The 57,671-nt window shown below is 48.1% G+C and carries 50 protein-coding genes and 1 pseudogene (1 of these 51 running past the window's edge); 37 read left to right on the top strand and 14 right to left on the bottom strand.

The window, feature by feature from the left end; all coding sequences use genetic code 11:
- On the bottom strand, positions 1 to 1,560 hold the 5' portion of the coding sequence (locus EOE65_RS04940; protein ID WP_127693193.1) for a nitrate reductase. The gene continues 1,068 nt to the left of window position 1, outside the view; only the first 1,560 of its 2,628 coding nucleotides appear in the window; its start codon is at positions 1,558 to 1,560; the stop codon falls past the left edge of the window.
- Between the two features lie 243 nt (positions 1,561 to 1,803).
- On the opposite strand from EOE65_RS04940, the gene EOE65_RS04935 reads away from it, so the two are divergent.
- The 8 genes from EOE65_RS04935 (at position 1,804) to EOE65_RS04905 (ending at position 12,517) form a co-directional block, all read left to right on the top strand.
- Positions 1,804 to 2,382, top strand: a complete 579-nt coding sequence (locus tag EOE65_RS04935; protein ID WP_240656918.1) for an ANTAR domain-containing response regulator — start codon at positions 1,804 to 1,806, stop codon at positions 2,380 to 2,382.
- Between the two features lie 9 nt (positions 2,383 to 2,391).
- Positions 2,392 to 3,450, top strand: a complete 1,059-nt coding sequence (locus tag EOE65_RS04930; protein WP_127693191.1) for a CmpA/NrtA family ABC transporter substrate-binding protein — start codon at positions 2,392 to 2,394, stop codon at positions 3,448 to 3,450.
- A 305-nt stretch (positions 3,451 to 3,755) separates the two neighbouring features.
- On the top strand, positions 3,756 to 5,123 hold the full coding sequence (locus tag EOE65_RS04925; RefSeq protein WP_127693679.1) for a CmpA/NrtA family ABC transporter substrate-binding protein: 1,368 nt from the start codon (positions 3,756 to 3,758) through the stop codon (positions 5,121 to 5,123).
- Positions 5,124 to 5,213: 90 nt separating this feature from the next.
- The gene (locus EOE65_RS04920) at positions 5,214 to 6,149 is read left to right on the top strand and encodes an ABC transporter permease (RefSeq protein WP_240656938.1); all 936 of its coding nucleotides are present in this window, start codon (positions 5,214 to 5,216) and stop codon (positions 6,147 to 6,149) included.
- A 42-nt stretch (positions 6,150 to 6,191) separates the two neighbouring features.
- Positions 6,192 to 7,079, top strand: a complete 888-nt coding sequence (locus EOE65_RS04915) for an ABC transporter ATP-binding protein (RefSeq protein WP_127693189.1) — start codon at positions 6,192 to 6,194, stop codon at positions 7,077 to 7,079.
- A gap of 321 nt (positions 7,080 to 7,400) precedes the next feature.
- Positions 7,401 to 11,135, top strand: a complete 3,735-nt coding sequence (gene nirB / locus EOE65_RS04910; protein ID WP_206052618.1) for a nitrite reductase large subunit NirB — start codon at positions 7,401 to 7,403, stop codon at positions 11,133 to 11,135.
- A gap of 21 nt (positions 11,136 to 11,156) precedes the next feature.
- Complete coding sequence (gene nirD / locus EOE65_RS18110; RefSeq protein ID WP_206052616.1) at positions 11,157 to 11,501, top strand: nitrite reductase small subunit NirD; 345 nt, start codon at positions 11,157 to 11,159, stop codon at positions 11,499 to 11,501.
- A gap of 821 nt (positions 11,502 to 12,322) precedes the next feature.
- Positions 12,323 to 12,517 (top strand): helix-turn-helix transcriptional regulator, encoded by a 195-nt coding sequence (locus tag EOE65_RS04905; protein ID WP_000127614.1) that lies wholly within the window; start codon positions 12,323 to 12,325, stop codon positions 12,515 to 12,517.
- 72 nt (positions 12,518 to 12,589) lie between these two features.
- Here EOE65_RS04905 and EOE65_RS04895 read toward each other — a convergent pair.
- From EOE65_RS04895 to EOE65_RS04885, 3 genes and pseudogenes are all read right to left on the bottom strand, one after another.
- Positions 12,590 to 13,848 (bottom strand): annotated as a pseudogene (locus tag EOE65_RS04895) (ISL3 family transposase).
- A 21-nt stretch (positions 13,849 to 13,869) separates the two neighbouring features.
- Positions 13,870 to 14,382, bottom strand: a complete 513-nt coding sequence (lspA, locus tag EOE65_RS04890; RefSeq protein ID WP_003821921.1) for a signal peptidase II — start codon at positions 14,380 to 14,382, stop codon at positions 13,870 to 13,872.
- Between the two features lie 3 nt (positions 14,383 to 14,385).
- Positions 14,386 to 15,282, bottom strand: a complete 897-nt coding sequence (locus tag EOE65_RS04885) for a cation efflux transmembrane domain-containing protein (RefSeq protein ID WP_004364974.1) — start codon at positions 15,280 to 15,282, stop codon at positions 14,386 to 14,388.
- Positions 15,283 to 15,377: 95 nt separating this feature from the next.
- Between EOE65_RS04885 and cadR the strand changes: the two genes are divergently transcribed.
- Positions 15,378 to 15,785 (top strand): Cd(II)/Pb(II)-responsive transcriptional regulator, encoded by a 408-nt coding sequence (gene cadR, locus EOE65_RS04880; protein WP_007148576.1) that lies wholly within the window; start codon positions 15,378 to 15,380, stop codon positions 15,783 to 15,785.
- Between the two features lie 96 nt (positions 15,786 to 15,881).
- Here cadR and EOE65_RS04875 read toward each other — a convergent pair whose 3' ends face one another.
- From EOE65_RS04875 to EOE65_RS04865, 3 genes are read right to left on the bottom strand one after another with little or no spacing between them, the layout of a single operon-like run.
- Positions 15,882 to 17,123 (bottom strand): tyrosine-type recombinase/integrase, encoded by a 1,242-nt coding sequence (locus tag EOE65_RS04875; protein WP_025441390.1) that lies wholly within the window; start codon positions 17,121 to 17,123, stop codon positions 15,882 to 15,884.
- Position 17,124: 1 nt separating this feature from the next.
- A complete protein-coding gene (locus tag EOE65_RS04870) occupies positions 17,125 to 17,394 on the bottom strand; it encodes a hypothetical protein (RefSeq protein ID WP_067206377.1) in 270 nt (89 codons plus the stop codon).
- A 2-nt stretch (positions 17,395 to 17,396) separates the two neighbouring features.
- Positions 17,397 to 18,371: a ParM/StbA family protein gene (locus EOE65_RS04865; RefSeq protein ID WP_127693188.1), complete on the bottom strand. Its 975-nt coding sequence runs from the start codon at positions 18,369 to 18,371 to the stop codon at positions 17,397 to 17,399.
- A gap of 464 nt (positions 18,372 to 18,835) precedes the next feature.
- On the opposite strand from EOE65_RS04865, the gene mobI reads away from it, so the two are divergent.
- The gene (gene mobI, locus EOE65_RS04860) at positions 18,836 to 19,279 is read left to right on the top strand and encodes a conjugative transfer protein MobI(A/C) (RefSeq protein ID WP_127693187.1); all 444 of its coding nucleotides are present in this window, start codon (positions 18,836 to 18,838) and stop codon (positions 19,277 to 19,279) included.
- Positions 19,280 to 19,289: 10 nt separating this feature from the next.
- Here mobI and umuC read toward each other — a convergent pair whose 3' ends face one another.
- Positions 19,290 to 20,558, bottom strand: coding sequence for a translesion error-prone DNA polymerase V subunit UmuC (gene umuC / locus EOE65_RS04855; protein ID WP_127693678.1), 1,269 nt, complete (start codon positions 20,556 to 20,558; stop codon positions 19,290 to 19,292).
- Between the two features lie 7 nt (positions 20,559 to 20,565).
- Complete coding sequence (umuD, locus tag EOE65_RS04850) at positions 20,566 to 21,015, bottom strand: translesion error-prone DNA polymerase V autoproteolytic subunit (RefSeq protein ID WP_127693186.1); 450 nt, start codon at positions 21,013 to 21,015, stop codon at positions 20,566 to 20,568.
- Between umuD and EOE65_RS04845 the strand changes: the two genes are divergently transcribed.
- The 14 genes from EOE65_RS04845 to EOE65_RS04780 all read left to right on the top strand — a co-directional run bounded on the left by EOE65_RS04845 (position 21,014) and on the right by EOE65_RS04780 (position 39,824).
- Positions 21,014 to 21,271, top strand: a complete 258-nt coding sequence (locus EOE65_RS04845) for a hypothetical protein (RefSeq protein WP_127693185.1) — start codon at positions 21,014 to 21,016, stop codon at positions 21,269 to 21,271. The genes umuD and EOE65_RS04845 overlap by 2 nt on opposite strands.
- Positions 21,272 to 21,653: 382 nt before the next feature.
- The gene (locus EOE65_RS04840) at positions 21,654 to 22,559 is read left to right on the top strand and encodes a 3'-5' exonuclease (RefSeq protein WP_127693184.1); all 906 of its coding nucleotides are present in this window, start codon (positions 21,654 to 21,656) and stop codon (positions 22,557 to 22,559) included.
- Positions 22,560 to 22,646: 87 nt separating this feature from the next.
- Entirely contained in the window at positions 22,647 to 22,946 is a 300-nt protein-coding gene (locus EOE65_RS04835; protein ID WP_127693183.1) for a hypothetical protein, read from the top strand.
- Between the two features lie 317 nt (positions 22,947 to 23,263).
- Positions 23,264 to 24,217 carry a WYL domain-containing protein gene (locus tag EOE65_RS04830; protein ID WP_127693182.1) on the top strand — a complete coding sequence of 318 codons (954 nt, stop codon included), beginning with the start codon at positions 23,264 to 23,266 and terminating at the stop codon, positions 24,215 to 24,217.
- Between the two features lie 69 nt (positions 24,218 to 24,286).
- The gene (locus tag EOE65_RS04825; protein WP_127693181.1) at positions 24,287 to 25,852 is read left to right on the top strand and encodes a type I restriction-modification system subunit M; all 1,566 of its coding nucleotides are present in this window, start codon (positions 24,287 to 24,289) and stop codon (positions 25,850 to 25,852) included.
- A complete protein-coding gene (locus tag EOE65_RS04820) occupies positions 25,849 to 27,063 on the top strand; it encodes a restriction endonuclease subunit S (protein WP_127693180.1) in 1,215 nt (404 codons plus the stop codon). Before EOE65_RS04825 ends, EOE65_RS04820 begins: the two co-directional genes overlap by 4 nt.
- Positions 27,063 to 28,259 (top strand): AAA family ATPase, encoded by a 1,197-nt coding sequence (locus EOE65_RS04815; RefSeq protein WP_127693179.1) that lies wholly within the window; start codon positions 27,063 to 27,065, stop codon positions 28,257 to 28,259. Before EOE65_RS04820 ends, EOE65_RS04815 begins: the two co-directional genes overlap by 1 nt.
- Before the next feature lie 8 nt (positions 28,260 to 28,267).
- Positions 28,268 to 31,381 (top strand): HsdR family type I site-specific deoxyribonuclease, encoded by a 3,114-nt coding sequence (locus EOE65_RS04810; protein ID WP_127693178.1) that lies wholly within the window; start codon positions 28,268 to 28,270, stop codon positions 31,379 to 31,381.
- A gap of 102 nt (positions 31,382 to 31,483) precedes the next feature.
- A complete protein-coding gene (locus EOE65_RS04805; protein WP_127693177.1) occupies positions 31,484 to 32,743 on the top strand; it encodes an SIR2 family protein in 1,260 nt (419 codons plus the stop codon).
- Between the two features lie 12 nt (positions 32,744 to 32,755).
- Complete coding sequence (locus EOE65_RS04800) at positions 32,756 to 34,495, top strand: ATP-binding protein (RefSeq protein WP_127693176.1); 1,740 nt, start codon at positions 32,756 to 32,758, stop codon at positions 34,493 to 34,495.
- 117 nt (positions 34,496 to 34,612) lie between these two features.
- Positions 34,613 to 36,763, top strand: a complete 2,151-nt coding sequence (gene mobH / locus EOE65_RS04795; RefSeq protein ID WP_127693175.1) for a MobH family relaxase — start codon at positions 34,613 to 34,615, stop codon at positions 36,761 to 36,763.
- Between the two features lie 48 nt (positions 36,764 to 36,811).
- Positions 36,812 to 38,632: a conjugative transfer system coupling protein TraD gene (gene traD / locus EOE65_RS04790; RefSeq protein ID WP_032469909.1), complete on the top strand. Its 1,821-nt coding sequence runs from the start codon at positions 36,812 to 36,814 to the stop codon at positions 38,630 to 38,632.
- Positions 38,633 to 38,689: 57 nt separating this feature from the next.
- Positions 38,690 to 39,202, top strand: coding sequence for a hypothetical protein (locus EOE65_RS04785; protein ID WP_476739122.1), 513 nt, complete (start codon positions 38,690 to 38,692; stop codon positions 39,200 to 39,202).
- The gene (locus EOE65_RS04780; RefSeq protein WP_127693174.1) at positions 39,189 to 39,824 is read left to right on the top strand and encodes an IncC plasmid conjugative DNA transfer DtrJ family protein; all 636 of its coding nucleotides are present in this window, start codon (positions 39,189 to 39,191) and stop codon (positions 39,822 to 39,824) included. The genes EOE65_RS04785 and EOE65_RS04780 overlap by 14 nt, the downstream gene beginning before the upstream one ends.
- Positions 39,825 to 39,850: 26 nt before the next feature.
- Here the strand turns inward: EOE65_RS04780 and EOE65_RS04775 are convergent, their stop codons facing one another.
- Positions 39,851 to 40,438: a hypothetical protein gene (locus EOE65_RS04775; protein WP_012368385.1), complete on the bottom strand. Its 588-nt coding sequence runs from the start codon at positions 40,436 to 40,438 to the stop codon at positions 39,851 to 39,853.
- Between the two features lie 288 nt (positions 40,439 to 40,726).
- On the opposite strand from EOE65_RS04775, the gene traL reads away from it, so the two are divergent.
- From traL to traA, 6 genes are all read left to right on the top strand, one after another.
- Entirely contained in the window at positions 40,727 to 41,008 is a 282-nt protein-coding gene (gene traL / locus EOE65_RS04765; RefSeq protein WP_000433891.1) for a type IV conjugative transfer system protein TraL, read from the top strand.
- Positions 41,005 to 41,631, top strand: a complete 627-nt coding sequence (locus tag EOE65_RS04760) for a TraE/TraK family type IV conjugative transfer system protein (RefSeq protein WP_000667170.1) — start codon at positions 41,005 to 41,007, stop codon at positions 41,629 to 41,631. The genes traL and EOE65_RS04760 overlap by 4 nt, the downstream gene beginning before the upstream one ends.
- Positions 41,612 to 42,514, top strand: coding sequence for a hypothetical protein (locus EOE65_RS04755; protein ID WP_420846520.1), 903 nt, complete (start codon positions 41,612 to 41,614; stop codon positions 42,512 to 42,514). The genes EOE65_RS04760 and EOE65_RS04755 overlap by 20 nt, the downstream gene beginning before the upstream one ends.
- Positions 42,514 to 43,803, top strand: a complete 1,290-nt coding sequence (locus EOE65_RS04750) for a TraB/VirB10 family protein (protein WP_127693173.1) — start codon at positions 42,514 to 42,516, stop codon at positions 43,801 to 43,803. The genes EOE65_RS04755 and EOE65_RS04750 overlap by 1 nt, the downstream gene beginning before the upstream one ends.
- Before the next feature lie 74 nt (positions 43,804 to 43,877).
- Positions 43,878 to 44,450: a type IV conjugative transfer system lipoprotein TraV gene (gene traV / locus EOE65_RS04745; RefSeq protein ID WP_164847019.1), complete on the top strand. Its 573-nt coding sequence runs from the start codon at positions 43,878 to 43,880 to the stop codon at positions 44,448 to 44,450.
- Entirely contained in the window at positions 44,447 to 44,833 is a 387-nt protein-coding gene (gene traA, locus EOE65_RS04740) for a TraA family conjugative transfer protein (protein WP_127693171.1), read from the top strand. Before traV ends, traA begins: the two co-directional genes overlap by 4 nt.
- 65 nt (positions 44,834 to 44,898) lie before the next feature.
- Here the strand turns inward: traA and EOE65_RS04735 are convergent, their stop codons facing one another.
- The gene (locus EOE65_RS04735; RefSeq protein ID WP_127693170.1) at positions 44,899 to 45,819 is read right to left on the bottom strand and encodes a nucleotidyl transferase AbiEii/AbiGii toxin family protein; all 921 of its coding nucleotides are present in this window, start codon (positions 45,817 to 45,819) and stop codon (positions 44,899 to 44,901) included.
- Entirely contained in the window at positions 45,809 to 46,345 is a 537-nt protein-coding gene (gene abiEi / locus EOE65_RS04730; RefSeq protein WP_127693169.1) for a type IV toxin-antitoxin system AbiEi family antitoxin, read from the bottom strand. Before abiEi ends, EOE65_RS04735 begins: the two co-directional genes overlap by 11 nt.
- Positions 46,346 to 46,723: 378 nt before the next feature.
- Here abiEi and EOE65_RS04725 point away from each other — a divergent pair, with 378 nt between their 5' ends.
- From EOE65_RS04725 to traN, 7 genes are read left to right on the top strand one after another with little or no spacing between them, the layout of a single operon-like run.
- Complete coding sequence (locus tag EOE65_RS04725) at positions 46,724 to 47,416, top strand: DsbC family protein (protein ID WP_127693168.1); 693 nt, start codon at positions 46,724 to 46,726, stop codon at positions 47,414 to 47,416.
- Complete coding sequence (gene traC, locus EOE65_RS04720) at positions 47,416 to 49,815, top strand: type IV secretion system protein TraC (RefSeq protein WP_127693167.1); 2,400 nt, start codon at positions 47,416 to 47,418, stop codon at positions 49,813 to 49,815. The genes EOE65_RS04725 and traC overlap by 1 nt, the downstream gene beginning before the upstream one ends.
- On the top strand, positions 49,808 to 50,155 hold the full coding sequence (locus EOE65_RS04715; RefSeq protein ID WP_127693166.1) for a plasmid-related protein: 348 nt from the start codon (positions 49,808 to 49,810) through the stop codon (positions 50,153 to 50,155). The genes traC and EOE65_RS04715 overlap by 8 nt, the downstream gene beginning before the upstream one ends.
- On the top strand, positions 50,139 to 50,651 hold the full coding sequence (locus tag EOE65_RS04710; protein WP_206052615.1) for a S26 family signal peptidase: 513 nt from the start codon (positions 50,139 to 50,141) through the stop codon (positions 50,649 to 50,651). The genes EOE65_RS04715 and EOE65_RS04710 overlap by 17 nt, the downstream gene beginning before the upstream one ends.
- Before the next feature lie 7 nt (positions 50,652 to 50,658).
- Entirely contained in the window at positions 50,659 to 51,786 is a 1,128-nt protein-coding gene (locus EOE65_RS04705; protein WP_240656917.1) for a TrbC family F-type conjugative pilus assembly protein, read from the top strand.
- Positions 51,770 to 52,798 carry a TraU family protein gene (locus EOE65_RS04700; protein WP_127693164.1) on the top strand — a complete coding sequence of 343 codons (1,029 nt, stop codon included), beginning with the start codon at positions 51,770 to 51,772 and terminating at the stop codon, positions 52,796 to 52,798. Before EOE65_RS04705 ends, EOE65_RS04700 begins: the two co-directional genes overlap by 17 nt.
- A 2-nt stretch (positions 52,799 to 52,800) precedes the next feature.
- Positions 52,801 to 56,493: a conjugal transfer protein TraN gene (gene traN, locus EOE65_RS04695; protein ID WP_127693163.1), complete on the top strand. Its 3,693-nt coding sequence runs from the start codon at positions 52,801 to 52,803 to the stop codon at positions 56,491 to 56,493.
- A gap of 162 nt (positions 56,494 to 56,655) precedes the next feature.
- Here traN and EOE65_RS04690 read toward each other — a convergent pair whose 3' ends face one another.
- On the bottom strand, positions 56,656 to 57,183 hold the full coding sequence (locus EOE65_RS04690) for a hypothetical protein (protein WP_127693162.1): 528 nt from the start codon (positions 57,181 to 57,183) through the stop codon (positions 56,656 to 56,658).
- 147 nt (positions 57,184 to 57,330) lie between these two features.
- The coding region (locus EOE65_RS04685; RefSeq protein WP_164847018.1) for a transposase at positions 57,331 to 57,671 on the bottom strand (341 nt) is incomplete at its 5' end.

The raw sequence follows: 57,671 nt of genomic DNA, 5'->3' as shown, positions 1-57,671 counted from the left end.
AGCGAGTTGGCTGATGTTAAAGCAACGTTGGCCGTGGTTCTCAAACCCCGATAGCGCTGCATGCTCGGTGAATATCTGCCTTGGGTTCTTGTAGTCAAACGCGTGTGAAAAGCCCATGCGCTTGGCAACGGAGGAGATGATCCACCAATCGGGTTTTGCCTCCCCGAGGGGCGGCAGCAGCGCACGTTGTCTGGATATGCGCCGTTCGGCGTTGGTCACCGTGCCATCTTTTTCACTCCAGCCGGTTGCCGGTAAACAGATATCCGCATAATCCTGCGTGTCAGTGTTGGCGATGCAGTCGGATACGATCACCAGCGGGCACTGCTTCAGTGCTGCACAGATTGCATCGGACTTGGGCAAGCTCACTGCGGGGTTGGTGCCCATGATCCAGATCGCTTTGATCTTCCCGCTCGCCACCGCATCGAACATATCCACCGCTTTTAACCCCTCTTGGGTAGCCATATTGTAAGCGCCCCAAAAACGGCCCACGCGATCGACATCTTGCTCGTTGAACTCCATATGCGCGGCTAACTGGTTAGCTAAGCCGCCGACTTCCCGCCCACCCATTGCGTTGGGCTGCCCAGTGATTGAGAAGGGACCGGCGCCTGCATAGCCCAAACGCCCAGTGGCGAGGTGGCAATTGATGATGGCATTGGCGTTGTTACTGCCTTGGCTAGACTGGTTAACGCCCTGCGAGTAGAAGCTCACCACTTTATGGTGCGTCAAAAATAGCTGATAAAACTGTTCAAGCGCGGCAAGCTCGACACCGCAGGTTTGTGCCACGCTGGGCAGGTGTGCAGCGGTATCGTTAGCGATATTGAGTGCCGCGTCGAACTGCTCGGTATGTTGCTTGATAAAGCTTTCATCCAGAGCATCGTGTTTGGCTAGGTAGGCCAGTAGGCCCGTAAAGAGCAGTACGTCTGTACCGGGCTGTATGGCTAAATGTAGGTCGGCAATATCGCACGTGGCCGTGCGGCGCGGATCGATTACAACAATACGCATTTCAGGGCGTTGTGCTTTCGCATGGCGCATTCGCTGAAAGAGAATCGGGTGGTTCCATGCTGCGTTTGAGCCCACCAGCACCAATAGGTCTGTGCGCTCTAAGTCTTCGTAATTGCACGGCACCGCATCGGCACCGAAAGCCCGCTTGTAGCCAACCACGGCCGATGACATACACAGGCGTGAGTTGGTATCGACATTTGCACTGCCGATAAAGCCTTTCATCAGCTTATTGGCGACGTAGTAGTCTTCGGTGAGTAACTGTCCCGATAGATAGAAGGCAATTGCGTCGGGCCCGTGCATCATCATAGTGCGTAACAACTGTCCAGCGACCTCATTCAGCGCATTGTCCCAGTCGGTGGTGACACCGTTCACCTTCGGTTGAGTTAAACGGCCGGTAGCGCCGAGCACCTTATCCAGTGATGAGCCCTTAACGCAAAGTTTTCCTGAATTGGCCGGATGAGAGGTATCGCCTGCCACACTAGCAACATGGTTGTTTTGGACATCGGCGACTACGCCACAGCCCACACCGCAGTAAGGGCAGGTGGTTTTATTCTTCATCAGTCTCTCCCATTTATTGGCCTATTCAGGCGGTACTGCCCAGCGCTTACAAAAGGCCGCTGCAATACCTGTTCTTGTGTGCAACTCCAACCGAAAGGTCAACGCGCCAGTGCGCAGGAGGGGCTCCTCTCGTGACGCTTCTTACGTGATCACCAGCAAAGCGTATGCCAGCTACGGGGGTGGAACGGGATTTGCTCAAAGCCCTTACGATTAAATAAAGATGGGCTCGTTATGGGTAAAAGAGTGAATTTACGAGTGTTGCTCGTTGATGGTGATGCACAGCGGATCAGGCAACTGACGCTAGCGCTGCACCAGCAAGGGCACCGCGTTATCTGTCACACCGCCGATATCGCTAGCTTGAATCAGCAAGTTGCTAAGGAGCAGCCCGATATCGTCATTATCGATATGGACTCGCCTGATCGAGATACGCTCGAGAGTATGGCGATGATGAGCCGCGAAAACCCGCGTCCCATCGTGTTTTTTGCCGAGCAGCAGAACGACCACCAAACGATGGCCGCGGCTATTAATGCAGGCGTCAGTGCCTATATCGCTGACGGTGTTCAGCCTGATCGAGTGACGGCCATTATCGATACTGCTATTGCCCACTTTAGTGCTCATGCGGCACTGCGTGAGGAGCTGGCGGAGATCAAAGGGCAGTTAGCTGGGCGCAAAGTGGTTGAGCAAGCCAAGGGACTATTGATGAAGCATCAGGGCTGCGACGAAGCAGCAGCGTTTAAAACACTGCGTAAACTCGCGATGGATCGGGGTCAAAAGTTACCCGACGTTGCAGCGAGCGTAATTGACATTCTAAAGACGACCTAGGAGCAGATCATGGTAACAATCGATGCACTGGAAAAAACCGAACTGCAACTAGGCTTTGTGGCACTGGCGGATTGCGCCCCGTTAGTGGTGGCACGTGAGCAGGGCTTTTTCCGCCAGCAGGGGTTGCAGGTGGTGTTGAGTAAAGAGTCTTCGTGGGCGTCGCTACGCGATAAGGTGAGCTACGGTTTGCTGGACGGTGCGCAGATGCTTGCTCCATTGCCATTAGCGGCGACATTGGGACTCAATGGCAAACCGCAAAAGATGGAGACCCCCTTAGTACTGAGCCAAAATGGTATCGCGATTACACTATCAAGCGCGCTGCAACGCAGACTCAACATGGCTTGCGAGCCCGGTGAGGATCAACACGCACAAGGGAAAGCCTTTAAAGCGATGTTAGCTGAGCTTGGTTACCGCCCTATTATCGCCACGGTCTACCCCTTCTCGAATCACTACTATTTGCTGCGCTTCTGGTTGGCGCAGCATCAGATAGAGATTGGTCGTGATGTGGAGTTAATTGCAGCACCGCCTGGCAAGATGCTCAGTCTATTACAGCGCGGCGACATCGATGGCTACTGTGTAGGTGAGCCATGGAACAGCCTAGCGGTGCAGGAGGGTGCCGGTGAGCTACTCGTGAGTAGTTACACGCTATGGGGAGCGCATATGGAGAAAGTTCTTGGGGTTACCAGCGAATGGGCGCGGCGCCATCCTAATACCTATCGGGCGATGACGCAGGCTATTTATCAAGCGTGCCAGTGGATTGGATTGCCAGAACATCGGGACACGCTACTCAACTGGTTAGCTTTACCTCCCTATCTGGATGCTAGCCCGCAACAACTGCGTTCTGTGGCGTTACTAAGCACCTTAGAGCAGCGCTTTTCTGGGCGTGAGGTAAACCGGCCGAGTTTGCAACATGGGGAGTTTTTGTTGCAGCAGATGATGCGCTGTCAGCAGTTGAGTGCCTTGCCCGCTGATGCTCAAGCGCTGGTATCGAGCGTCTATCGAGAGGATCTTTTTACGCCATGGTGTGAACCTGCGGTAATCGATCAAAGGCTACGGGCAGCGCAATGATAAGCACTTTGTGCAATGCACCATGAGTGCGCACCGGTGCAACAAATTGGCTTGTTGTTGTGCACCAGCTAAAGCATGAAATAGGACAAAATGCTGGTGGTTTTTTATTAAGTTTTTGTTATTAAATGCTTTTTAATTTCTGGCACGTAGCCTGCTAACTACCCAGCAACGGTAAAACGTTACAATCTTATCATGCTCATTATTAGCGTATAGGCAAAGGCGCCTGACTATCCTCTTCGGAGGTATGTCAGCGCCTTTTTTTTTAGCTGGAGGGTTAGATCGTGTTTAAACCTAAACAACGTGGAATGGCAAAGTTGGTCGCAACGGCCGCGCTAGGTTCGGTAATTGCAAGCGGAGCTGTGTGGGCCGAGATCGGAGAACCAGAAAAAGAAGATCTCAAGTTTGGTTTTATTAAATTGACCGATATGGCGCCTTTGGCGGTGGCTTATGAAAAGGGCTATTTTGAGGATGAGGGCCTCTACGTAACGCTGGAAGCTCAGGCAAACTGGAAAGTACTGCTCGATCGGGTGATTGATGGTGAGCTTGATGGTGCGCATATGCTTGCAGGACAACCGTTGGGTGCGACGATCGGTTTTGGTACGCAGTCGCACATCATCACTGCGTTTAGTATGGATCTTAACGGCAACGCGATCACTGTATCGAACGATATCTGGGACCAGATGAAGCCTCACGTCCCTAAGGATGAGGATGGTAAACCGCTGCACCCGATCAAAGCGGATGCACTAAAACCAGTTGTGGATAAATATAAAGAGGAGGGTAAGCCCTTCAATATGGGGATGGTCTTCCCAGTCTCGACTCACAACTATGAACTGCGCTACTGGCTGGCCGCAGGCGGAATCAACCCGGGCTACTATGCGCCGCATAAAGGCGATACTTCAGGCACTATTGATGCCGATGCGCTGTTGTCTGTGACGCCACCGCCGCAGATGCCTGCCACAATGGAAGCCGGCACTATCTATGGCTACTGCGTTGGTGAGCCTTGGAACCAACAAGCGGTATTTAAAGGGATTGGTGTACCGGTGGTTACCGATTACGAGATCTGGAAGAACAACCCAGAGAAGGTTTTTGGTGTCGCTAAGAACTGGGCTGATGAAAATCCCAATACACATATTCGCGTCGTGAAAGCGATGATCCGTGCGGCAAAATGGTTGGATGATAATGACAACGCTAACCGCCCTGAAGCTGTTGAGATCCTCTCGCGCTCTGAGTATGTCGGCGCAGACTATGACGTTATCGCCAACTCAATGACAGGCACCTTTGAGTACGAGAAAGGTGACAAGCGCGCCGTGCCCGATTTCAACGTCTTCTTCCGCTATAACGCCACCTACCCATACTACTCCGATGCCATCTGGTATCTAACGCAAATGCGTCGTTGGGGACAGATCTCTGAGCCGAAATCTGACCAATGGTTTATGGATATTGCTAAGCAGGTGTACCGCCCTGATATCTACGCACAAGCGGCCCAAGCACTGATCGAAGAGGGCAAAATGGATGCGAGCATGTTCCCTGACTTTGCAACGGAAGATGGCTTTAGAGCACCGCAAACCCACTTCATCGATAACATCGTTTACGACGGCACTCAGCCAAACGCTTACCTGCAGCAGTTCAAAATTGGTTTGAAAGGTGAGCAGGTCTTGCTATCGGATAATTAATCGTCAGCGCCCGTCTGTCGGGCGTTTCCTGTTCCCAAAAGGAAACCTGTTATGAGTACCTCAACATTAAGCCACCGCGTGTCTGATTCTATGGCTTTTGTCGCCCAACAGAGTAAACAGCTGGTGATTCCGCTGATCGGCTTGCTCCTCTTTCTATTTATTTGGGAGGTTGGCGCTAAAAATATCCACACATCGCTGGGCACGTTTCCAGGCCCTGTTGCGGTCTATCAACAAGCGACCAACCTCATTGGTGAACATCAGCGCGAGCGCCAAAAAGAGCAAGCCTTCTATGAGCGCCAAGAGCAGCGCAATGCTAAAAAACTGGCGAAAAACCCTGATGCGGTGATTAAAGTCCGACCATACACCGGCAAGCCGACCTTCTTTGATCAGATCGGAACGAGCCTAGTCACTGTGATGGCAGGGTTCTTTTTCGCTTCACTGATTGCGATTCCTGCTGGCATCGTTATCGGACTTAATCAGACCTTGTATAGCGCATTTAATCCACTGATTCAGCTTTTCAAGCCGGTCTCTCCATTGGCGTGGCTGCCGCTGGTAACCATGGTTGTCAGTGCGGTTTATGTCAGTAAAGACCCGATGTTCGCGAAGTCCTTTGTCACCTCGTTGGTGACGGTATCGCTGTGCTGTTTGTGGCCAACCTTATTGAACACGGCGGTGGGTGTCTCGGGAATCAGTAAAGACTTACAAAACGTCTCGCAGGTACTGCGTCTTAGCTGGCTCACTCATGTGATGAAAATCGTGTTGCCCTCTGCGATTCCCATGATCTTCACTGGCCTGCGTCTGTCACTGGGTATTGCTTGGATGGTACTGATCGCTGCTGAGATGCTGGCGCAGAATCCGGGTCTTGGCAAATTTGTGTGGGATGAATTTCAAAACGGCAGTTCAAACTCGCTAGGCCGCATCATGGTGGCTGTATTGGTGATCGGTTTGATCGGCTTCCTATTAGACCGCTGTATGTTGATGCTGCAACGCAAAGTGTCGTGGGATAAGAGTGCAGTGCTGCGCTAATACCGTTGCTGAAAATGTTGCTGAATTAAAAGGAGAAAGGTTATGTCTCAGCCTCCGAAACACCTTGAACTAACCCAAGTTGATATCGACTTTCCAACCCCAAATGGGCCGTTTAAAGCACTGAGTAATGTGAATCTGACGATCAACAAAGGGGAGTTTGTCTCCCTGATTGGCCACTCTGGCTGCGGCAAATCCACCGTGCTGAATATTATTGCAGGCCTTTACCAAGCCACGGAAGGCGGCTGTTTGCTCGATGGTAAAGAGGTGAACTCACCGGGGCCAGAGCGCGCTGTGGTGTTCCAAAACCACTCATTGCTGCCTTGGCTGAATGCCTATGAGAACGTTGAGTTAGCGGTGAAGCAGGTCTTTGGTAAGCGGATGAATAAAGCGGAAATGCGCGACTGGATTGAGCATAACCTCGCATTGGTGCATATGGGCCATGCGCTTGATAAACGGCCTGACGAAATATCGGGTGGGATGAAGCAGCGAGTTGGTATCGCCAGAGCGTTGGCGATGCAACCGACGGTGCTGCTGATGGATGAACCCTTTGGTGCACTGGATGCGCTAACACGTGCCCATCTGCAAGACTCGTTAATGGAGATTCAGGCTGACCTCAACAACACCGTTATTATGATCACCCACGATGTGGATGAAGCGGTCCTACTCTCAGATCGTATCGTCATGATGACTAACGGGCCTGCAGCAACGGTGGGCGAGATTCTTAATATCGATCTACCGAGACCGCGTGACCGCATCGCGCTGGCAGATAACCCCGAGTACAACCAATATCGTCATCAGGTACTGAAGTTCCTCTACGAGAAGCAGCGCTCCCCTGATGCGCAACAAAGCACTAAACCCGCATCAGGCGCGGCGGTTACCCTTGCGCTGACACCAAACCAAACGAACGACGATACGGAGCAAGCGGCATAGTTTGCACCATCATGGTACCTATGGTGTGAAAGGGTGCACAAACAGCCCTATGTTGCTGTTTAGAATGGTCTTTTTGATTTTTAAATATTTGAAAAATAACAACATTTAATAACTGGCACACCATCTGCTAAAGATCTGTGTAGTCGCAATATAAAAATAATAACAGCGCCTAAAACAACTAGAACGAACACAATAAAAATAAGAACTGAACACGGCTTTAGTTAGCCTCGGACATAACAATTAGGCAGCGATGAACAAAGGCGTTCGTCACCATAGGTTTAAGAGCCTGTGGTGCGTGCGCCTTTTTTATTGGAAAGAGCAATGAAACAACGACTGATCATCATCGGTAATGGCATGGCGAGCGGACGCTTGCTGCAGCTACTACAAAAAGCAGCGCCTGAGCGCTTTGCCATTAGCGTATTTGGCGAGGAAGCGGGCGGTAGCTATAACCGTGTGCTGTTATCGCCGCTGCTGGGTAAGGAGTTGAGCCTCAGCGATATCATGACGCTCACGCCGCCATGGTACGACGCAGCAGGGATCACCCTGTATCAGCAGGAACGTATCGTCGCGATCAATACCCAAGCGCGCCATGTGGTTAGCGACAAGGGGCGTACACTTGAATACGACCAGCTTGTTATCGCAACAGGTTCTCACCCGCTGGCGCTAAACGTGCCGGGTGAGCAGTTGGGCAACCTCTATCGGTTTCGCACTCTGGCGGATGTGGATGACCTACAGCAACATGCGCAGCACCAGGGTAAAGCGGTGGTTGTGGGTGGCGGCTTTTTAGGTTTGGAGGCGGCTGAGGGGCTGCGTCGGCTCGGTATGGACGTTACCTTGGTCCACCGCAGCCGATACCTGTTAAACCGGCAGCTAGACGCCCAGTCAGCCCAACTGCTGCAAGAGACACTCGAAGCGCGCGGTATCCGTTTTGTGTTGGAAGCGCAGGTTAGCGAGTTTGTCGGTGACGAGTGTGTAACGTCTGTGCAGTTGGACAACGGCTTATCGTTAGCTGCGGAGTTAGTGGTAACAGCGATTGGAATTCAGCCTAACTGTGAGGTTGCCGCGGGCACGGAGCTGACCGTTAAGCGCGGTATCGTAGTTGATCAGCAACTGCGTACCTCGGATGCCAATATCTATGCACTGGGCGAGTGCTGCCAATTTGGCGACCACACCTACGGGTTGGTTGCACCTATCTGGCAACAGGCGCAGGTACTGAGCCAAGTACTGCTGGGCCAGCCGGCTGCTTACCAAGAGCAGCCTGTTGCGACGCAATTAAAAATCAGTGGTGTGGAGCTGTTCTCTTGCGGAGACATCGCACCGCCTCACGCAGAATTTCTTGTCTATCACGACCAGACTCATCGAGAGTATCGCAAGCTCTGGCTGCGCGATGGTCGTCTAATCGGCGCCGTACTTTATGGCGATGTCCGCCATGGTCAGTGGTATTTCGAACAACTTAATGCACGCACGGATTTAAACCCATGCAAGCAGCACTTGCTGTTTGGCGAGGCGCTTTGCCGTGCGTCACTGCAACCGGAAGATAAGAGGGAAGCAGCTATGAATGAGCAACAGAAACACCGCATCGTTGTGGTTGGTAACGGCATGGTAGGGCAGCACTTTGTTGAGCAATTGGTTGCCACCGCAAGCGACCCTACTGAAGTTCACGTACTCTGCGAAGAGCCTTTGGCCGCGTATGACCGGGTGCACCTCTCTGAGTATTTTTCGGGTGCGAGTTACGATGATCTTTGCTTGGTTGAGCCGGGTTTTTATGATCAGCCCGATCTGCACCTTCATCTAGGCCAAGCGGCACAGCGTATTGATCGTGAGAACAAGGTCGTGGTCACCGCATCGGAAACCTTCCCTTACGATACATTAGTGTTAGCAACGGGTTCTTATCCCTTTGTGCCGCCTATTCCAGGCAATGACGGTGAGGCCTGCTTTGTTTATCGCACCTTGGAAGATCTCGATAACATACGGGCCAGCGCGAGCGATGCTCAGGTTGGGGTGGTTGTGGGCGGGGGCTTGCTGGGGTTGGAAGCTGCCAATGCGCTGAAGTCGTTGGGGTTAAAAGCTCACGTGGTGGAGTTTGCGCCACAATTGATGCCTGTGCAGTTAGATCGTGATGGTGGGCAGTTACTCAAGCAGAAGATCACTGAACTGGGCGTGGATGTCCACTGTGATAAAGCCACCACAGAGATTATTGCGGGTGAACAGCACCGTTACCGGATGAACTTTGCCGATGGCTCCCATCTTGAAACCGATCTGATTCTTTTCTCAGCAGGTATACGACCGCAAGACACGTTGGCAAGAGAGAGTGACCTACGCGTGGGTGAGCGTGGCGGCATCACGGTGAATGATCAGTGCCAGACATCTGATCCATCGATCTATGCCGTCGGTGAGTGCGCGCTTTGGAACAACCAGATTTTCGGTCTAGTCGCACCTGGTTACACAATGGCAAAGACCGCAGCCGCGGCGATTACTGGCCAACCGGCAGCCTTTACTGGGGCTGATATGAGCACCAAGTTAAAGCTGTTGGGCGTTGATGTCGGCTCTATTGGCGATGCGCACGGTAGAACTCCCGGCAGCATCAGCTATCGCTATTGGGACGAAGATGCGGTGGTCTATGCACGTATTGTTGTATCGGAAGATCGCACTAAGTTACTCGGCGCGGTGCTGGTGGGGGATAACAGCCGTTATGACACCCTCTTGCAATATGCACTAAACGGCTTGGCGCTGCCTGAGCAACCGCAGAGCTTAATCTTGCCTTCGGTTGAAGGCTCAGAGCCGGTGCTGGGTGCTGACGCTCTACCAGATAACGCGACGATCTGCTCCTGCCTTAACGTCACCAAAGGCCAGATCTGTGGGGCGGTGTCTGAGGGCGCTCTCAACGTGGCTGATGTAAAAGCCGCTACGAAAGCGGCGACCGGCTGTGGTGGCTGTGCTGCTATGCTGAAAAACGTTGTCGATGCTGAACTCACCAAACAGGGTATAGAGGTGAGCAATGATCTTTGCGAGCACTTCGCGCATACCCGAGAGGATCTATACAACATTGTCCGGGTCGAAGGTATTCGCAGCTTTCAAGATCTGATTAGCCGCCATGGTCAGGGGCTCGGTTGCGATATTTGTAAGCCGGTTGCGGCCTCGATTTTAGCATCGTGCTGGAATGATCATATTCAAGAGACGCCGCTTGTGAGCTTGCAAGATACCAATGACACCTTCATGGCTAACATGCAAAAAAACGGCACCTACTCCGTTGTTCCGCGTATCGCGGGCGGAGAAATTACCCCAGATAAACTGATCGTGCTGGGCGAGGTTGCCAAAAAATATAACCTCTACACCAAAATTACGGGTGGTCAACGCGTGGACCTATTTGGTGCTCAGCTACACGAGCTACCGTTGATCTGGGAGGCGTTGATCGAAGCTGGATTTGAAACCGGCCATGCCTATGGTAAGTCTTTGCGTACCGTCAAATCCTGTGTCGGCAGTACGTGGTGCCGTTACGGTGTCAACGATAGTGCGGCCATGGCGATCTACCTTGAGAACCGCTACAAAGGGTTACGTGCGCCCCATAAGATCAAGATGGCGGTATCGGGCTGTACACGCGAATGCGCGGAGGCTCAGAGCAAAGATATCGGCGTGATCGCCACTGAACACGGTTGGAATCTATATGTGTGCGGTAACGGCGGTATGAAGCCCCGTCATGCCGACCTGTTTGCCACCGACTTGGATGACCAGACGCTCATCGCCTACATCGACCGTTTACTGATGTTCTACATCAAAACGGCTGATCGCCTGCAACGAACCTCGGTGTGGATGGATAACTTAGAGGGGGGCTTAGCCTATCTGCAAGGTGTGGTGATTGATGATCGCTTAGGTCTTGCGAGTGAACTGGAGGCACAGATGGCGCACGTTGTTGGCACGTATCAATGCGAATGGCGCTCGACCTTAGCCGATCAAGAGAAGCTAAAACGCTTCCGTACGTTTGTTAACAGCGATGATCAGCAAGACCCGCAAATTGTTCACATCATGGAGCGGGATCAGATCCGTCCTGCCCCTTAATATCTGATAAGGAGATATCGCATGACTCAACCAACTGCAACACAATGGATCACGCTGTGTGATCGGACCGACTTGATACCCTTCTCGGGCGTCGCTGCAAAATGGGAGCAGCAACAGGTGGCTTTGTTTTATCTGCCAGACTTTGAAAACGAAGTGTATGCGCTCTCAAACAATGATCCTTTCAGCCGTGCGAATGTGTTAGCTCGGGGCCTTGTTGGGGATCTGCAGGGGGAGCCTTGTGTAGCATCGCCGTTGTACAAACAGCACTTTTCACTGCGTACCGGGGCGTGCTTAGAAGATAGCAGTGTGCAGGTAACTCGCTGGCCAGCTCGTATCAGAGAGGGGCGCGTAGAGATCGGCCTTTAGCGTGATAAGTGCACAAGAGTTATCACGCCGATTGTGTCTATCGACAAGATCAGGGAAAATAGCTGCCATATTCAATTCATATGGTTAGGCAGCGTTTTCCTTGATAAGGCGTTGCTGGCTCCTGCGCAACGCTAGAAGATAAACACAATGACAAACGGTACCACCGCTCAAGAGGTCGCTACGCGACGCACCTTTGCAATTATCTCTCACCCTGATGCCGCCCAGCCTTTCAACGCTTAAAACCACCTTTCATTGCATACCACAATCACATCTCTACGTACTGAATTTAAAGGCTTTTTGTCTTTTTCTCGTTTCTTTACTTTTCAATGATGTTCAAGCGTAACCTCGGAAAGTGTGTACAAACTTGAGTACAAATTCCGTTTTAGAGGCCTTTGACGAAAATTCTATGACACAAATATGGCTGTAGGCCTTGTGGTTACTGGGTTTGATGAAGAAAGTACCTCTTGCTTTTGGTACTTTGGTTTCGACATTACAAAAGCGGAATATATGCGATCATCTCTAGTTTTATGTTTGTAAGCTTATGAATTTAAAGGGTTCGTTATTGTGGTTTTTGATGTGTCATCGTTGCGAGTGTACAAACAGTGTGTACAAATTTTTCTCGTTAGGCATGTTGATTGCAATTCATGACACAAACCGCCTTGTAGCCCTTGTTATTCATAGGTTTGAGCTGAAAAGTACCTAATAGCAACATTTGTGTTTTGATAAGGCTGATCTTCTGAACAAATCATGCATCTTTCTGACCATCAACAATTGATGAATCAGGCGATGATAGCTTTACATTGACTTTCAGGAGAATGCAGATGACAGCAGTAGCGCACCAGGTAACCCCTTTTCTAACATCTTACGAAGTGATGGCTCGTTACCACATTAGCTATACGACGCTCTGGCGAAGAATAAAAGATGGCAGCTTGCCGCAACCTCGTATCAACCGAAATACACGAAACAAGCTGTGGCACATTGAAGATTTGGAGGAGTATGAGAAGAAAGAGGACTGAGCCTCTTTCTTTTATGGGTATACGGATTTAATGGTTGATGGGCACCTTCACCCCATCAATCTGATACCACCCTCAGATGGTTGATAGATCGACTCCGTAGTTGAGTTCCTCTGCGAAGTCCGGCAGTCCGTAACCGATGGTTTTCTTGTAGAAAGGAGAGACCTTCGCAGTCGGTGCCTTCTTCTTGTGCTTCGTGGTGTAGAGCATTCGTGCCCGCATCACCTCGAAGGAGTAACCACGCCCTTCACGGTTCTTGTCCTTGGCCAGTCGGTTGATGGACTCCGTGTAAGCGTTGGTGACGGGCATGTCCGTCTCGAAGTAGGTCATGGTCTCTTCGCGCCAGTTTCCCACTGCCCTGACCAGATCGCTCCAGACTTCCTTTTGGCCCTTCGGGATGGTGGCTATCCACTCGTCCAGGGCGGCTTCTGCCTGGAGCCGTGTGGTGGCGTCCCAGATGCCGTAGAAGCGCTCCTTGTGCTCATAGGCGGCCAGCAGTTGCGGGAACGCGCCTGTCCAGGTCTCCATGATGAGGCGCTCCCGGTCTGAGACTTCGTGAGCGCAGTCCGGCTCTGGGACGGTTTCAGCTCCTTTCTGAGGCCCTTGCGCACTCTCTCTAGGGCATCGTTGGCCATGCGCACCACATGGAACTTATCGACCACGATACGGGCCTGGGGCAGCACAGCCTTGACCGCTGCCCGGTAGGGGTTCCACATGTCCATGCTGACGATCTCGACCTTCTGCCGGTCTTTCAGCTTCATCAGGTAGTTGGTCACCACGTCCTGGCGGCGGGTGGCCAGCAGGTCGAGCAGGGTTCGCTCCTCAATGTTGGTCAGAATGCAGCGGTAGCGCTTGTTCAGGTATAGCTCGTCAATGCCCAGGATGCGGGGCGTCTCGAAGCGGTGCCAGCGCCCCAGGAACTCGGCGCGGGCGTTGAAGATGTCGCGCACCGTCTTCTCGTCCAGGCCGGTCTGTGCCGCCACAAAGGTGTAGGGGTGGTTGAAGGATTCCTTCTCCACGTACTCATGCAGCCGCAGTGTCATACGGAATCCGTCCACCATCTCCGGTAGCTGGGGCCTGAATGTTGTCTTGCAGGCCCGGCAGGTGTATCGGCGGCGGACCACCCAGAGAGTGACCCGCTTGCCGTGGATGGGCAGATCACGATAGGGAACGTCACGCTTGCCGAACCGTACGAACTCACCCTGCACGCCGCATTCCTCGCAGGCGATGGGATCGGGCACGTCCACCTGGAAGTGCATTTCGTCGTCGGTTGATTTGCAGCCCAGTACTTGGTATTGCGGCAGGTGAAGGATGTTGTCGGGAAGTTCGGTCATGGTGTTGTATAGGCGTAGGTGTCAGTCAGATCCATCCGACTCGGCATTGGTGTTTGCTTTTTTACCCAACAAGCTGCTGGAAACGAAAAGTAAGGCACCGAGGACAATTGCAATATCAGCCAGGTTGAAGGCCGGCCAATGCCAGTCTCGCCAATAGAAATCAAAGGAATCCACAACATAGCCGCGAAAGACCCGGTCAATCAGGTTGCCCATGGCGCCACCGAGGATAAGACTGTAAGCGATGGCTTCTCCTTTATGACGATTTTCAAGGATCAGCTTGATCAGAAAAATCGAGACCACTACCGCGATTCCGATAAAAAAGTAGCGCTGCCAGCCTCCACCATTCGCAAAAAGACTGAATGCGGCACCGGTGTTCCATAGGTGCACCCAGTTAAAGAACGGGGTCACCGAAACATACTCGCCATAGGCCATTGATTGCTGCACCAGCCACTTTACAGCCTGATCAGACGCTGCCAGCAGGCCCGATATGGACAATAGGGCATACGGCGAGAGCTTTTTGCCAATAATGAGCATTATTTAACCCTTCAACGCCAAAATGCGTCTGGCACCGTTAAGTACAATGCCCCCCGCGATGGTGCCGATAATCAGATCCGGATAATTGGAACCGGTCCACGCGACCAGGGCGCCGGCGGTGATGACCCCCAGGTTGATCACCACGTCGTTGGCCGAGAATATCCAGCTTGCCTTCATGTGCGCCCCGCCTTCCCGATGTTTGGATATGAGCAGCAGACAACTGGTATTGGCAATCAATGCGACGAATGCGATAGCCATCATCACCAGCGATTCAGGCTCACTACCGAATACAAAGCGTCTCACCACCTCTACGAGCACGCCCACAGCCAAGATCAGTTGCAGTACACCAGCAAGATGCGCGGCACGTACCTGCATTTTCACGCTATGTCCAACCGCATAAAGGGCAAGCCCGTACACCGCCGCATCGGCAAAATTGTCCAGGGATTCTCCAATCAGGCCGGTGGACCGGGCGATCAGACCGGCAGTCATTTCCACCACGAACAGAAGTGCATTGATGCCGAGCAACCAGCGCAGGGTCCCGGATTCTTGCTTAGCAGAAGCTGCCGAAAACTCGGCGGCCTTGATGGTCTCCGGATTTGCAGCGACGGTTTCCTGAAGCGAGGCGCCTAGCCCCAAGGTCTTCAGTTTCGAGGTGACGGGCTCGACCTCGCCGTCATGCACGACCTTCAGCCGGCGGTTCGACAAGTCGAAGGACAGCGCCCGAATCTCCTCAAAGCCGTTCAGGGCTAGGCGAATCATTCGTTCTTCTGATGGACAGTCCATCTTCGGCACGGCATAAACACTGACCCATCTCCCTGGCGCCTCGGAGGAGGCCTGTATATCGGTATCCGCTGCGGACGTTGCATCACCGCCACAGGCGCCACCACAGGATTTGCTCATGATACGACTCCACTTGAACAATGTTGTGGTACCATTTTAAACTATAAAGCTACTATAAGGTCAATAGAGTAAAGAATCCGTTGGGGAGGAGGCTGATGCGCATTGGTCAGTTGGCGCAGTTGGTAGGGGTCGAAACACAGACGATCCGCTTCTATGAACAGCAGGGCTTGTTGCCGCCGCCTGATCGGCAGGACAACGGTTACCGTGTCTATACCGAGAAGCATGGTGAGGGGCTGGCCTTCATCCGTCGCTGCAGAATCCTGGGCCTGTCACTGGCTGAGATTCACGAACTACAGAGCTATCAGGACGACCCTCATCAGCCTTGTACCGCCGTCAACACCTTGCTCGATGATCACATCTCTCATGTGCGGTCGCAGATAACCGCTCTGCAAGCGCTTGAGAAACAACTCGTTTCACTGAGAGCGAGTTGCAACGATGACCGGGAAGTTGAGGCGTGTGGGGTTCTTGCTGGAATTAGCGAAGGAAACATGCACCAGCAGTAGGTGAAGCATCAACCAGATAATCCGATGAGATGCCGGTCTGTCTCACTCTCATGCAAAGGTAAGATCAACCATTTAATCCGCTTACCCTCTTTTATTTTATTGTCCGAAACGCCAGTTGAATGGAAAGCCTGTCGGCTCAATGATGGTTTCTAGTTGTTGATACCAAACGTCGTAAGCATGACGCATTTCATCCAGGTACTGATATTGGTTGTAGATAGCATCCAACCCTTTTTTGCTGTGGCCAATCATCAACTCGGCAACTTCTTGCGTCGTGATGGCCGACATTCGTGTTCGCATCGTTCTGCGAAGATCATGCATAGACCAATGCTCCATCTCAATACCAAGCGATCTGCGAGCCCAGATTTTCACATTGTTAGGAATAGTGGTATCAAAGCCATTTGTGGCAAGCTCTTCCTGTCCGTTCGCGGGAAACAAGTAGGTTGATTTGCTCATCTGCATCGCCAGTTCAATCAGCTCAATAGCTGGCTTAATCAATGGCCGCATGATCGGCGCTCCAATTTTCTCACCTTGTTTGCGGATCTCTATGGGCACTGTCCACATTGCAGATTGCAAGTCAAAGTGATGCTTTTCAGCTTGAATGAGTTCGCCCTTGCGACCGCCCAATAGCAGAAGCAATTTAATGTAGATGCGATTCTTCTCAGTGATTTTTGACTCATGCAAATAGCGCCAAAGTATCCTGATCTCGTTATCGTTTAGCACCCGAGTTCGTTTACCTTTCTTACCACCGACTTTCTTTGCTGTGATCCCTGCGGCAGCGTTAATTTCCAAAATTTGTTCATCAATCAGCCAGTCATAGAACTTATGCAGTACAGACACTAGGCGTTCTGTGTTTGAAGGGGACGACTCCGAAACCTCACGAAGACAGTTTCGCAAGGACAATTCATTGATGTCAGTTAATGGGTACTTGCCAAGTCGGGGCAGCAAATATATTTCACTGCTGCGTTTTTGGTAGTGCCACGTTTTCTCCTTTAGCCCTTGCTTACCGGCAGAGTCTATCCAGTCTCGAAAAATCGATTCGAAGCTTTGATTAGCAGAATACTTAGCCCGTTCCTGCTGTAGGTAGAGCTTGGGGTTTCGACCTTGATCAAGTACTGCCCTTAACCTATCCAGCTCATTCCTGGCTTCAGCAAGCTTCATAAGTGGGTAAGTACCAATGTCTACCCGCTGTTGCTTGCCATCGAAACGATAACGAAACTGAAAAACAATTTTGCCCTTGGGCGATACCCGAGCACTTAGCCCATCTCGGTCGGCTTTTACTACGGTTTCTTTTGCTTCTTTATTTAACCTGGCATCGAGCCAGCTAACTGATAACGCCATGTTATAAGCCCAGCCCTAGTTTTGATTTTAATGATTGTTTACGTGATTCTGCTTTGGGTTCTGGCGCTGTACTCTCAGAAGTAACTTCACCATCTGGTGCAAGACCATCCACCGGTACAGATGTCGTGGATAGATTGGGTTGGCTCATGTGAATTAACCCAAAGGTGGCCAGCATCCTCAGACGCTCAGCACGTTCCCGTGGCGGCGTCTTTTCCAATTCTTTGAGCAGTTCAGGGTGGCTCCCTGGGGGAATGTTGACGACAACTCTCATGATCACGCCCCATAAAACCAGAAGCCTCGGACGTTCGCCAAAACAGACTGCTCCGGCACGATTATCTTGCTTCGTGAAAAAATCTCCTTGGCCGCTTCCTTATACGCCAAGGCTCCACCTCCGGCGATCAATACCAAGTCCGCATTGATGCTTTCGTCACGCATGGATTGGCGCATGGCTGTAAGAGCAACAGGCGCTACCTTTTTCATGGCAGCATTCAGGTAAGGTGAAATATCGACTTTTTCTCCAAACAGCAGAACCTGCAAGTCGCCGGTTCTCATGGCTTTTTCAAGTCGATCCATTCCGACTTTGGCACCATGATCTTCCGAAATCAGCTTATCAATGGTTTCCAGTAGCACGGACATTGCCTGAAGGCTGGTTCCTGAAGAGCTGTAGCGAATTTCTCCGGCCTCAAGAGCAACCCAATCAACAGAAAAGAAGCCGGGGTCTATGACGACGACGCGACCTTCTTCAATTAAGCCCAAATCACCACCTGTTTGAACCAGATCCATATAGGCACCGGCAGGCTGCGGCAGCACTTTGACGTCATGAACGGTGATGCTGCGCTTAGGCGTCACTTGATGAACACCTTTTAAACGCTTCACAAGGTCAGACTTACGTTGTGGTTCATGAAACTGGGAAACCGGTAATCCAGTGACAACCAAATCGATGGAATCTGTTTCAGCCATTAACAAGGCGGCATGAAAAAGCGCCTTATAGGTTTTTGTGGTGGGATATTCCGGGTGAAGCTCTCGTTCCCAGCCTTGAAGGCGTCCAGCAGGAACACCAGCGGCCCAACGCTCATTATCGACAGACACATACAAACAAGATTCATCATCGCCTCCACCGATACGCTCCGGCATACGATCCGCAGGACCGGCACCCGCAGGCAGAATAATGGTTTTCGGTTCACTGCCTGATTGGCCAATTGCCAGCTTCAGGTTCGAGTAACCGATATCTACGCCTAGTACAAACATACTTATCTCCTGTGCACTCAAAGTGCTCTAACGGTTTTCAATCAACCGCACTGGTCACGCTTGGGCTTTTCCAAGTGCTCTGGCGGTTCACTCAAATGTCATTATCAGGATTCGGTGCACTGGCGGTGGGCAGAAAGGTGACAAATCCTTTCATCTATCTGCCTATTGCATTTTCGCAAAAGTATGAGAATAGGCTCTGTTTGGCGGCGGATGACTGAGCTAAAAAAATCGAGATGCCAAACGTCGTTTGCATTCTGGCCTGAACTCGCCAAACGGTTTGTATCTTCATGACGATACGTCTTTTCAGGCATTTTTATGTGAAATCAGCCTGTATCCCTTGTCGGGTATGGGATTGAGCGAGTCGATTTATATCGAGACGCCAAACAGTGATTGTTACGGCAGTTTTACGTTTGGCGTTTCGATCCAAAAGCCAAACGGATAGTAGTTTTGGCTTTTGGGGTTAATTGGATGGGGAAATTGGTTTGGTAGAAATCGTCAATGAACAATGGAAATCAGAAGTATCAAATTTATTGCAGCAAGAAACGGACAGGCTAAAAGCACTGGCACGAGCTGAAGTTGATGACTTTTGGGTTACCCACTACAAGGTTCGTGAGAATGCGCCCTTTAAAGATTGGGGGCTGCTTGGTGTCCGTATCAGAGACTTTAAGTATGGCTTTGGCATAGAGTGGTACATCAACAGTTTTCACGGTCAACGAGGCAAGCGCGTGGTCTTTAGCAAGGGACTGCGTATTTCAAAGACGAAGCTGAGATACGCATTTTTGGACTGCCAAGGTCTAGCCAAAGAATGGGAGTTAGCGCTGGCCATGGAGAAAGAAGAATTTTTCAGTGATATTCGACGCCAGGTTGATAAGCTCAACATGCTGCGTCGCAGAGTGAATGCCTACTGAGTTAACAGCGCTACTTCACTCGCGGTAACTGGTCCCAGCGTGTTGTATAAGCGGGAGACAAATGCTCTCGCTTCATCGACCAATCTTTCTTCGTACCTTGTCCAGCAAAGAAAACCTTTCCGGCACCGCTTTGGTTAATGGTGTCCAATACTGACATTAACTGCTGGCTATTAGAGCGGGTCGATACGTCATCGAATAGTCCTGATTGAAACATACCAGGATCGTAAAAGTCAGACAGCATGACGCCCGCTTTGGCATAACGAAAACCATCCTTCCAAATCCGCTTGAGTAAGTGATTGGCCAGCTCGATAAAGTCCCGCGTATCGCAACTGGGGATCAGCAACTCACCCGATGCAGAGTTGCTGTACTGCGGCTCGTTGTCCTTAAAGGGGCTGGTACGTATAAACACGGTCATCACTTTGGCTTGCTGCTGTTCTTTGCGAAGCTTCTCCGTGGCGCGGGTTGCGTATTCGCATATGGCTTCACGTAAGAATTCAAAGTGCGTCACTTTTACGCCAAATGAACGGCTACAGACAATTTGTTTCTTAGTTGGCGGGATCTCTTCAAGTTCAATGCACGACTCACCATTGAGCTCTCTGACGGTTCTCTCTAAAACCACCGAGAACTGGTCTCTGATGGCTCTAGGATAGGCATTGGCGAGATCTAAGGCTGTGGTGATACCCAAAGCATTTAAACGCTTAGAAAGCCGTCTACCAACGCCCCAAACATCATCAACCGGGACTAATGCGAGCAATCGACGTTGCCGATCTGGATTGGTCAGGTCTACAACCCCCTGAGTGGCCGGATATTTTTTGGCGGCATGGTTAGCCAGCTTGGCGAGTGTTTTAGTCGGTGCAATGCCTACACAGACGGTGATCCCAATCCAGTGGCCTATGCGCTCTCGCACTTGTTGTCCGAACTCGACAAGAGATATGGCAGACTCTATACCGGTTAAATCTAAAAACGCTTCGTCGATGGAGTAAACCTCTACTCGTGGTGCCATCTCTTCCAAAGTGCGCATCACTCGGCTGCTCAAATCTGCGTACAGCGCATAGTTGGACGAGAATGCCAAAATGCCATGGCGCTGCATTTCAGCTTTGATTTGAAAGACGGGTACGCCCATTTTTATACCGAGTGACTTAGCTTCACGCGACCGTGCAACCACGCAGCCGTCATTGTTGGACAGCACCACAACCGGCGTATCTTTTAAATCAGGACGAAACAGCTTCTCACAACTGGCGTAAAAGTTGTTACAGTCCACCAAGGCAAATACTGGCATGGGATAGTCACGACTTGCGGCGCATGTTTCGCACCACATTGGTGACCACACCAAATATCTCCAACTCTGTTCCTTCAGAAATATGAATGGGCTCATACGCCTGGTTTCTTGGGATCAGCATGACGCACGGCCTTAGTTGAAGCTCCTTTACCGTGAGTTCTCCATGGATTCCCGCTATGACAATGTCACCGTGTTCTGCTTGGACAGAGCGATCAACTACCAAAATATCATCTGGGTGAATCCCGGCATCAATCATTGAATCACCTTCAACACGCACAAAGAACGTTGCAGCCGGTCGCTTGATGCACAGCTCGTTGAGGTCGAGCGTTTGATCAACATAATCCTGCGCTGGTGAGGGAAAACCAGCAGAAACACGTTCCATGAACAATGGAATACGAAGGCGCTTGGCTTTGATGAAGGCAAGTGCGCCGCTACGGCCTATCAGCGAGACACTCATGACGAACCTCGAAAAATTACAATTGATACTGTTTGTTTATACAGTATCTAATGCTATGCTGATTTCTACAAGTAAAATTGTAGGTAAAACTGTAGTTGTTCGAGTAAGACGTTGTGTCGTGAGTGATTTATTTCTTGTGTTGAAAAGCTTGATGTGGGGATTGCTCGCCCTCGTCAAAGCCTGCAAGGCTTGGACAATACTGCTTCTGCCTACTGCTCTTGTTTCTGTTACTGATCCTGTTACTGCTACTGGTTAACGCATGGGTCAAGTAACCGTCAGACAAGGCTTGTTGAACCCTTCGCAAAGGGTTTAAAAACAGTTAGTAAAATTCTGCTTCGTATTGAATTTACTGGCTTAAAGCGAAGTCAGGAGCATCATTAAAATGCTCAGTCGAACTCAGTTAAAGCCTTTTTCAACCGTTTGAAAAGGGGTTGGCTAAGCCATACGTAAAGGGTATCGGTAAGGGTTACCTAAACGGTTTGGCAAAGGCTTTCTGAAAGGCTTAGCCAAAGCCTTCATACATGGGTTCACCCAGTAGAAAGATTAAAAAACGCTGAGGTATCCAAGGTGCATTTTGAAAAACCTGTGGCACAGTGAAATAACCCAAAGCGAACAATAGAATTGAAGAGGAACCATCAATGACAAGAGCCCCAGCGCCATTTCCGCTAGAGCGCATCGCGGATATCCCAGAAAGACCAGAAGATTTTAGATTGCTGGAACGGATTCCTTTAACGCGTGAGCCGCAGTCTTGGCCACTTGAACTCTCTCCTGTGGTCGGTGATGAACAGCCAATGGTGCTGCTCGATACAGAGACAACCGGACTGTCTGCCGATGACGAGTCCATTATTGAGCTTGGTATGGTTAAGGTGCTTTACAGCCCATCGGCTAAGCGAATTGTGTCGATTGTTGATGTGATCAGCCTGTATGAAGATCCCGGCAAGCCAATCCCCGAACTGATTACCGAGTTAACCGGTATCACCGATGATATGGTGCAAGGCCAGCGCATTGATGATGCAATGGTTGCGAGTTGGTTATCCGATGATCCGCTGGTGGTTGCGCACAATGCACAGTTTGATCGTCCTTTCTTTGAAAAGCGGTTTGCCGCATTAGGCCATCTATCTTGGGCCTGTTCAGCCAGTGGCATAGATTGGAAGGCGCTGGGTTTTGAAAGTCGAAAGCTTGAGTACCTGCTGCTTCGCTTAGGTTGGTTCTATGAAGGACACCGAGCTGCAACCGATTGTTTGGCGATGGCCTGGTTGTTTCATTTGTTGCCCGAGTCCGTTGCAAACTTGTTGTCTGAAGCAGACAGGCGAACTGTGTTAGTTCGTGCGTTTGGTGCGCCGTTTGACGTAAAGGACTATTTAAAAGAGCGTGGTTACCGCTGGCATGACGGTGTTAAAGGTGCCAACAAACATTGGTGGCGCGAAATCAGCGAAGACGAGTTGCCGCAGGAACAAACTTACCTGGATGATTTGTACCATCGTGGCTCAGAACATGCCCACTATGACTACAAAGATGCCCGCAATCGATTTAAAGCTTTGTAGCTCTCTATAAGGTAAGCCTTGCATATTTGAAAACCTCTGGAAAATGGAAAGTGAACTCATGGTTTAACCAACAAGAGGAATCTTTCCATGTACCAAGACACCTACATTGAATACTGGGGCGAAATCTTCGTCTCTGCCCGCATCATTGAATTTGGCATCACGTTCGAGCGCTTTCTTAAAGATCCATGGAAGCACTTAATGTCCTGTGGCCAAGAGTCTGCACCGGACGCGATTGCTGAAGGGATGCTGCCATTGCTTCCAGCCCAGGCAGAAGTTGCCAGGCGCATTCGGGAGAGTGAGCAACGAGCCCTTATGTCTACAGGGTCGGACAAAGGGGTATCTCATCGCGGTAACATCGTGGTGCCACTGGTTCGGGTAGCGCATTGATAGTGGCTATCATCGATGGCACCAAACAAGGTCTTCACGCCCATACCTGAGCGGCAATTGCAATCCAGATCAAAAAGTTGCCGCTTAGTCTTCCCTACAAAACAATTTGTGATAGGATGATACCTAATAAAATTAATTAGGTTGAAGCCTATTCAGTGTTTTATGGCCATCTGTCCAGCTTCAACCGGTAGAGATTGCTAAGTCATTGCGGATGAAGAGCAGCATTGAGTGATGCTTTTCAATGTGATTACGCGATGTCGGTCGTTACTTGATAAACAGAGTCTTAAGAATCTGGTTGAATTGGATAAACAAGACGCATGACAAATGATGCTCTGAAACAAACGGTAGCAGCGAGTTTACTCGCTAAAGAAAGTGCGAAAGGAAAGCCAGATAGGCTTTCGCAGATAGCGCAGTTGCCACAAGCAACCAGGGATCGTATTGCCCACATCGATTTCACCTTATTGTTTAAGGGCGAAGCGGTACGGGCGGATTTAGTCGATCGCTTCAGTATAGCCGCCGCACAAGCAACGAAAGACTTCACAATGTACAGAGAGCTTGCACCAGGCAACATTGAGTATGATCAAAAGCTCAAATTGCATAAACGTGGTGAAGCATTTGAACCCCTGTTCGACTATGACGTTGTGAGAACACTGGCAACCATCAGCCAAGGTTATGGAGATGGCTTCACTGGAAAGGTAAAGCCACCTCTGGCTTGTGAAGCGCCTTATCACCTTAACAAGCCAAGCCTATCTATAGTGGCAAAGGTCACCGAGGCCATCCACAAAGGCAAAGCCTTGCGTATCACCTATGTGTCGTTATCGAGCGGTGAAACAACGCGTGAAATCGTGCCGCATACGCTGGTGGATAATGGCCTGCGTTGGCATGTTCGTGGTTTTGACCGCAAGCACTGTGAGTTCAGAGACTTTGTACTGACCCGAATTAAAGCAGCGGTTGTGATTGAAGACTCAAGGTTATCTGAAGCTGAACTTGAAACCCAAGACCGGCAATGGAACAGATTTGTAGAGCTGGAGTTAGTGCCGCACCCACGCATAGAGCACAGCGAAGCGATAGAGCTGGACTATGGCATGACGGGTGGCGTTCTAAAGGTTGAGATTAGAGCAGCAACCGCTGGGTATTTGCTACGGCAATGGCATGTGGATTGTTCCAAAGCACACAGCCTTGAAGGCACTGAATACCAACTTTGGTTAAAGAATACTCCGACACTCTACGGGGTCGGAAATTTGAATTTAGCTCCAGGGTTTAACGAATGATGTTCGACGACAGTGAACATTGCGTAACCCATAAACGAATTATGACGAATTAAAAGCAGGAATTAACAAATGACAAGTTTACAACAACGTGCTGAGCTTCAACGACAAATATGGGCTATTGCTAATGATGTGCGAGGTTCAGTTGATGGTTGGGACTTCAAGCAGTACGTGTTGGGTACTTTGTTCTATCGTTTTATCAGTGAGAACTTTGAGCTTTACATTACTGGCGGTGATGAGAGCGTTAATTATGCTGCCATGTCTGACGATGATGAAAACATTCTGGCTGCTAAAGATGATGCAGTTCGCACTAAAGGATATTTTATCCTTCCTAGCCAGTTGTTCAGCAATGTGGCGGCTAATGCACTCAAAAACGAAAATTTAAATACGGATTTGGCAGCAATTTTTGCGGCAATCGAAAACTCAGCCAATGGCTATGATTCAGAAAAAGACATCAAAGGCTTGTTTGCGGATTTTGATACCACCAGCAATCGTTTAGGTAATACGGTTACTGCAAAAAACGATCGTTTAGCAAAGGTATTAAAACGAGTGTCTGAGCTTTCTTTCGGTGAGTTTGAAGACAACCAAATAGACTTGTTTGGGGATGCCTACGAATTCCTGATTTCAAACTATGCCGCCAATGCGGGTAAATCCGGTGGCGAATTTTTCACCCCTCAGCACGTTTCAAAATTGATCGCACAGCTGGCCATGCACGGCCAAACCAGCGTCAATAAAATCTATGACCCTGCGGCGGGTTCGGGCTCGTTGCTTTTACAAGCTAAAAAGCACTTTGATGCGCATATCATTGAAGATGGTTTTTTTGGCCAAGAGCTCAACCACACCACTTACAACTTAGCGCGTATGAATATGTTTTTGCACAACATTAACTACGACAAGTTTAATATTCAGTTGGGTGATACCTTAACAGAGCCACATTTTTTGGATGACAAGCCGTTTGATGCCATTGTCTCTAACCCCCCTTATTCGGTGAAATGGATTGGTAGCGACGACCCCACCCTAATCAACGACGACCGCTTTGCGCCCGCAGGTGTACTCGCCCCAAAATCAAAAGCAGACTTTGCTTTTGTATTACATGCACTAAGTTACCTATCAAGCAAAGGCCGTGCAGCGATTGTTTGCTTCCCTGGTATTTTTTACCGTGGTGGTGCTGAGCAAAAAATTCGTCAATATCTGGTTGATAACAACTATGTCGAAACCGTGATTTCACTGGCACCAAACCTGTTCTTTGGCACCACCATTGCCGTGAATATCTTGGTACTGTCCAAACACAAAACCGACACCACCACGCAGTTTATTGACGCCAGCGGCGAGGCGTACTTTAAAAAGGAAACCAATACCAACGTAATCACCAATCAGCACATCGAAGACATCATGAACGTGTTTGCCAGCAAAGAGGACGTGGAGCACTTTGCCAAATCCGTTGATTTGGACGTCATAGCAGGCAATAGCTACAACCTTTCGGTAAGCAGCTATGTAGAAGCGAAAGACAACCGTGAGTTAGTAGATATTGCAGAGCTTAATGCCGAACTTAAAACTACCGTTGCTAAAATTGATGCGCTTCGCAGTGATATTGATGCCATTGTGGCAGAGATAGAAGGTGAGGAGCTTGAGGCATGAGTCAATTGAACTATTTAGAGAAACTGCTTGATGGAGTTGAGGTCGAGTGGAAGGCGCTAGGAGAAGTATGCGACTTCAAGAACGGGTTCGCGTTTAAGAGTAGCTTATTTAAAGAAGCTGGTTTACCGATAATTAGAATTACTAATGTGGATGGGAAAAACATATCCCTAGACGATGTTAAGTATTTTGATCCGTCTGACTATAAGGAAAATACAGCTTCCTATGAGATTAGCAAAGGCGATATTTTAATTGCGATGTCTGGTGCTACTACAGGGAAAATTGGTTTTTACGCTCACGAAAGCCCCGCGTACCTGAATCAACGAGTAGGTAAGTTTTTACCCAAGCCAAAAATCCTTAACAATAGATACTTGTATCACTATCTTCTTTCAAAGGTTGAGCAGATTTATGTGATTGCGGGTGGCGGCGCACAGCCAAACCTTAGTTCAAATGCACTAATGGCCAAAATTGAAATCCCAATCCCATGCCCAGATAACCCAGAAAAATCGCTGGCAGTACAAGCTGAAATAGTGCGAGTTCTGGACGCATTTACCGCCATGACCGCCGAGCTGACCGCCGAGCTGACCGCCGAGCTTAACCTACGTAAAAAACAATACAACTACTACCGCGACCAGTTGTTGGGTTTTGAAGATGGCGAAGTTGAGTGGAAGACGTTAGGTGATCTTGCAGAAAATCTAGACTCAAAGCGCAAACCAATTACCAGTGGGCTGAGAGAAGCTGGAGATATTCCATACTACGGCGCATCTGGTATTGTCGATTATGTTAAGGATTACATATTTGATGGTGATTACTTATTAGTCTCTGAGGATGGCGCAAATCTATTAGCCCGTAATACTCCTATAGCATTTAGTATTAGTGGTAAAACATGGGTAAATAATCATGCTCACGTGCTCAAATTTGAAACTTATGCGGAGAGAAAGTACGTTGAATACTATCTGAATAGTATCGACTTAACTCCTTACATTTCTGGCGCAGCGCAGCCCAAGTTGAATAAGAAGAACTTAGGAAGTATCAAAATTCCAAATCCAGCTCCAAAAGAAAAAGAACGCATTGTGGCTATCTTAGATAAATTTGACTCCTTGGCCTGTTCTATTAAAGAAGGTCTGCCCCGCGAAATCGAGTTACGCCAAAAGCAATACGAGTATTATCGTGAGCTGTTATTAAGCTTCCCGAAATCTGAAGAGGCAGCTTAATGAGTAAAACGCTAACGGAAATAGCAGAACAGCTAAAAGCACGCCAAAACAAGGTGCAGTTGATCTATGCCTTTAATGGCACAGGTAAAACACGTTTGTCGCGTGAATTTAAACAGATCATCGCGCCAAAGGAAGATGGACTTGATGGTGCAGAGCAAGAGCCATTGTCGCGCCACAAGATTTTGTATTACAACGCGTTTACGGAAGACTTGTTTTACTGGGATAACGATTTATATGCGGATGCAGAGCCGAAGCTAAAAATCCAACCCAATACATTTACCGATTGGATTTTGCAAGAGCAAGGGCAAGACATGAACGTGATCAGCACGTTCCAGCGTTATGCCAACGATAAACTAACACCACGTTTTAATCCGCAATACACGGCTAAAGACAAAGACGGTAAAGATGTTACCGTCAAAGCCTTTTCTGAGGTGACGTTTTCACATCAAGGTGGCGATGACGAGCCGGATAGAAAAATTAAAATATCAAAGGGTGAAGAAAGTAACTTTATTTGGAGTATTTTTTACTCATTGCTCGAACAAGTGATTAGCATCTTAAATGTACCTGAAGATGCTGGCCGCGAAACTGACCAGTTTAATCAATTAAAGTATGTGTTTATTGATGACCCAGTGAGCTCGTTAGATGACAACCATCTAATAGAGTTGGCTGTTGATTTAGCTCGTTTAATTAAGTCGAGTGATTTCGCTATTTCTGGTCTTAAATTCATCATCACCACTCATAATCCGCTTTTTTATAATGTTTTGCATAACGAGTTTAATCGAGCACCCAAGTTCGTTTTGCGCAAGCTCGATGATGGCAAGCATGACCTGATTGAGCAAGAAAATGATTCGCCCTTCTCGTATCACCTGCATTTAAAGAATGAGTTAATGAAAGCGGCAGACTCAGGCGATATCCACAAATACCACTTTAATTTTTTACGAAATGTGCTCGAAAAAACCTCTACGTTTTTGGGGTGCGAAGAGTGGGGTGAGCTATTGCCCGGTGTCAAAGGTAATAGGGCTAACGGGCAAGTAAACCCCTATGCACGGGTGATTAATTTATATAATCATGCAAAACACGCAGGCCATGAAGTGGCCGAAGTCGAAGAAGATCATAAGCGCGTCTTTAAGTTTCTAGTGAAAGAGATAGACAATATTTATAAAGGGATGCGCGCTCCACAAGGGACACAGGCTTAGGAATAGATATGGCAGAATACAAAGCAATCGCAGAGTCTAAAAATTATATTGTTTTAGATAAATACACACGCCAAGACCAAATTGCTGAGGGCTACCAGAGCGAGGGTGATTTAGAGCGTGAGCTGATTCAGGACCTAAGCAACCAGGGCTATGAGTATTTACCGGCACTAACCACGCCCGATGCCATGCTGGCGAATGTGCGCAAGCAGCTACAAGCCCTCAATAAGGTCGAGTTTACCGATGCCGAGTGGGCTCGCTTTTGCGAGCAATACCTAAACACACCAAGCGACAATATTCTTGATAAAACCCGCAAGGTGCACAGTGACTATATTTTCGATTTTGTCTTTGATGATGGCCATATAGAAAATATATACCTGTTCGACAAGAAAACCATTGCGCGCAACAAAGTGCAGGTGATTAAGCAGTTTGAGCAAACGGGAAGTCATGCCAATCGTTACGATGTGACGATTTTAGTCAATGGTTTGCCTTTGGTGCAAATTGAACTGAAAAAGCGTGGTGTGGCGATCCGTGAGGCGTTTAATCAAATACATCGCTACAGCAAAGAAAGTTTTAATACAGAGAACTCGTTGTACAAGTTCTTGCAACTTTTTGTGATCTCGAATGGCACCGACACGCGCTATTTTGCCAATACCACCAAGCGCGACAAAAACAGCTTCGACTTTACGATGAACTGGGCGAAGTCAGACAATACGCTTATTAAGGATTTAAAAGACTTTACGGCGACTTTTTTCCAGAAAGAGACCTTGCTTGAAGTGATTTTGCGTTACTCTGTGTTTGACGTCAGCAATACCTTACTGGTGATGCGCCCTTACCAAATTGCGGCCACTGAGCGCATTTTATGGAAGATAAAGAGCGCGTTTAACGCTAAAGACTGGGCTAAGCCAGAGAGCGGTGGCTACATTTGGCACACCACGGGTTCAGGCAAAACACTCACCAGCTTTAAAGCGGCACGTTTGGCCACCGATTTAGATTGTATCGATAAAGTCTTTTTTGTGGTGGATAGAAAAGACCTCGACTATCAGACGATGAAAGAGTATCAGCGCTTCTCACCTGATAGTGTGAACGGTTCAGACAGTACCGCAGGGCTTAAGAGTAACCTGGATAAAGACGATAACAAGATTGTTGTTACCACCATCCAAAAGCTCAACAACTTAATAAAAAGTGAAAGCGATTTAGCTATCTACAACAAGCAAGTGGTTTTTATTTTTGATGAGTGTCATCGAAGCCAGTTCGGTGAAGCGCAGAAAAACCTGAAGAAGAAATTCAAAAAGTACTACCAGTTTGGTTTTACCGGTACGCCAATTTTCCCTGAAAACGCCTTGGGTGCTGAAACCACGGGCAGCGTGTTTGGCCAGCAGTTGCACACGTATGTGATCACTGATGCCATTCGTGATGAAAAAGTACTCAAGTTCAAAGTGGACTATAACGATGTTCGTCCGCAATTTAAGCGCATCGAGACTGAGCAGGATGATAAGAAGCTTAGCGCCGCAGAGAACAAGAAAGCGTTCTTACACCCGATGCGCATTCGTGAAATCTCGCAGTATATTCTGAGCCATTTTAACCAGAAAACGCATCGAGCCTATTCTGGTGCAAAAGGGTTTAACGCCATGTTTGCGGTAAGTAGTGTTGATGCAGCGAAAGCCTACTATGAAACCTTCAAAACATTGCAGGCCGAGGCCGAAAATGGACCTACAAGTAAACCGCTGCGCATTGCGACTATCTTCTCATTTGCAGCCAATGAAGAGCAGGACGCCATTGGTGATATTTTAGATGAGAGCTTTGAAGTAAGTAGCATGAACAGCAGCGCAAAAGAGTTTTTGAGCGCCGCGATTAATGATTACAACGCCATGTTTAAATCTAACTATGGCGTGGACAGTAATGGCTTTCAGAACTACTACCGTGACCTTGCCCAGCGCGTGAAGAATCAAGAAATAGATCTGCTCATAGTGGTGGGGATGTTTTTAACGGGCTTTGATGCGCCTACGCTTAACACCTTGTTTGTTGATAAGAATTTGCGCTATCACGGCTTGATGCAGGCGTTTTCTCGCACCAATCGCATTTATGATGCAACGAAGACCTTTGGCAATATTGTTACCTTTCGGGACTTAGAGCAGGCAACCATTGACGCCATCACCTTGTTTGGTGACAAAAACACCAAAAACGTGGTGTTGGAGAAGAGCTACAAAGAATACATGGAAGGTTTTAACGATATTGCTACTGGCCAAGCACGTCGAGGTTTTGTTGATATCGTAAAAGAGCTGCAAGAACGTTTTCCAAACCCAGAAAATATTGAAAAAGAACAAGATAAAAAAGAATTTGCCAAGCTGTTTGGTGAATACCTAAAAGCAGAAAATATTTTACAAAACTACGATGAGTTTGCTGGATTAAAAGCACTGCAAAGCTTAGATACCAGTGATGAACAAGCTGTTGAAGCGTTCAAGTCAAAGTACTATCTGGATGACGCTGACATCGAGGCAATGCAAACCATCGATATGCCAAGTGAGCGTGCTATTCAAGATTATCGCTCTACCTACAACGATACCCGCGACTGGTTGCGACGCGATAAAGAAGGTCAGGACAAAGATAAGTCATCGGTAGACTGGGACGATGTGGTCTTTGAAATTGATTTGCTTAAATCGCAAGAAATCAACCTCGATTACATTCTTGAACTGATTTTTGATCACAATAAGAAGAACAAGAGCAAAGAAGGCTTGATTGAAGAAGTCCGCCGTATGATCCGCGGTAGCCTTGGCAATAGAGCGAAAGAGAGCTTGGTGGTTGATTTTATTAACCAGACAAACCTAGATGAGATCAATGACAAAGCTAGCATTATCGACGCTTTCTTCAAATTCGCCCAGGCGGAGCAGAAGCGCGAAGCCGATGCCATTATTGCCTCTGAAAAGCTCAATATCGATGCTGCCAAACGCTATATTGCGTCATCACTCAAACGTGAGTACGCCTCTGAAAATGGCACTGCACTTAATGAGGCGCTGCCCAAACTTAGCCCATTGAACCCACAGTACCGAACCCAGAAGCAAACGGTTTTTCAGAAAATTGCCGCTTTTGTTGAAAAATTCAAAGGTGTGGGTGGGCAGATATAAGTGTTATTACGTGCTGTTCAGGAAGGAAGTTAAATAGCACAAGCGTCTGAAATTTATTGGTTTCTAGGCTGGTTGTCTTTTACGTGGAAGGTGAATAAAAAAATGGAAAGTGAAAACATAGTAAGGTTTTTGTCATCAGACATAAAAAGGAACTCCGCGTCTTCGAAGAGAGAGCCAATCGAAATTGATCTTTCTAATGATGACTTAGATGACGAGCTGGCCACATTTTTTCGTTTTATCAATAAAGTTTTAGATACTGATAACTTAGTCATACTGGCTGGTTCAGGCACGTCTTTAACATTTAATAAGCCTTCTCAGCAGAACCAAGCGCCTATTGCTCCAAGTATGTGGCACCTTTGGGATTATTGTAATAAAGCAGATGAGAATCTTTTCCAATTGGTTTTGAAGGCAACAAATTATGATGCTCTTCAAAAACATCGTGAAGCAAACGGAGATGCAAAGCCAGACATTGAACTATTATTGTCTCTTTGCGATTCCTCTTTAGCCGTTGGGAACCTTTCAAATCAAAGAACTAATCAAGTAAGTAAATTCCTTGAGCAAGCCAAAAACATAATTTTAGCTAAAACCACCTTTACTGAATCGATCCCTGAATCAGACTGGGTTAGTCATGATAAATTTATGCGTGCAGTAGGTAGAAGGAGTGCTCAGCAACAACGACTTAAACTATTCACGACTAATTATGACTTGGCTTTTGAGCACGCTGCATCAAATACTGGTTTTGTTGTTATTGATGGTTTTGAGTTTTCTAACCCCTCTTTTTTTAATCCTATGTGGTTCAAGTATGACATAGTGAACCGTGGGCACTCTAAGAGCAGTGAAGGCGCATACATATCCAATGTGGTTCAGCTATATAAGATGCATGGCTCTGTGGACTGGAGAAAATTTAACGGCAGAGTTAGAAAGCTAGGTGCTGATAGCAAAATTGGTGAACCTGTTTTTATCTATCCAAGCAGTAGAAAATATCAGACATCTTATGATTCTCCTTACTTAGATATGATGACTTCTTTTTTGGAAGTAGTTAAACAACCAAAAACGGCTGTACTGTGCCTAGGTTTTGGTTTTAATGATAAGCATATAAATAATGCGCTGACTATGGCGCTTAGGACTAACCCTGAGTTTATGCTGATGGTTGCAACGAAAGACCCATTCAGTGTAACGGGTTCATTCAATGATGAGATTAGGAATCTGCTAATGGCAGCTATTGACCATGGGGATGGCAGAATCGCAATAATGGATTCAACGTTTAAACAGTTTTCTAGTCTGCTACCTGAACGAAGATCAACAACTCCCGAGGACGAACTCTTCAAAGCATTTGAAAAAATCACTGCGAGTATTAAATAAGGGAGACTATTCATGGAGAGGAAAAAGTGGTTTTCCCCTTACGATCCAACAAGACGGATTGGTAGCGTCATTAGCGTATCTGCAACCGAGCTTATTATTAACTTATCTAAAGCGGGATCTGGTGAGCCCAGTTGGTCATTCGGAAATCGGATAGCCGCTGGTGAAGTAAATGAATTTGTATTCATCGACATAGGTGAAACAGCGATACTTGGGCGCTTAGTGAAAGTGTGGATTGAGGGTGGAGAGAGATTAAGTGTTGATGGTTTGGCGGATAAACCATCTGAAAATCACCCAATTGGACTGGTTCAATTATTAGTGAGTTTGAACCCAGCTAATGGTCGTAACTACAAAGGAATTAAACAGCATCCGAGATTAGGTAGCCAAATATATTCAGCTCACCCGTATTTGGTAGCAATAATCGCTGAAGGTAAACAAGATGAGGAGCCTGGCCAAATCCATTTACCGTTAGCTTCACTTCCGCATGATGAATCCGTAACTGTTCACGTTACCCCTGAGAAATTGTTTTCACGCCATTGCGCAATTTTAGGAGCAACAGGTGGCGGGAAAAGTTACTCGATGACAAACATCATCGAGCAAGTGATTAAGGCTGGAGGAAAAGCAATTATTATTGACCCCACGGGGGAATATGAGTCACTTGGCTGTGATAGTTACTATGTTGGGAATCATGCAAATGCAACTCCATTGAATCAGTTAACTTTTCCACATTGGCAGTTTACAGACTTGGATATTCGAGCCTTTTTAAGGCCTTCAGCGCAAAGCCAAGCTCCTAAACTGGAGGCAGCTATCGAGAGTCAGAAAATAGTGTGGCAATTTTGGCAGCAACAAAATCATGGCCTTGATATCAATGCAAATTATCTCTTGAACAAATCTGGGCAAGCAAAGGCTCCTTACGAAGCTGCTCTATTATCTATGAATAGCTCTATCCAGACAGCTCCATGGATGTTTAAATACATTGCTGACCAAATTGTAAACGAGTGTGTGTGGCCAAATGGCGGTAATGCTAATAATCCTAACCCTACCATTTGGGGCGGTAGAGCTGATAATGATGTTGGCCACTGTTTAAACCTGATAGCTCGGATTAAAGCCTATTCAAACAACCCAAATTTAAAATGGATGATTGACCCAGATGATAAATTAAAGACATTACCTAATCTTATTGATGATTTCTGTTCGCCAATAAGTAGCAATAATGTGCTGAGATTAGATCTTTCTGAAGTTCCATTTGAAGCAAACTCAAGAGAAATACTTGTTAATGCCATTGGTAGAAAGTTGTTATCTGTAGCCAGGCAAGGTGCAATAAATCATGGTGCACCTCTATTAGTATTTATTGATGAAGCTCATCAATTTCTCAATAAGCGAATTGGTGAAGAAACGAACAGGTTTGAGTTGGATGCCTTTGGAAATATTGCTAAAGAAGGTAGAAAGTATGGTTTAAATACCATCATTGCTACTCAGCGACCACGTGACATTCCTGAAGATGTTTTAAGTCAGATTGGTACACTTATTGTACATAGGTTGACCAATCAGCTGGACCAAGAAATTGTAAAAAAGGCTGTTGGCGCTATTGATCAACGTTCAGCATCTTTTCTCCCTGTCTTGGGTCAAGGAGAAGCATTGTTATTAGGAGTCGATTTCCCATTTCCTATGACTGTGAAAATGAAACGTCCTGCAAATGCGCCAACTTCGAAAAGCGCTGGCTTTTCTAAAAGTTGGAAACCTTTGCAAAATTAGTTTCAATTAAGAAAAAACTGCTTCGCCACTTCCTAGTCAAATAGGTGCGGTTCTTTTACATCTAATTCACCGCCGGTGAGTTTATGAACCTTCACACTATCGTGTCGGAGGTTCACTATGTTCAAAAACCTATTTTTTCAAACAAAAGCACTACCAGAGCTGTCATCGCAACTGGATGCAGAAATTCCACGCTACCCGCCATTCCTGAAGGGGTTGCCAGCTGCGTCACCCGAGGATTTGCAGTCCACACAAGACGAGCTAATTGCCAAACTGCGCCAGGTACTTGGATTTAATCAGCGTGAGTTTCAAAGGTTAATTCAGCCCTGCATTGATCATCTGGCTGCTTATGTTCATTTGTTGCCAGCTTCTGAGCATCATCATCACAGTGGTGCGGGTGGTTTATTACGTCATTCGTTGGAAGTTGCTTTCTGGGCGGCACAAGCAGCGGAAGGGATTATCTTTGTTGCCAGTGGCACTCCGGTTGAGAAAAAAGAGCTAGAGCCAAGGTGGCGTGTTGCGGCTGCTCTTGGCGGTTTGTTCCACGATATTGGTAAACCCGTTTCAGACTTGTCCATCACGGACGAAGATGGACGCTATCAGTGGAACCCTTTTTTAGAAACCTTATCTCAGTGGACCACTAATAACAGCATTGAACGCTATTTCATTCGCTGGCGCGACGGACGGTGCAAGCGGCACGAGCAATTTTCAATTCTCGTGTTAAACCGGGTGATGACACCTGAGTTGCTCGCCTGGTTAACCCAGCCGGGCCCTGAGATTTTGCAAGCCATGCTTGAAGCAATTGGCAATACCGATCCCGAGCATGTCCTTTCTAAATTGGTCATTGAAGCTGACCAAACCAGTGTCCAGCGAGACCTGAAAGCTCAACGAATTTCCGTTGACGACAATGCCCTTGGAGTCCCAGTCGAACGCTATCTACTTGATGCCATGAGGCGATTACTTGCCAGTTCCCAGTGGCTGGTCAATCAGCGAGACGCCAGAGTCTGGTTACGAAAATCGAATCAATCAACCAATCTTTACCTGGTTTGGAAAAGTGCGGCTAAGGAAATCATTGAGCTGTTGGCCAAAGACAAAATACCTGGCATTCCAAGAGATCCCGATACCCTTGCGGACATCCTCATTGAGCGAGGATTGGCCACTAAATCCGCCTCAAATGAGCGATATGAAAGCCTTGTCCCCGAAGTGCTGATCAAAGACGGCAAGCCAATCTGGCTACCCATGCTGCATATATCTGAGGCCGATTTATTGTTCAGCTCGAATGTACCAAGTGGTGTGACACTGTTTAACAAATCTGAGTGGGAAGCAACACAGCAAACACAAGCAGAGTCACAGAGTCGCTCCAGTGAGCATTCAGACTTGCCTGAAGAGTCATCATCAATCGAACTCAGTAATTCGGCTGAGTCCCCATCGTCAAAATCGTCCGACCAAGATGATGAACTTCGTCATGCCAGTGATGTTAATCACCTTCAGGAAAATGAAAACGTTCCGGGTGATGGATGTGAAAAGCCTAACAATTCATATGATGGCGCTATCTCAAATAACCTAAACCAGCACGATGCAGAGGCATTGAATCTCCCTGAATCTTTGTCGTGGCTTCCAGAGGCCAGCAGTGCGTTGGTTATGGTTGGTGAACAGATACTGATCCGCTATCCCGATGCCGTAAGACCTTGGTGTGCCCCCCGAAAACTACTTGCTGAACTCAGTCGATTAGATTGGCTTGAACTAGATCCGGCAAACCCGACACGTAAGGCCAGAACGGTGACTACGAATGATGGCGTTCAGGAGCAAGGGTTGCTGCTAAAAGTGTCAGTTTCGAAAGGGCTAACTGCACTGATAGACCTCTCCAAACAAGACGAAGAACCGGCGGCAGCAATTCAGAACGAAGAGGCTTCACAGCGTCCTAGTCGAACTGAGACAGCCAATGCCCAAGCAAAAGAGCCCGCCACAAGAGCGGAACGTAAGCAAAAGCCGATTGCGGCCAATGCGAACTCAAGTACAGACCCCAAACACGCGCAGCGGCAACAGATGGTTAATTTTGTGAAAGATTTGCCCATCTTACTGACCGATGGCGATTACCCAGACGTGGATCATAGTGCCGATGGTATTCGCGTCACGATTCAAACCTTACGCCAAGTCGCCAATGAGCATGGCATTCCAGCCGGACAGCTGCTTCGGGGGATCTCGGCCAGTGACCAATGCCAGTTTGATGAGGGGGAAACGGTTCTGTTTACCGCTCACGCTAAACGTTAATCCATTTGAAGTTAAGCGGATTGTAAACGGTTATTTTGCGGAGCATGAATGAAAGAAAACGCATACGAGATGCCCTGGCGCACGAACTATGAAGCCATGGCAGCAGCAGGTTGGCTGGTTGGGGCAACTGGGGCAATTGCCGCAGAAATGCTGACAGAGTTACCACCTGAGCCATTTTGGTGGATGACAGGGATTTCCTCGGGCATGGCGTTGTATCGCCTTCCTGAGGCTTACCGTCTTTATAAATTACAGAAGGGGCTAAAAGGCAAACCATTGGCATTTATGGAGCTGTCGCATTTGCAAAAGGTGATGGCAAAACATCCTGATGAATTGTGGTTAGGGTATGGCTTTGAGTGGGATCAACGTCATGCCCAACGCGCTTATGAAATCCTAAAGCGGGATAAGCAAACCTTGCTTAACCAAGGTCACGGCAAGCAAATGGGTTCAACCTGGATTCATGGTGTTGAGCCCAAAGAAGAAGATGTGTACCAGCCAGTTGGTCACACTGAGGGGCATACCTTAATAGTTGGTACGACCGGTGCCGGAAAAACCCGATGCTTTGATGCGATGATCACTCAGGCCATTTTGCGTAATGAAGCCGTGATTATTATTGATCCTAAGGGAGACAAGGAACTTAAGGATAATGCGCAACGAGCCTGTATTGCCGCCGGTAGTCCTGAGCGCTTTGTGTATTTTCATCCGGGTTTTCCAGAGCATTCAGTACGTCTTAATCCCCTGAGAAACTTTAACCGAGGCACTGAAATTGCCAGCCGAATTGCGGCCTTAATCCCATCCGAAACCGGGGCTGATCCATTTAAAGCCTTTGGACAAATGGCACTGAATAACATCGTGCAAGGTCTGCTGCTTACTTCACAACGTCCTGATCTGAAAACACTGAGAAGATTCTTGGAAGGTGGCCCAGAAGGCTTAGTAGTAAAAGCCGTCACGGCTTGGGGTGAGCAGGTGTATCCGAACTTTAGTGTGGAGATTAAGCGCTTTACCGAAAAGGCTAATACATTGGCAAAACAAGCCATGGCGATGCTGCTTTTTTACTACGAACGCATTCAGCCCGTTGCCGCCAATACTGATTTAGAGGGGCTATTGAGTATGTTTGAACATGATAGAACCCACTATTCCAAGATGGTGGCCTCACTGATGCCGGTACTCAATATGCTCACATCAAGTGAACTAGGCCCATTGCTATCACCGATTGCAAACGATGTGGATGACAGCCGGTTAATTACGGATTCTGGCCGTATTATCAACAATGCCCAAGTGGCCTATATCGGCTTGGATTCATTGACCGACGCCATGGTTGGCAGCGCCATTGGTTCGTTGCTTTTATCCGATCTCACCGCCGTGGCCGGTGACCGCTATAACTATGGTGTTGAAAATCGTCCCGTAAATATCTTCATCGATGAGGCTGCTGAAGTCGTCAACGATCCCTTCATTCAACTGCTCAACAAAGGCCGTGGCGCAAAAATGCGTTGTGTAATTGCTACTCAGACCTTTGCTGACTTTGCAGCTCGTACAGGCAGTGAAGCTAAAGCTCGCCAGGTGTTAGGTAACATCAACAACTTGATAGCCCTTCGGGTGATGGATGCCGAAACGCAGCAGTACATTACCGACAATCTGCCTAAGACTCGGTTGCAGTACATCATGCAAACTCAAGGTATGTCGTCCAACTCGGACAGCCCCGCGTTGTTTACCGGCAATCATGGCGAGCGCTTGATGGAAGAAGAAGGCGATATGTTTCCACCGCAGTTATTGGGCCAGCTCCCCAACCTAGAGTACATCGCCAAGCTTTCAGGTGGCCGCGTGATCAAAGGTCGCATTCCTATTTTAACCAGCTCTACACAGGCAGCATAAGGAGTCTGTATGCATCATTCTGTCTGTCTGAAAATGACAACACTTACCAGTAAAGAAATGCTCGCTCAGTGGCAGCAACATAACCCCCAGTTCAAGGAAACCTTAAGACTACTTGAAACCGACTGGCCTCATGCTTTGGCCTCGGTGTATTGCTTGGCGGACTACTTAACGGATGCGTTCACGTTAGATGGCCATTCCATCTTTGATTTGTGTCTGTGTAATGGTTTGGGCAGTTACGAAGAAGTCAGTTGTGATGATGACAGTGTACGCCTTTGGCATTTCATTGAGGCACTGACCTGGACTGCCGCCAGTGCTTTAACGGGGATTCGCCTGCGTGATCCTGACCATTTCGAGTGGGCCGCTGTGGATGGTGTCTATTTCCACTCCTGGATTCGTAATCGTCCAAATCGGATGGTGTATCTGACTGAAGGACGCATCGAGGTGCGTTATGTCAGTGGTCATACGACGACAAAGCGGCTTCAACAAGTGATTAAAGCCCGAATTATGACGCCAACCGTTGCAGCCATGCTGGCCCGAGTAGAAGAGGATATTTGGCATGAGCAAGCATAAGTCGGTTTGGCTGCTGTGTCTGGCGCTGATGCTAGAGATTATTGCCATTAGCGTGTTAGTGCCCGGTGATTGGACTGGCCGGGTCATTAGTAAAGAGAAGCAGATGATCCAAAACCAATTGGGCGCACAAACAAGCTATTGGATTGGTCAAACTAGCCATGGCTGGTATCAATCATGGGTTGTGGATACGCAGATGGAACAATCTGTGCGTAATTTTCTAATCCCCACTGAAGAGCAGCGAATGCGCTCTAAAGGGATGGAGAACATGGGAGGCTTTTGGTTTGTCTGGGTAGAAGACCGCATTCAGGCATTTTTTGATGTGCTGTACCAAGTGTTCACTCGATTTGCTTTGCTGATGGTCTGGTTGCCCTTTGCGCTTATTCTCATGTTACCGGCGCTGTGGGACGGCTTGATGACCTGGAAGATTAAGAAGACAACCTTTGATTTTTCGAGCCCTATTATTCACCGCTACAGCATGATTATCCTGGGCTCAGGTGTCATTTTGCTGTTTATGGGATTGTTCGCCCCGCTGGCTATTCCACCGGTGGTGTTACCGTCGCTGATCATCGGCTTGGCATTGATGGCAGGGTTGGCGTTAAGTCACTTGCAGAAGAAGATATGAGGCCTGTCAGGCCTCATCTTGTAGAGCTAAAACCTCACGCCTACGGTATTACCGTTCTCGTCTTCAGCAGGCAAATGGTAAGTATCAATAAGGTGGCCTTGAAGCCAAATATATTGCGGCATCCAAAACGAGTACTGTCGTATAAGAGCCAATACTTCTTTCAGCGGTTTGTTTGCATGAGGCTCGGCAAGACGGAAGTACATGAATGAGCAATAATCTCGAAAATACTCATGAAGCTCTGAATCCGATAGCGTTTCTTTTAGCGGCCTGTTTTGTTCGTCGTCCTCATCAGGGGAATTGGCATAAATTTCGAATAGCTGCTTTTCAGTGAGCATCTCCAAGAAGTGGTCTTCAATTAAAATTCCATCACTGGTATCGACATCCATACCATCTTTGACATCAAAAGCCATGACACATCCTGAAGATAATGCCACTTCTGTTGGTTTCAGTACGTCATTAGCTTGTACAACCTGATGCCAATGATTAAAACCAACAGAGATTGCAATTTCATCGAGTGCTTGAGTGTGTGGAATAGATTTTTCACGTTTAAGCTTTCGTGCTTTTTGCTTTAAACGTTCAACCGTGGCAGAGGAAATGATTTTAGTAATTTGCATTGAGTTTCTCCTATTAGCGAATACGGTGCCCACTGCCGAGGTCGCAGAAAAAACCTAAGCAAAAAATAAATTTGATATGCATGTCGTCCCGTCCGGGTTTGCTAAAGTGGGCAGCTGGTCTCGACACGACCAATATCCCCATCATATCAACCGCATCAAAAAGATCAATTGTTAGTATTGTCTGAGTAGAACCCTCAAAACCTTCAAGAATTCGGCATCTAGCTGACCACTGAACCTGCCAATCCCAAGGCATCCTTCACTTCTCAATTCAAACAACGAGGAGTGACTATGGAACCTGTGAGTATTCCGTCCTATATCGATGACCCGCCGCACTTCCTGCTTTGGAGTGCCGATGAGATGGCTCCCATTCTGTTGGGGCTAGTGATCGGCATTTTTACCGGTAATGCCTTGGTTTTATGCCTGTTGGGGTTGGTGACAACCAAGCTCTATCGGCGTTTTCGTGATGGTCGCCCAGATGGTTTTATTCTTCACGCCATCTACTGGGCCGGGCTGTTGCCAACCAAAGCCAAGACAATCCCTAACCCATTTATCAGGAGCTATCTGCCGTGAAGTTCGACGTGTTTTTAAAATCATGGCAAGGCACGCAATTAGAGAACCGATGGCAACGGTTCCTGATTGCGGTGCTGGTGCTATCTAACTTGCTGCTTGCGGTAGCGGCATTTTCTCGCAATACCGTGGTAGCTATTCAACCACCAACCTTGTCTGAAACGGCTGAAGTGTCACGAAACCAAGCCACTCAACCTTACCTGGAGTCCTGGGGACTTTACCTAGCTGAGCTTATGGGCAACGTGACACCGGGTAATGTGTCTTTTATCCGGGTTGCTATCGAGCCGCTGCTTTCTCCAGCGGTGTACCAGCAAGTGGTCGATGCACTGGAGATTCAGGCAAGACAAATCCGCGAAGACCGAGTCACGCTCAAATTCCAACCCAGACAAGTGGAGTATGAGTATGAAACCGGCCATGTCTTTGTGACCGGTTATTCCTTGGTCTCTGGACCATCTGGAGATGAGCAGCGCCAAACTCGCACCTATGAGTTTGATATCGATATTGAGCAATACCGTCCAAAACTTAGCTGGATGGATACGTATGAGGGGCAAGCTAGAACGAAGCGAGTTCGTGAAAAGTTGACCCAAGAGCAAAACCGGAGGGTGAATGATGCGAACCAAAATTAGTCGATGGATGACACCAAGCTTAATCGCAATGAGCTTGAGTGGCGTCCTGTTATCTCAAGCGTCGTATGCAGACGTGGAATTGCCAATTGTGCCAGCCAGTGTGATGAAGCAGTCTGCTACTGCAAATCCACCGGTTCAAAGCAATACGGTTGCAACCGATGCGCCAACAACGCTACTGATGACACCGGGTGTTAATGAACTGATCCCTGTAGCACTTGGTCATCTGAATCGGATTGTAACGCCGTTTGAATCGCCTCAGGTGAGAACAACCAGTGATGCTCAGACGCAAATCAAGGGGAATGTTGTATATGTGGCCACGGACAAAGAATCACCGGTTTCACTTTACATCACTCCGCCTGGTCAGGAAGCGCCTGCGTTATCTGTCACCTTAGTACCTCGTCGTATTCCACCGCGTGAAATCACCTTAGCTATTGATGGTCAGCAGTGGCCTATTAAGGGCGTCGTGAACCGAAAAGCCGCCACTTGGGAAACGGCTCAGCCATACGTCGATAGCTTACGTGATTTACTCAGACGCCTTGCACTAAATGAGTTACCACAAGGCTATGACATCCGTTTAGCTGGCCAAACTGACACAAGCCCGAAATGTTTTCAGCCAGGTTTAAAGTTTGGTTTTAAGCAGGGGCAAATTGTGACGGGACATTACTTCACCGTCTATGTAGGACTGGTTGAAAGCTTTGCCGATGAGCCGATAGAAGCCAGTGAAATAGCCTGTCATACAGCAGATATAGTGGCAAGCGCCTACTGGCCGCGCAATATCTTGTTGCCGGGTGAAAAGACTGAGTTGTATGTGGTTGTACGCAATCATCGTGAAGAAGCGGTGGAAAGTCAGCGACCTTCGCTTCTTGTGGGAGGTGAGCTTTGATGAAAGCACAATGGGAACAAATGAGCCCGAATATGAAGCGGGGCCTATCGGTTGCTGGAATTGCTGGTGGTCTCATTCTTATGGTGATGGTGTTTTCACCTAATCCTGATGATGGCGCGAGCAGTCGGAACCGACAGGAAACGATCCGGCACATTCTTACGGATACCAATACTCGTGATGTTGGGGTCGATAGTTTGGCTGCGAACGTGAAACTACTCAGTGAGCGCAACGAGCAGTTACGCCGAGAAGTTGAACGCTTGCGTCGTGACGTTGACTCAGGACGGTTAAGCCCAGGTTCGCCTTCTATACCCAGTGAGGTCAATGCGGAGTTGGCTCGCCTTCGAGCGGAACTTGATGATGTTCGCGCTGGAGGTGATGCAGCAGTTGAAGGCACAAATAGCCGTTTCGAAGTGCCTTTATCTGCCATGGAATTGCCTAAAGACGAAAAGCCACTGCCGTCTAACCCAGACGACTATTTTGCCAATGCGCCGCTGCCTGATCCGCTCTATCAGCAGCCAGCCAATGGCCAAGGTACACGAGCTCGGGATGTTCCATTGCCGCCAATCACGATTCGTATGATTGAGCCTGAAGTGGTTGCCGAACCAGACGTTGTTGTGCAAGACGCGCCGCCTTTGTATTTACCGGCAGGCAGCATTATCTCGGGTACTTTGATCACGGGTTTGGATACACCTACTCACGAGTCCGCAAGACGCGAACCTTTTCCTGCATTGCTGAGGATTCAAAAGGAGGCCATTTTACCCAACCGATTTAGAGCGGATATAAAAGAGTGTTTCTTGATCGCCGCAGGTTACGGTGATTTGAGCTCTGAGCGTGCCTATTTGCGAGGCGAGACCATTTCATGTGTGAGAGAGGATGGTGGCGTCATTGAAACGCGACTGGATTCTTATGCCGTGGGTGAAGACGGCAAAGCCGGTATTCGTGGCCGATTAGTGTCGAAACAAGGGCAGCTGGTGGCCAAATCGATGATGGCCGGATTCCTTCAGGGCTTGGCAGGCGCATTTGATGTGAATCCTGTTCCGACGATTCAGACGGATAATGCCGGTGATACTCAGCTGTACCAGCAAGTCATGAGCCAAGAAGCATTACAAGGCGCTGCGATTAAAGGCACAGGTAAAGCATTGGATCGAGTGGCCAAGTTCTATTTGGACATGGCTGAAAATATGTTCCCAGTCATAGAGGTAGACGCTGCAAGGAAAATTGAAGTCATAGTCACTCGTGGTGCCTCGTTGTCGTTGGCCACTTCGCAAGGGGGAGGTGCAAGAAGATGAAAAAATCCTGCATGTTGCTAACCGATCGAAGTCCGTTTCAGACAATAAGATGTGTATCCAGAGGAGAGTTAACCATGACGACATCAATGCAGAACAACCCAAAGCACCAGTCAAAACAGTGGTCTAAAGCTGGATTACTTTTATTGGCAGTCGGCTCAACCTTATTGTCTGGCTGTAGTTCATTGGGTATTGGGAGTAGTGAATATGGATGCCCAGGTATGCCTGACGGTGTGCGCTGTTTATCCGCTCGTGAAGTCTATGAGCTTACAAGTAATGGAGCTGCACCCAAGACGATTGATGCTGTGGCGACTCGAATTGGTTCTCCCTCTGGGTATTCACAATCTGATTTAGAGACAGGACTGCTGAGCCATCCAGCATTACCTGAGACGCAGCAATCTGCACCGATTCGCATTCCTTCGAGGGTGATGCGGATTTGGATTGCGCCTTGGGAGGATGACCGTGGAGATCTGAATTTATCCAGCTACGTGTTTACCGAAATTGAACCGCGCCGGTGGGATATTGGGGTGTCAGCACCTCAAACGGTTTCGCCAGTGCTACGTCCACTTCAGACTCAAAGCGATTCAGCCTCAGCGGGAGCTGATGGTAAGCGCGATAACTTGAGTATCTACGGAGAAACTAACGAATGACAAATGCAGTTCGCAGCATTCAGACTCAGCGCCTAATGACCATTGGTGCGCTTGGTTTGATGGCGTTAATGATTTCGGAGCCCTCATTTGCGGGCACCGGTGGTGGTGCTTTCACTGATGTGTGGGATACCCTAAAAGATTGGACCCAAGGTACTTTGGGACGGATCGTAGCGGGAGCCATGGTTCTGGTGGGTATTGTGGGCGGTATCGCTCGCCAAAGCTTGATGGCCTTTGCCTTGGGCATTGGTGGCGGTATGGGTCTCTACAATACGCCAACAGTCGTTGAAAGTGTCATGTCTGCAACTTTACCTGTTGTTGCCAGCACTCAAGAAGTCATTGGCACAACTGTTCCAGCAATCAGCGCCGTTTTACTGGGCACTTGATAAACTGAATAGAGACCTTTAAAAGGTTTGGGTCTACAAAGTCACTGCTTTGTGGACCCAATTTTTTACATTTTAAATTCATTATTAGTAACGTTGCCTAGTAATTCGTTACTCACAATTTTAAATAGTTTCGCCAAAGTATTTTGCAGGTAAACTTGAAACTTATCCTGAGCTAGGGTTCTATCAAATACATCTGTTGGTAAGAAACGTTTCATTTCTGCAATGAACGCTTCACTAGATACAATACCAGGAAGTCGGTCTAGAAAGTTTTCCAACATTTTGTTGAAGTGCTCAAGTTTATAATCTGACACCTTGTTTTTAACTAAGTCCATATTGAGTGTCGCGCCTTGTTGCTGTAACCAAGCTAAATCCCATATATCTCGGTGGCGCACATACCTTGTAGTGGCAGGCAAGGAAATGATTTTATCCGCCATGACTTCATCCAAGCTTTCTGTCAAAATTAGCGTATCACTGTATCCATCAGGCAAAAAATCATAGTTTATTTGAAGAGGTTGGGGCTCTCTTGTATAGGCTGGAATGTTTGCCACTTCTACTTTAATTTTTTGTTTTGGCAGATCTTTTCTCTCAGGAGAAGTCACTACCGCTATTTGCCACTTATCAATGCTCAATTCAGAATATTTGGGATCTTGCTTTAGATCCTTTGGTTCTTTTACTGTCACTTCAAGCCCGTAGCGTTCGCCAATGTACTTTTCTATACAATGTTTCATGTCTGCCAACATTGCTGAGCTGAAATCCTTCCCGCCAGCAAAATCCAGATCTTCGCTGAAACGATTGCCTCCATAACAAAGTCGTAACGACGTGCCACCTTGAAAAGTTAGTTTGTCTAGAAGTCCACCTTTCTCTAGCGCAAATAAAATATCGTAGTGTAAGAGCTCTTTCTCTATCACTGAACGCATATGAGATACATTTTCAACCTGCATTGCTTTATTCACCAATAGCGCGAAATTTTCTTGATCAATTTTCATATAGCCCATCCTTGCTTACTAAATGTGTATTTCGGCCAACTCGTTTTAAGTCTCTGTATGCAGTTTGTTTCGTTGCTAACCTAAGTGGTCTGCCGACTAAACTGGTATTTTCTATAATATCGATTGGATCTCGTTTCGTATGCGTAAATTCAATTGTACCCAAAGGTGTTTTGAATTCACCGGAACGCCCCGTTGTCATAACCGTTAAGCGATCTACTGGAATTTGCGAAATAACACCGAAATCAGAAAGTGCAGACTCCAGGCTAATGTAGTTATATTCTCCACGTCGAATAGTTTTAGCAATTTGCTCCAACGTATCGCTGCCTTTCGACTGCGCTAAATTGTATAAATACACACCATTAATGATTCGGGTGAGTAAGCCATCGTCTTGCAAACGTTTAATTCCCGCACGCAATGCTCGTTCATTATCTTGATGAAAGATTTTCGCCAGATCTGAATTAGTAAAAACACAGCGACCACGCTTGTCATATTCTAAGAGCTTTTTAATTGCCTCAGCCTTTTTCACAATACGCCTCTAGTTATCAAGGATGACACTTAAACATGTCATAAGTGTAGACTTAATTTTCACGGAGCACAAGTGTACAATAATGACGCTAAAAGGTGTCAAATTTGTCAACTTGACTTCTGGAGGTATTAAAAGGACTTGGTTAGTTTACACAGTGATGAATTTTAACACCCAGAGTGTGAAAAAGCGGGTTTATATAAACTAGATGAATTGGGGGAAGCCTGTAAGGCTGCCAGAATGAAAGCTATACCTGAACTAATAGTGCGCAACAACAAGTGGCACCTTAGCAAGGCATCCAATTCTTCAATCTATCTAACCGAGTCCACATAGGACAACTGCATAGACTGGAGCCTCTATTTACATTAACGAGGACTCCTCATGCGAAAACTATCTCCAATTATTCTGGCGCTTGCGCTATCTCCTTTGGTTCAAGCTGAACCCGTGTCTGAAGTGTCGCCCGTTGGCAAAATTGACGGCATGGTTTCTTTACCTGTCACGGGTATGAAAGCGGTCGAAAGCAATGGCCGTATTGTTTTCATGTCAGACAGTGGCCGGTTCGTCATTGATGGCACGCTCTATGATGCCTGGTCCAAAAAGCCGCTTACCAGTCTTGAAGAAATTCGAGAAGCGGGAAACTCGCTGGATTTAAGTCGCCTTGGCTTAAAAATGGATGATTTGAACCCACTGACGCTGGGCGAAGGCAAAAAGAAAGTGGTGGTCTTTGTTGACCCCCGGTGCCCGCATTGCCATGAGCTTTTGAAACAAGCCTTACCGTTAACCAAAGAATACACCTTCCAAATACTCCCTGTGCCAGTGCTTGGTCCTGATTCAGAGCGTCAGGTTCGCCAGCTTGGCTGTGCGCGTGACAAAAAAGCGGCCACCGATGCATTGCTCAATGGCCGGATTGGTAACCTAGAACAGGATGATGCCTGCAACTTAGAACCAATGCAGCGTACCTTGGTGACGGCTCAAATCCTGGGCATTCAAGGTGTGCCTTTCATCGTCGCCAATGATGGTCGCATCAGCCGAGGCCGTCCTTATGATCTTTCTGCTTGGTTGGAGGGGCGTTAATGAAAGCCTCTCTGTATTCAGGGCAACGCGCTTCAGAGCTGTTGCCAGTATTGGCCTATTCAGACGATGAGCAACTGTTTTTCATGGAAGACCAGAGTGTTGGCTTTGGTTTTCTATGTGACCCATTGCCTGGTGGTGATGAGTCTGTTGCAGACAGGGTTAATGTTCTACTTAACAACGACTGGCCAAAAGACACTTTGCTGCAATTTGGCCTGTACGCATCCCCTGATATTCAAACCGACCTTCAGCGCATGATGGGCTTACGGCATCGTCAATCCGATCCATTGCTTAGGGCGTCGATACGCAAACGTGCGGATTTCCTCGATGGGGGCACGGTTCAACCGATAGAAGAATCGACCCAGACTCAGGTGCGCAACTTTCAACTGATCGTCACCTGCAAATTGCCTTTGGAAAGTCCTATGCCGACTGAACGTGAATTGAGTCGAGCATCCGCGCTGCGGGCTTCTTTCTCGCAAGCGTTGGCAACGGTTGGTTTTCGTGTTACTGAGATGACCGACCGAAATTGGCTCGCAGCATTAAGTGCGCAGCTTAACTGGGGAAAAGATGCTTCCTGGCGCAATCCATCACTCATTCGAAGTGAGGCAGATAAACCACTTCGAGAGCAAGTGTTGGATTATGACCGAGCTATCAAAGTGGATAGCCAAGGTCTGATGTTGGGTGATTACCGAGTTAAAACCTTATCGTTTAAGCGCTTGCCTGAGCGGATCTGGTTTGGTCATGCCGCAAGTTTTGCGGGCGATATGATGACGGGTAGTCGCGGTTTACGCGGAAGCTTTTTGCTGAATGTCACCATTCACTTTCCTTCAGCCGAGGCCATGCGATCTCGTTTAGAGACGAAGCGTCAATGGGCGGTCAATCAGGCCTATGGCCCAATGCTCAAGTTTGTGCCGGTGCTTGCAGCCAAGAAAAAGGGGTTTGATGTTCTTTTTGAGGCTTTGCAAGAAGGTGATCGTCCTATTCGGGCAAATTTGACCTTAACGCTGTTTTCACCAACGGAAGAGGCGTCCATCAGCTCTGTTTCAAATGCTCGAACCTATTTCAAAGAACTTGGATTTGAGCTGATGGAAGACAAGTACTTCTGTTTGCCCATTTTCCTGAATGCCTTGCCATTTGGTGCTGACCGCCAGGCGATGAACGACTTGTTTCGATTCAAGACCATGGCGACACGGCATGTGATCCCTCTGTTGCCTTTGTTTGCGGATTGGAAAGGTACAGGCACGCCAGTGATTAACTTTGTTTCCCGTAATGGCCAGATCATGAGTGTGTCCCTTTATGACTCGGGCAGTAATTACAACTGTTGCATCGCGGCGCAATCAGGGTCGGGTAAGTCTTTCCTGGTGAACGAAATCATCTCTTCCTACTTATCTGAAGGCGGGCAATGCTGGGTGATTGATGTTGGCCGCTCTTATGAAAAGCTGTGTGAAGTCTATGACGGTGAGTTCTTACAGTTCGGGCGGGACAGTGGCATTTGCTTAAATCCGTTTGAAATCGTTGAGGACTATGACGAAGAAGCGGATGTACTGGTTGGGTTATTGGCCGCAATGGCCGCACCTACGCAGTCATTAACCGATTTTCAGATGGCCAACCTAAAGCGTCAGACTCGTGAACTGTGGGAGAAAAAAGGTCGTGCCATGTTGGTTGATGATGTGGCAGAGGCTTTAAAAAATCACGAAGACCGACGTGTGCAAGACGTGGGTGAGCAGCTCTATCCGTTTACGACACAGGGCGAATATGGCCGCTTCTTTAATGGCCACAACAATATTCGCTTCAAAAACCGTTTTACCGTTTTGGAGTTAGAAGAGCTCAAGGGACGCAAGCACCTACAACAAGTGGTGTTGCTTCAGCTTATCTACCAAATCCAACAAGAGATGTACTTAGGTGAGCGGGATCGTCGCAAGATTGTGTTCATTGACGAAGCCTGGGATCTGCTGACTCAAGGTGATGTCGGTAAGTTCATCGAGACGGGTTACCGTCGATTTCGAAAATATGGCGGCAGTGCTGTAACGGTAACGCAGTCGGTCAACGATTTGTATGACAGCCCTACAGGTAAAGCCATCGCTGAAAACTCGGCCAATATGTACCTGCTTGGTCAAAAAGCCGAAACCATCAACGCGCTCAAAAAAGAAGGTCGTTTGCCATTAGGTGAAGGCGGCTATGAATACCTGAAAACCGTTCATACCGTCACTGGTGTCTATTCCGAAATTTTCTTTATTACTGAAATGGGCACCGGGATTGGCCGTCTCATCGTCGATCCATTTCACAAGCTGTTGTACTCGTCCCGTGCAGAAGATGTAAACGCGATTAAGCAGTTAACGCGCAAAGGCCTTTCTGTTGCTGATGCCATTTCTCAGTTGTTGAAGGAGCGAGGCTATGAATAAGACCACGCTTTGGCCATTTATGGCCTCTATTACTTTGTCTATTGCAGGCAGCGGTTTAATGACCAGCTGGCTCTTAATGAAAACACTCGAACCCATTCACAGCCAGTTGGCGTTAAGTACGCCCATTGCAGTCGTGGATTTTGGGGAGGCGGTGTTGTCACTGGGCCCCAATGCCAGCGAACAAGACATCGAATCCAGGTTGCTTCAGACCAATAAGCAAATTGAAAAGCTAAAAGCAGCCGGTTTTATCGTGCTGGATGCCCAGGCGGTGGTGGGTGCTGATGATTCCGTATTTGTGCCAGTAGGCTCAAAGGAGGTGTCTCATGCAGATACTCCGTAAAAGAATGCCTTGGCGGCCATATCTCATTCGGTTGACCATTCTTGCGTTAATCATGGCCATGGTAGGCACCTACGCCATGATGCGCTACCGAATAGGTATTGATACCCAGCAAGAGCGCTGCCTGCCTGATACCACGGTGTATCTGATTGACCTATGGAATAAAGAGCCCGTTAAGGATGGTTTGTATGCCTTCCACTCAAAAGGACTCGCTCCGTTATATAACGACGGTACTCGGATGCTGAAACGCCTAACAGGGATGCCAGGGGATGAAGTCAAGGTGACGCCTGAGCATGTACTGGTGAACGGTGCTGAAGTCTCTACCGGCATGGCATTAGCCCAGCGTCTTGGTGTGGCGGAATCACAATTTAGCCGCTCATTGACGCTGCAAGAAAACGAATATTGGTTTTCCGGTGAGGCTGCAACGAGTTTTGACTCCCGCTATTGGAATGCCGTTAAGCGCGAGCAGATTGTTGGTCGCGCTTGGCCGCTTTGGTAGGAGGTGGATGATGACAATACTATGTCTCTTATTCTTGTTGGTTGCTCAATTGTCTTGGGTTCAAGTGTCCTGGGCACAAGAGTCTTATCCTTTGTCTGACGAAGACAAAAAGATCGTCGAAATGAGCCGCAGCATTTTACAAAGTGCTGTGGATGGTTCATCTGAATTTATCGAGCCTTTTTCACCGATTGAACAACCTGAGTCGCTCAAACACAACGATGAATGGTTGATTTTTGCGTCGTCTTCACTGGGAAATGCCTCACTGAAGCAGCTATTTAAAGAGGCCAGTGCTACCGGCGCTATTGTGTTGTTTCGGGGAATTCCTGAAGGAAAGACCTTGGGGGCGGCTATCCGTGATTGGCATACCCTGATGACGGGGCTTGATCCTGTTCCTCAGGTTCGAATCGATCCGAAAGCCTTTGTGCACTGGCGGGTAACTAGCGTGCCTGCCATTTTCCTCATAGAAGATGACAAGGTGACTGCAAGTGCACTAGGGGTTTACAGCAAGGACTGGTTGCAGCGTCAAATTGAAACAGGCAATACCGGTTCATTGGGTCAACGCGGTCCTATTCATTCGATTTTAGAACCGGATTTGATGCAAGTGGCGATGCAGCGTTTACAGTCGATTGACCTGAGTGCGTTAAAGAAAAAAGCCATTGAGCGTTTCTGGTCTCGCCAAACATTTACTGAGTTACCCAAAGCCACGCAGTATCGGATAAGAATGGTTGATCCAACCATCGTCATGCAGCGGCCACTATTGGATGCCAATGGCCGAACATTGATCCCACCAGGAACGCGTATTAACCCGCTAAAAGCCTTGCCGTTCACTCAGCAGCTTGTTGTGTTTAATGCGTCGAACGCTGAAGAAGTGGACGCAGTAGCGCATTGGCTTGAGACGCAAGATAGGACACTGCGCCGCATTACGCTTATCACCACGCAGCTCGACCGTGCCCAAGGCTGGAATCGCCTCAATGCGCTCGAAAAGACATTGGATAGTCCGGTTTACCTTCTCAATACCTCGCTAGCGCAGCGCTTTGATCTGCAAGTCACCCCATCGTTTGTTCAAGCAAAGGGGCTCGCGTTTGAAATAGAAGAAATTCCAGCAAAGGAGCTTGTTCATGAAAAAGCTCAATAATACGTATCGTCTTTTGAGAACTCTCGTTGTCATATTTGTCCTAGGCGCATCTATTCCTGCAAAAGCCGAACTGACCTGCCCAGACGCGGGTTTATTGTCGGGTAAGTTGCTGACGGATGTTTGCTGGTCATGCATTTTTCCTATCCGAGTTGCGGGTCTTCCTCTTGGCTCTGGCAGTGTCCCAAGCGGCGCATCAAACAAGTCATTTTGCTTATGTGAAGATAACTTAGGCGTTCCAAGGCCAGGTATTGTTACCAGCATGTGGGAGCCAGCGCGTTTAATTGAACTGGTCAGAACGCCGGGTTGCTCGCCTTCCCTGGGAGGGATTCGTTTACCGTTAGGTGACAGGCGACTGCAAGGTGGTCATGGCGAGGGTGAATACGATACCGGTGATCTCGCTTTCTACCATTACCATTATTACGCCTTTCCGCTTTTGGTCATGCTCGATTTGTTCATGGATGGCAATTGCAATGCCGATGGTTACATGGACTTTGACTTGATGTATTTGTCGGAATTGGACCCAACGTGGCTGAACGATGAACTGGCCTTTTTTACTCAGCCTGAAGCGGCTGCCGTTGCCAATCCATTGGCTATATCTGCTTGTACCGCTGACGCTGCTTCATCAACGCTTGGTAAACCCATCGACCAGTTGTTTTGGTGTGCTGGCAGTTGGGGCCATCTCTATCCCTTATCTGGCCACACCTTAGCCTTTGGCTCATTAGCAGAAAACACCAGCCACTTAGCGGCGCGAGCAATCGCGGCTCAACACAGGCGTGGTCTTGCTAGGCGAACAATGGGGAACAGTGCGCTATGCCGATCTGTTATCGAACCCATGCTGCCGAAATCCCAATACAAGATGAGTATGTTCTTCCCTGTACCGGAAACTGAAAGTGCGCATGTCATCGGTGAAAGCACCATGAAATGGGGAGAGTGGCGAACGATCCCCGGTGCCGGTGAAGATGCGCTCTACATTTTGTGGCGCTGGCAAGACTGCTGTAACTCGGGAGGTTAACTATGAAACCAACACTTTTTACCCGAGTGTTAGCGGGTATTTTATCAATCACTATGGCGTGCTTGCCCTTACATGGTGTGGCCGCTGATGTGCAGCGCCAATCCGGCCTAAGCGGACAACAAGAAGGTAAGCAATTACTGCAAAACTGGACGATGCCAGCACTCAATGGCAATACATTGTCGGTGCCGAATGGCAGTGGAAATGAGACAATTAACTTGCAAGAGCTTTTCCCTGGTATGGATCAGGGCTCATTGGATGTCTTAACGGGCGTTTATGGTTCTGATGCCAGCATGAATCAATTGGGGACGCAGCGCCAAGAGAGCATGGCATCCGAAAGTGGCGCTACGGGTGAGGCGTTTCGCTCGCTCCAGCAAATCAAAGACAGGTCTCGGCCAGATATGGTCAATGATCCGCTTTGGGCATTAACTGATGCGGTTCAAACTGACCCCAATTTATTAACCCAAAGCTTCCCCGGCTGTGAGTCTCAAGGTGAAGGCAGCCCAAATTACCAGCAATGTGACAGGCTCAATACAGCGGTTAACAGCTGCACTATTACTCACGATTACACGGCAGGCATCATTGAGCATGTTTCAGGGCCGATGAACCTTCGCTCTTGTGGTGAGGGGTGTCTTGAAGTTTGGATAGGACGAATTGGCGACAACTACTGGAGTGGCCGTTGTAAGGTGTTTGAACAGGCCATCACACTCAAAGTTGTGAATCCCGATGCGATTACCTCAGCCGTTCTTGAGTACGCCAAATGGGATGACTACATGCAAGTTTGGCTTGGCGATCAGAAAGTCTGGTCTGGGCCGAACAATAACTTTCCACCAGAAACGGCAGGTCGCTGCGAACTCAGTACCAGTTGGGAGCGCAATCCAAATACCGATCTCACTGCCAAGCTAAAAGCGGTAGAGCCCGGTTTAGAAGTGCCGGTAAAAATTCGCGTATCGGTAACGGGTAGTGGTGAGGGTTATGCACGCATCAAGGTGCGCTTTGATCCAACCAAGGTGGTGATGAATGATAGTTGGTCACCACAGTCCTGTATCGAACAAGCAGCGGATATCCCGACGAAGTTTTCAGACTACAGCATTCAATGCACGGATCAGCCTTCTTCAACCAACGGCTGTACGGTGGTCAATGGTGTTTCAGTTTGTGAATCCTACTTTGCCCCAAGCCCAGTGGCTGGCATATCGCCTTTGTGTCGGCGTGTACAAGTCAGTGTGGATGATGAAAGCTATAAGGGGATTGAAAATCTGGCCTGCCAAGTGCTTGAAGCGAATCCTTCCTGTGGATTCATGTCGTCAGAATGTGCCGAAACCAATGATAAAGGCGAATGCAATCGTTTTACCGATACCTATGACTGTGGATTGCAAACCAGCGATCCAAAGTGTGTGGTATCCAACCTTATGCCGAGTAGTTTTGAGGCCTGTGAGCCTACTCAGACGATTATGCCATTTACTGAAACCAAGCATGTACCGGATTACCAGGTGTGCGAGAAGATCAGCACGCTTACTCAGTGTCAGTTAGAGCGACGTGTATCCGCTGAAACCCATCAACAAAGCTGGTCTATTGAGCGCGGTTGCTTTAGCTCTGAAACGCTCAGCTTTGTTCCACAGCACAGCAGCACTATGCAAACTGCAAACGCGACGCTGAGAGTGTTTGATAATCAAAATACTGAGATAAAAATCACCGAGTCGCCGTCCAAGGCAAATGGCTGGAAAACGACACTCTCATTGACGGGCAACAAGGAGACGGTCACAGAGACGAAACCGTCCATTAAATACCCTGAAATGACCTGTCCAAAAGGAACCTTGGTTGGCTCATTGTGCAAGGTCGTTAATGGGTCGATTATTTCGTGGCATGAACCGCAGGAAGTCACGCGTTCCAGATGTGAGTCCGGCTGGAACAAAGTCGATTTCGATACTTGCAGCCGAGAAGTTCAGAAGTGTTTGGCTCCTGCGAAACTGAGTGCTTCCTTGACCTTCTCTGGCAAATACTTAAAGCAAGACGTTGTTCATCAATCAAGTGATCCGGGCATAGACCAATGCTTGATGCAAACGGATCAGTTCACTGCGGTGCAGTGGCAGTGTTTGGATACGAGCACAAAACGAATCGACGGGTTAACGGCTGGTAGTAGCGAGTTGGCCAATCTTGGAAGTCTTTATCCGGCTGTTGTTTCTTCTCCTGCTCATTTAACCAGTCGTGGCAGCTCTGATGGACTGGGGCTCTCATGCTGGAGGGCAAGAGCGACCTACAATGCTTCGACTGCTCATCCAGAGTTCAACATGGGCAGCTCAGATAGCTGGGTAGATGCCAATGGTAATACACAAACCATCGTCAATAACGGACAAAATACGACCACCAATACGTGTGCCGCGCTAGAGCAAAACCCGGCCTGTCAGTATGTCAGAACCGAATGCACTGAAGGCGGGGCTGGTCATGAAGGCTTCTGTTATATCCAAAGTTTGGTGTATGACTGCGGACAAAGCGTTGAAGTGCAAAACGCTCGAATGGAAACTCAATACAACTGTGAGGGGCCAGTTCGCTGTATGGGCACTGATTGTCTAGAGCCAGAGTCAATCAAGCAGGCTAATTTTGCAGAAGCCGCTGCAATGCTTAATGCGGCGCAGTTTATGACCAATGATATGTCATGCACGGGCGCTGATGGCCAAGATAGCGTCGAGTGTACGGTTTTTAAAGGTAATGCAGGCCAGTGCAAAAAAGCCGTTGGCGGCATAGTGGATTGCTGTGAAAAGCCAAGTGGCGTGTCGTTATCAGATTACATCACAATGATAGTGGCGGTTAACAAACTTGATACGGCAGTCATGGCCATGAATCCGTCTTCGGCAATCTATGGTTCGTGGAATACGCTTAGGGAACCAATCACGAGTACCTGGAGTGCGGTTAAAGAGCCTTTTGTGTCTGCATGGGACTCTCTCATGGGGGCTGGGCCATCAACGGCTGCTGGTGCGGGAGCGGAGCAAGCTGCGACTGGCTTTATGCAGGTGTTGACCAACAAGACGGCTGAATGGGTAGGTACGACCTTTGGTTCGGGGGCGCAATCGGCACTGTTTAGTAACGTTGGTGGCGCGGTTGGAGCCGATGGTGTCGTTTCGGGCGGTAACTTTGCCCTGGGGGGCGCTGCGGGCGCGGTTCTGAGTACGGTTATGACGGCCTACATGATTTATTCGGTCACCATGATCCTCATTCAACTTATCTGGAAATGTGAGCAGAGTGAGTTTGAAATGAACGCCAAGCGGGTATTGAAGAGTTGCCACTATATAGGCTCTTATTGCAAGTCTAAGTTCTTAGGAGCCTGTGTTGAGAAGCGGCAATCATATTGCTGCTTTACTTCGCCGCTTTCACGGATCATTCAGGAGCAAGTACGTCCGCAATTGGGCCTTGGCTGGGGCAGTGCGAAGTCTCCAAACTGTGAAGGTTTGACCGCGAGTCAGTTAAACCAGGTAGATTGGAGCCAAGTCAATCTGGATGAATGGATAGGTATCTTGTCAATAACAGGCAACCTACCCGAAGTACCGTCACTGGATCTGGAACGACTCACAGGCTCAGGAAGTACGCTAAACGTGGATGGAAACCGTCAAAGTGCCGCAGACAGAGCTATTGAAAGGCTAAACGGAATGGATGCTCAGAAACTGCGTCAGGAGGCGACGGAAGAAATTTCGGGGAATAATTGAGCGTATCCATCTAAAACAGCTTTACCAATAATGTTCCATATTGGTTACTTTAATGAGCGTAATGCGCCTTAAGGTAACCATTTTAGCACTTTGTGGTTGCTATGATTTTTCTTCTAGGATGTTTCAATACTTGATGCGGATATGATTTTTTAAGTGCAAATATCAGCGACTAGAAACCCTAGAAAAATATTTATGTTGAGAAATGATGTTATTCTCACAATGCTCTAGATCTTTGATGTCTAAAACGGAAACTCCTAATGCTGCATCGTTAAGCTTTTTATAAATAAGTGAATCCGTACGAACCATTCTTGCTAGTTGACTTGACCAGGCTGTGCAAAGCTTCTTGTATATCAATGGATCACTTTTTGTAAATGTTAATACTAGACCAAGATACCCAAGCCAATCAGGAAATACGCAGTTTTTTGAAATCTTTACTAGGTCGGTAGTTATGCAGATATCAACTATTTTACGCTGTTGTTCTGGAGTAAAAGTATAGGGGAATTGCCCAATTTTAACTGAGTAATTTGTTTGTTGTTTTTTCACCAACCAATTATCTTCAAGAGGGTGTTTACCCCGAGTTAGTTCAACTAGACCAAATCGAAAATGAATTTGACCACAGGTAGAACAGTTTAAATTCCAGCACCATTTTTCTTGTGAAGCTAGCTCGATCATTGCTTCAAACGCATTCATAAATGCCTCTTAAGGATACTACGAACAAGTCAGGTAATTTTGGTCTGACTTGCTCCGCACGCCAACAATACTTCAAATGAGCCAATTAGCCCCAGTTTTCTCACTATTACGCTGCTCTGAGCAGCTAAAATCCGTCATTTTGACGGATTAACCCCGCGCCGCTCGTATCATTTGATCAACACGCAGGATCTTTCCAAGCGCAAACAGCACGGCGAGCTTGTTATCATTTTTAGACAGGCCTTTGTAGACGGCCTTGCGGAACCCAAACTGACATTTCAGCATTCTAAACGGATGCTCAACTTTCGCTCTGATACTCGCCTTTAAGTATTCCGTTCGGATTCGCTGCTTATTGAGACGGGGATGCTTTTTCCAAGCACGTATCTTGCTAGGCATCTCTGCCACTAACCAATCGACTTTCCTATCCTTTGTTTCTGTCCTCTTTTCTACGCCACGGTAACCCGAGTCCGCTGATACAAATGATTCATTAC

The organism is Neptunomonas marina, from assembly GCF_004005935.1.
Classification (GTDB): domain Bacteria; phylum Pseudomonadota; class Gammaproteobacteria; order Pseudomonadales; family Balneatricaceae; genus Neptunomonas; species Neptunomonas marina.
Note: the sequence above shows the minus strand (reverse complement) of the source record. Positions and strands in the feature narration are given on the sequence as shown.

Coding starts and splice junctions, on each gene's coding strand:
- EOE65_RS04930 (WP_127693191.1), top strand. CDS start 2,392: ATGGTAACAATCGATGCACTGGAAAAAACCGAACTGCAACTAGGCTTT.
- EOE65_RS04925 (WP_127693679.1), top strand. CDS start 3,756: ATGGCAAAGTTGGTCGCAACGGCCGCGCTAGGTTCGGTAATTGCAAGC.
- EOE65_RS04920 (WP_240656938.1), top strand. CDS start 5,214: ATGGCTTTTGTCGCCCAACAGAGTAAACAGCTGGTGATTCCGCTGATC.
- EOE65_RS04915 (WP_127693189.1), top strand. CDS start 6,192: ATGTCTCAGCCTCCGAAACACCTTGAACTAACCCAAGTTGATATCGAC.
- nirB (WP_206052618.1), top strand. CDS start 7,401: ATGAAACAACGACTGATCATCATCGGTAATGGCATGGCGAGCGGACGC.
- nirD (WP_206052616.1), top strand. CDS start 11,157: ATGACTCAACCAACTGCAACACAATGGATCACGCTGTGTGATCGGACC.
- EOE65_RS04905 (WP_000127614.1), top strand. CDS start 12,323: ATGACAGCAGTAGCGCACCAGGTAACCCCTTTTCTAACATCTTACGAA.
- lspA (WP_003821921.1), bottom strand. CDS start 14,382: ATGCTCATTATTGGCAAAAAGCTCTCGCCGTATGCCCTATTGTCCATA.
- EOE65_RS04885 (WP_004364974.1), bottom strand. CDS start 15,282: ATGAGCAAATCCTGTGGTGGCGCCTGTGGCGGTGATGCAACGTCCGCA.
- cadR (WP_007148576.1), top strand. CDS start 15,378: ATGCGCATTGGTCAGTTGGCGCAGTTGGTAGGGGTCGAAACACAGACG.
- EOE65_RS04875 (WP_025441390.1), bottom strand. CDS start 17,123: ATGGCGTTATCAGTTAGCTGGCTCGATGCCAGGTTAAATAAAGAAGCA.
- EOE65_RS04870 (WP_067206377.1), bottom strand. CDS start 17,394: ATGAGAGTTGTCGTCAACATTCCCCCAGGGAGCCACCCTGAACTGCTC.
- EOE65_RS04865 (WP_127693188.1), bottom strand. CDS start 18,371: ATGTTTGTACTAGGCGTAGATATCGGTTACTCGAACCTGAAGCTGGCA.
- umuC (WP_127693678.1), bottom strand. CDS start 20,558: ATGCCAGTATTTGCCTTGGTGGACTGTAACAACTTTTACGCCAGTTGT.
- EOE65_RS04845 (WP_127693185.1), top strand. CDS start 21,014: ATGACGAACCTCGAAAAATTACAATTGATACTGTTTGTTTATACAGTA.
- umuD (WP_127693186.1), bottom strand. CDS start 21,015: ATGAGTGTCTCGCTGATAGGCCGTAGCGGCGCACTTGCCTTCATCAAA.
- EOE65_RS04840 (WP_127693184.1), top strand. CDS start 21,654: ATGACAAGAGCCCCAGCGCCATTTCCGCTAGAGCGCATCGCGGATATC.
- EOE65_RS04835 (WP_127693183.1), top strand. CDS start 22,647: ATGTACCAAGACACCTACATTGAATACTGGGGCGAAATCTTCGTCTCT.
- EOE65_RS04830 (WP_127693182.1), top strand. CDS start 23,264: ATGACAAATGATGCTCTGAAACAAACGGTAGCAGCGAGTTTACTCGCT.
- EOE65_RS04825 (WP_127693181.1), top strand. CDS start 24,287: ATGACAAGTTTACAACAACGTGCTGAGCTTCAACGACAAATATGGGCT.
- EOE65_RS04820 (WP_127693180.1), top strand. CDS start 25,849: ATGAGTCAATTGAACTATTTAGAGAAACTGCTTGATGGAGTTGAGGTC.
- EOE65_RS04815 (WP_127693179.1), top strand. CDS start 27,063: ATGAGTAAAACGCTAACGGAAATAGCAGAACAGCTAAAAGCACGCCAA.
- EOE65_RS04810 (WP_127693178.1), top strand. CDS start 28,268: ATGGCAGAATACAAAGCAATCGCAGAGTCTAAAAATTATATTGTTTTA.
- EOE65_RS04805 (WP_127693177.1), top strand. CDS start 31,484: ATGGAAAGTGAAAACATAGTAAGGTTTTTGTCATCAGACATAAAAAGG.
- EOE65_RS04800 (WP_127693176.1), top strand. CDS start 32,756: ATGGAGAGGAAAAAGTGGTTTTCCCCTTACGATCCAACAAGACGGATT.
- mobH (WP_127693175.1), top strand. CDS start 34,613: ATGTTCAAAAACCTATTTTTTCAAACAAAAGCACTACCAGAGCTGTCA.
- traD (WP_032469909.1), top strand. CDS start 36,812: ATGAAAGAAAACGCATACGAGATGCCCTGGCGCACGAACTATGAAGCC.
- EOE65_RS04785 (WP_476739122.1), top strand. CDS start 38,690: ATGCTCGCTCAGTGGCAGCAACATAACCCCCAGTTCAAGGAAACCTTA.
- EOE65_RS04780 (WP_127693174.1), top strand. CDS start 39,189: ATGAGCAAGCATAAGTCGGTTTGGCTGCTGTGTCTGGCGCTGATGCTA.
- EOE65_RS04775 (WP_012368385.1), bottom strand. CDS start 40,438: ATGCAAATTACTAAAATCATTTCCTCTGCCACGGTTGAACGTTTAAAG.
- traL (WP_000433891.1), top strand. CDS start 40,727: ATGGAACCTGTGAGTATTCCGTCCTATATCGATGACCCGCCGCACTTC.
- EOE65_RS04755 (WP_420846520.1), top strand. CDS start 41,612: ATGATGCGAACCAAAATTAGTCGATGGATGACACCAAGCTTAATCGCA.
- EOE65_RS04750 (WP_127693173.1), top strand. CDS start 42,514: ATGAAAGCACAATGGGAACAAATGAGCCCGAATATGAAGCGGGGCCTA.
- traV (WP_164847019.1), top strand. CDS start 43,878: ATGACGACATCAATGCAGAACAACCCAAAGCACCAGTCAAAACAGTGG.
- traA (WP_127693171.1), top strand. CDS start 44,447: ATGACAAATGCAGTTCGCAGCATTCAGACTCAGCGCCTAATGACCATT.
- EOE65_RS04735 (WP_127693170.1), bottom strand. CDS start 45,819: ATGAAAATTGATCAAGAAAATTTCGCGCTATTGGTGAATAAAGCAATG.
- EOE65_RS04725 (WP_127693168.1), top strand. CDS start 46,724: ATGCGAAAACTATCTCCAATTATTCTGGCGCTTGCGCTATCTCCTTTG.
- traC (WP_127693167.1), top strand. CDS start 47,416: ATGAAAGCCTCTCTGTATTCAGGGCAACGCGCTTCAGAGCTGTTGCCA.
- EOE65_RS04715 (WP_127693166.1), top strand. CDS start 49,808: ATGAATAAGACCACGCTTTGGCCATTTATGGCCTCTATTACTTTGTCT.
- EOE65_RS04710 (WP_206052615.1), top strand. CDS start 50,139: ATGCAGATACTCCGTAAAAGAATGCCTTGGCGGCCATATCTCATTCGG.
- EOE65_RS04705 (WP_240656917.1), top strand. CDS start 50,659: ATGATGACAATACTATGTCTCTTATTCTTGTTGGTTGCTCAATTGTCT.
- EOE65_RS04700 (WP_127693164.1), top strand. CDS start 51,770: ATGAAAAAGCTCAATAATACGTATCGTCTTTTGAGAACTCTCGTTGTC.
- traN (WP_127693163.1), top strand. CDS start 52,801: ATGAAACCAACACTTTTTACCCGAGTGTTAGCGGGTATTTTATCAATC.
- EOE65_RS04690 (WP_127693162.1), bottom strand. CDS start 57,183: ATGAATGCGTTTGAAGCAATGATCGAGCTAGCTTCACAAGAAAAATGG.